Below are 57671 nucleotides of genomic sequence, written 5' to 3' on the forward strand. Positions count from 1 at the left end.
ATAGATGCCCCGAAGGGATAACAACTCTCGCTGCCTGTCATCTATATTTCAATCCCGGGTAAGGTTCCTCGCGTATCATCGAATTAAACCACATGTTCCTCCGCTTGTGCGGGCCCCCGTCAATTCCTTTGAGTTTCATCGTTGCCGACGTACTCCCCAGGTGGATTACTTAACGCTTTCGCTAAGAAGCATACACTCATATCGCATACTCCGAGTAATCATCGTTTACGGCGTGGACTACCAGGGTATCTAATCCTGTTTGATACCCACGCTTTCGTGCTTCAGTGTCAGATATAGCCCGGTAAGCTGCCTTCGCAATCGGGGTTCTGTATGATATCTATGCATTTCACCGCTACACCATACATTCCGCCTACCTATTCTAATCTCTAGCTCTGCAGTTTCAACGGCATGCTAGGGGTTGAGCCCCCAGGTTTCACCACTGACTTACAAAACAACCTACGCACCCTTTAAACCCAATAAATCCGGATAACGCTCGCATCCTCCGTATTACCGCGGCTGCTGGCACGGAGTTAGCCGATGCTTATTCGCAGGGTACTTGCAATTAAATACGCGTATCTAATTTTACTCCCCTGAAAAAGAGGTTTACAATCCTTAGGACCGTCTGCCCTCACGCGACTTGGCTGGTTCAGGCTCTCGCCCATTGACCAATATTCCTCACTGCTGCCTCCCGTAGGAGTCTGGTCCGTGTCTCAGTACCAGTGTGGGGGATAAACCTCTCAGTTCCCCTATCCATCGTCGCCTTGGTGAGCCGTTACCTCACCAACTAGCTAATGGAACGCATGCCCATCTGTCAGTAATAAATCTTTCCTTATCCCCCCATGCAGAAGAATAAGTGTATCCAGTATTAGTCCGGCTTTCACCGGGTTATCCCAGTCTGACAGGTAGGTTGCATACGCGTTACGCACCCGTGCGCCGGTCGCCGGCATAAGTAGCAAGCTACTTACCCGATGCCCCTCGACTTGCATGTGTTAAGCCTATCGCTAGCGTTCATCCTGAGCCAGGATCAAACTCTCCATTGTTATCTTGTTTTGTTTGTTTTCCTGTTATATGCTCATTATCGTTCGCCTGGTTGGTTGTACTTGACGAAAGTCTCGTTTCCTTATATGACCCCCTCTATAATAATCACGTGAAAAAAACTTCACAGCCAAAATAAAGGAGAGGAAAAAAACATTCCTGTACTACACTTTTGTTCTATGAATATCGTCAAAGATCTCTTCGCTTTACCTAAACTCCCCTTTCCTAAGAATGCTCCCCGGCAAGCCAACCCTCTGGATCAGCTGCAAAAAGCCACTCAAAAAAAAGGAAAACCGAGTCCAACTTAAAAAAACAAGCAGCAGACCACTGTCAAAAAAAAGGAGTACACACTCCTCAAATAACAGCTCTATCGCCTTCTGCCATTCCTTTCAAGTGGCGCCCCGCTCGGGCTTAGCGAATGCAAAGATAAAACAGTTTTTCCTTCCAATCCAAATCAAATACCAAAATATTTGACGAAAGATTAGTCGAGAGAGGCCTAACAGACTTGAAATCAGCACGAAACAAAAACAAAACTTTTTCCCGGAAAAACAACTCCAAAACAAGAAATCAAGAAAAAGAGAAAAAAAACATGGAAACACATGAGATTATGAAAAAAGAAGCGAGAAGGGAGAAGCGAGAGAGGAGAAGCGAGAGAGGAGAAGCGAGAGAGGAGAAGCGAGAGAGGAGAAGCGAGAGAGGAGAAGCGAGAGAGGAGAAATAAGAGGTGAGAAGGGAAAATGCTATCCTGTCGGAAGAAGAAAAGGGGCATATCTCTCACTCCTAAATGTGGCATGTTTTGTTAAGCATCATGCTCGCAAAAAGAAGAGAAAAAACACCTGAAAAAGCAGCCAAATACAAGTGAACAAAAAAAACTCTCAAAGGCTTTACAATGACCGCCTAAAAGGCCGATGAATAGAGCGTTCTGGAAAGGTCGGGTTTTTCTCCTCAGAGAAATTTTGCTAACACAGGAGAAAAAGTTTGCTCTCACAGGAGAGAATTTTTGCTCGCTCCCCTGTTAGAAAAAAACAGCTCCATAGAGAACAAAAAAAACAAGAGAAAAACAGACTCAATAATACCCCAATTTCAAGAAAAAAATACCAGAAAAAGAAAATGAAATTATAATATTCTTAGGAAAATTATATAGATACAAAAGAGATGCAAGAAGGAATAATCCGGAGTGTATTAGTAAAGCGTTTTCCTACCCTTGGCAGGGATAGTCTGTATCGAACCATGCAAATATTGACAACAAATCAAAATCTGCGGTAAAAAAATAACTTTGCATGCAGGAGGGGTGTTCGTTTTCAAAAGACAAGAGAATAAAAGAGGAGAGTCCCTATAAATATGGAGAGGGAATAGAACAAGAGAGCGTCACAAACGTACCCTACCCCCCACAAAGTAAAAAGACTGAAAGGGCAAACAAAAGTCCAACGTATTAAAAAGCATTTGATTATGAGCAAGAAAGACTATTTACGTACACTATTTGCAATAGCAGTACTGCTATTGGAGGGGTACTTGCCAAATGTGTCTTATGCGCAGACACAAGAAACTCCTGTCATAACAATGACTACGAGCAGGAAGGCCGGAGAAAAAATCAGACTAGGAATCAGAAGTGAAGGGGAAATCCGCATTGAAGGAGTGGAAGAAGAGGCAGAAACGATGGGACAAAAAGAATACACCCTGACTCAAACAAGCGTTTCCATATATGGCGATATCAGAGAATTAGGCTGCAATTCCAATCAGTTGGCCTCTTTGGACGTAAGTAAGAATACGGGCCTAAGAAAACTGTCCTGCGTCGACAACCAACCGACAGAATTGGATGTAAGCATGAATACAAAGCTCAAAGAGCTATGGTGCTTCTCTAACCAAATCAAAGGAGAAGCTATGACAAAGCTCATCGAAGGATTGACAAATTAGGATGGGAGAAGAAAGGGTCGGAGTATTGATAGTGATCAATAGTCGGGATACAGAGGAACAAAACATTTGCCTCGAGAGCGATGTGACTATAGCCAAGGAAAAGAACTGGATACGTCTATGACTTTAATGGAGATTCTAAAAACAAAAAAGAATACGAAGGAAGTACCAATGTAAAGCGCATCGCTAAAAAACAGTCGATAAACCTTTTTCCTAATCCGGCCCGAGAGTTCGTGTACATAGAAGGCTTGATGCCAGAAGAAGAAGTGACACTCTTTTCTTCAGACGGGGTACGGATCTGGTCCGCCAAAGCAAGTGAGACCGGACAGTTGAAACTCTCTCTCGAATCCCTTGCAGCAGGTACCTATATCATAAGGGCAGGCAAACAATCAGCTCGTCTCTTGGTCAAATAAGTCTCCAAGACATATTCTTTTGCCTCGGCATAAAAAGAGTAGCCGAGGTGACACAAATAAGCCCGAAAGCGTTTGGATGCGACTTTCGGGCCTATTTCGTTTCTCGACTTAGAGTCTATTCTTCCTTGAGAAACCATATGAGATCTTTGTATAACACAGCACTCGCCACGTTATATTCGACATTCAGGCTTAGCTATAATGGCAGATACACCTCTCTACACCCTCATTCTCAATGGCTTGCAATTACCGTATTCTGCAAAATCAACAAAATAGCAAGTCTAATTACCGTTTGGAAGTCCGTACAAAAGTCTTTATATGTGTAATACAGCCTCATTTATAGAGATATTCGCTAAATTTGGGGTCATTAGATCGAATTCGAATATTGGGACAAATGCAAGGAATGTCGGATTTTCCCCTCTTCTACGCACCGGATGTAGCATTGACAGCCTCTCTACCAGAAACTGAGGTTGCTCACTGTTGTCGTGTACTGCGCCTTTCGGCCGGAGAAGAAATAGAGGTTACGGATGGACAAGGACATTTCTATCACGCACGACTGACACAAGTAGACAAACGAGGCTGCTCCCTGGAGCTTCTGCAAAAAAATCACTGGCAACCCTATTGGGGTGGACGAATTACCATAGCCATTGCTCCGACCAAGAATATGGATCGGATGGAATGGATGACAGAAAAGCTCGTTGAAATGGGGGTTGATACCATTGTTTTTATGCAAACGTCTCAATGCGAACGAAAACAGATACGTGCAGATAGGATAGAGCGTATCGCTGTCAGTGCCATGAAGCAATCGCTCAAAGCCTACCTTCCCCGGATAGAAGTAGGCCGACCATTCAGCGACTTTGTCCGAAGCCAGAGCTCATCTGACTCTTGTAGACTCATTGCCCACTGCTCATCACAGAAGGACTTACCCCAACGACTTCCGTTCCACAAATTATATAAGGGGCAAGAAGATGTAGTAGTCATGATTGGCCCGGAGGGAGACTTTTCCCTACAGGAAGTGCAAGAAGCCATTTCATTCGGCTTTGCTCCACTCAGTTTGGGAGAAGCTCGCTTACGAACAGAAACAGCAGCCCTCTCTGCTTTGTCCTGGATACACGCAATACAACAAATGCGACAATAACCGAGCTAAAGACAACCAATCTCGTTTAGGATAAATAAAACAAAATGGAATCTAAGAAAGAAATTAAATTTAGCCTGATCTACCGCGATATGTGGCAATCGTCAGGCAAGTTTCAGCCACGAGCCGATCAATTGGCTCAAATAGCACCCCTGATTATTGAAATGGGGTGTTTCGCACGGGTCGAGACCAATGGAGGAGCATTCGAGCAAGTATGCCTCTTGGCCGGTAACAACCCTAACGAAGCTGTGCGAGCTTTTACCAAAGCATTCAACGAAGCCGGAATACAAACGCATATGCTGGACCGCGGTCTCAATGCCTTACGTATGTATCCAGTACCGGCCGACGTTCGCCGACTGATGTACAAGGTGAAGAAAGCGCAAGGAACTGATATTACTCGCATCTTCGACGGACTTAACGATGAACGGAACATCATCCCGTCTATCAAATATGCCTTGGAAGCGGGCATGATCCCACAGGCGACTCTGTGTATCACATACTCGCCTGTGCATACAGTAGAGTATTACACTGCTCTTGCCGATAAACTAATCGCAGCCGGAGCTCCCGAAATATGTCTCAAAGACATGGCTGGTATCGGTCGTCCTGCTTTCTTGGGTCGTCTGGTGAAAGAAATCAAAGCAAAACACCCTGATGTAATCATCGAATACCATGGCCACTCCGGGCCGGGCTTCTCTGTAGCCTCCATGCTCGAAGTTTGTGAAAACGGAGCCGACATCATCGATGTAGCCATGGAGCCAATCTCGTGGGGAAAGATCCATCCGGATGTTATCACCATACAGCAAATGCTGCGCGATGCAGGCTTCAAGGTGGCAGATATCAACATGAGTGCATATATGAAAGCTCGAGCTCTGACACAAAGCTTCATTGATGAATGGCTCGGATATTTCCAAGATTCAACGAACAAACATACATCCTCACTGCTCGTTGGTTGTGGTTTGCCAGGAGGTATGATGGGATCAATGATGGCTGACCTGAAAGGGGTGCATGCCGGTATCAATATGTATTTGCGCCAAAACAATCAGCCGGAACTAAGTGTAGACGACTTGCTTGTCCGTCTCTTTGAGGAGGTTGAATATGTTTGGCCTCGTCTGGGCTATCCTCCGCTGGTTACTCCATTTAGCCAGTATGTCAAAAACGTAGCATTGATGAATGTCTACAATATGATTCGAGGTGAAGGCCGTTGGCAGGCTATCGACCAAAACATCTGGGGTATGATCCTCGGAAAAAGTGGAAGACTACCGGGCAAGCTCGATCCGGAAATCATTGCTTTGGCAAAAGAAAAAGGATATGAGTTTACAGACGAAGATCCCCAAACCAACTACCCGGACGCCCTTGATGAATATCGCAAGGAAATGGATGAGAATGGTTGGGACTACGGCCGTGATGATGAAGAATTGTTCGAGCTTGCTATGCATGATCGTCAATACCGTGACTACAGAAGTGGCGTAGCAAAAGAACGCTTCGAGAATGATCTGGCCAAAGCCAAAGCCGATGCATTGGCAAAGAAAGGTTACAATGACGAGGATGTAAAGAAAGCCATGCGTGCCGGTGCACACCCCATTTGCGCCACAGCAAATGGATTCCTGCGTTGGGAAGTAGACCCCGCAGGTTCTATGGCACCTAATCCCGGTACTCGTTTCTTGACCAACCAGCCAATCTGCATTATCGAAACATCTGTGGGGTACATCGAAGAGATGCGTAGCAACTTCACGGGTAAGTTGATCGAAGTATGTGTTCCACAAGGGGCTGTTGTAAAGAAAGGTCAGGAGATTGCCTACATCAAGCCGGATGATAAAGAAGAGACCTACCGTGAGGTGGCTCCGAAATTCAAAAGAGTGGAGGAAATGGCCACTCCTCGCAAGCGTGTAGCTGCTCCGCCTAAGCATTATTGATACAGGTCTCATTTCAGTCAGACAACCTGAATAGAGATCGGCATCCATAAAAAAGGGAAGAGCCACAGACCGAAATTCGGTCTGTGGCTCTTCCCTTTTTTTGCTATATGAAGTCTCCTATTGCTCCAGTAACCCGATAAGTCCTGAGACTAAACCGACCAAAGAGACCAAGGCAAATATAATGGCAACAATGCGGTTAAACCAACGCAAACCTATAACGGAAATTCGATCTCTCAGTTTGCTTACCAAATGTGTAATGGCGTACCACCAACTCAAGGCTCCAATGGCAATCCCCAACATCACTATACAATAGCCCAAGAAAGCACTTAAGCCCTCAGGAACGATATTGAACCGAGTAAAAAGGGCAATGAAGAAGAGAATAATAAGGGGATTACTAAAAGTGAGAAAGAAAGAACTCACTATCGTACGCATATAATTGGGACTGGTATGCTCCTCTGTCTCCAGAATATCCAATGACGCACGAGAGCGATATAAATAGAAAGCGAAGCCCAGCATTAGGAAACTCCCCAAGAGCGTAAAAATGGGATTGTTGTCTTTCACAAAGCTCACCACGAAGCCTACTCCAAGGTAGGTGAGAGTAGCATACACCAAGTCACTCACAGCAGCACCGACTCCCGTCATTAAGCCTTCCTTGTAGCCCTTGTGCAGGGTTCGCTTAATGCAAAGCACCCCTATCGGCCCCATGGGAGCGGATACAAGTATTCCAATTATGATGGCTTTAACTACCGTTGTAAGTATCATGCCGTCTCTGTCTCCTCGTCTTTCTTATTTAGACACTGATATTTGATAACCCAAACGCTTCTTCTTGTAATGTATAGAGAGTATATAATTGCCTTCTACGAACAAATCACCCAATTCCAAAACAGCCAACTGTGAGTGATAATGATTTTCATAGCAAAGCTCTCCCGCATAGTTATAAACACGTACTTGCATTTCGGGCTGTTTATCCGAAGAAGGGAGCTGTATCAAAGCTCTGGTTCCATCCCAACGCACCTGCACATGTTCGGGATCTTTCAGTCCGCCCTCCTGACCGATAGGTTGTACCAGCAAATCAACCCAATAGCTCCCTTGATAGGGAGATTCGGTGTCTGTAGCCGGTATCCAGAGAGCTTCACTATTCTTGTGAAAAGCAGCCGAAGCACTGGTTGTCTGAGTTTTCAAGCGCAACACTGGCAGATCCATCGGTCTCATATCTGTAGTATTAAGACCACAGACAATCTCCAGGTTTCCATTCAAATCGAGATAATTTCCTCCATCAGAAGTCTCAATGGGGATAAAAAAGTCTATTGTATCAGTTACAGTGCGAGCACGAGGAGAGAACTCCTCCTGATTGGCATTGTAGCGAAGGTATTGCGGTTCCTTTACCTTATTGAAATACACCAACTGCTTGGGCTTACCCGGCTCTCCTGCATAAATACTCAGGTTGTAATCTTTGAAATCTCCCCAATTTTTGATCGGCTTCATTGGGGCTAATACAGCATAAGCTCCCAATATCCTCACTTTTGACGGGAAAGAGTAGACTGTACCCACCCCGGATATGGAAGTTCCCTCGAAAGCTGCATGCTCCAACTGGTCGCTGTGCAACGAATTGATAACTCGACTGATACGCACAGCCGGATGAGGAGCATAAGGATCATATCCCTGACAGTAAATAGCACCACTACCACTCTTGTCCAACTTATCCCTAAGGGAATGCAAAGGATTGCCCGTATCCGTATCCCAGCTTTTGTTCAAAGCCCAGAAAAAGTCGTTGTAAGGAGTTGGGCAATAAGAGCGACCACCCGAAAGGGCACCAATGATCAAACCATTTCCATCGAACAGAGGAGCACCACTCGAACCGGGAGCAGTAGTGCCAATCTGCCATTGTTTGATATGCCAATGCACATCCCTCCAAGTATACTTCCCTGCATTGAAACTCTTCAGACTGATTGGGCTATCACTCCGACTATATCGCTTAACTGCTGCGAGAGGGTGATGAATAGTAGTATAAGGAGCAGGCGGTGTACCACTGATATTCCACCCGGCAAAATAAGGCTTATAAGCCGCAGGGATAGGCAAATCTTTTCCCTCTCTATCTTTGGGCAGACCTGTAATTCGCAGCAAACACATATCTCGCTTCTCATTAAAAGCGATCAGCTCTGCTCCACTAAGAGTGAGCTCTTCGGAGCCTCGGATAAACGATTTGGCCAAGGGGCTTTCAAAACCGAAGAAAAAGACTGTAGTACGAGCAATACGCGCTGACTCTCCCTCGATCCCAGTAAATGCAAAATTTCTATTATAGCAATGAGAGGCTGTCAAGACATAAGGAGTACCATCAGAAGCAGTGTTGTTGATCAAAGCACCACTACAAACGACACGCCCCTCCACAACCATTAGCAAAACAGAGCGTGATTGTTCGTTCACTTCCGGGTGGCCAGCTACATTCGGAGCACAATCCAGCCCCGAGAGTGTATGCCACGGCTCTCCGACATCATGGACCCTCAGCTGACTCAAATCCTTATATGCATGATTTAATTCAGTGATTTTCAGACGCATATTATCCGGCAACAACTTATCTGGGTTAGTTGGCCAACTACACTCAATTGTTATTTCATCCCCGGCGAGAGGTGCAACGGCCAATATACCGGAAGGATTGTTGTTCTGATCGGTATAAGCACCTTTAACACCAAAGGGAGTATAGACATACAATTCCGCTTCGGGAGGGAGTTGATACTCTCCAAAAAGGACATTCAGGCTATAAGCTCCATGACTCTTTAGCCTAAGGGTCCATACACTGCGATCTCCCACTTGCACTATACGCCCACTATTATCAGGGCTATAATCCAAAGACCTCCCAACAGCAAAAGGATAAGCTCCTCTCAACACGGAAGAGCTATAAGCTTCCTCCTGACGATAGATAGCAGCACTATCTATAGGAGGCAACTCTACACAAAAATCCGAAAAGCCGGTAGAGCGAAGCCTGAAAAACTGCTCAGACAAGCCCATGGGCATGCCTGCTCTCTCGATCTGCCCCCAAGCCCGGGGAATCGACAGAAAAGCGAGCCCCAACAGAATGGAGAAAAAGTATCGGTATAGTTTAGACATACGATTCCACTTGATTAACACAGCAAAGATACAAAATCCACCCCGAGGGCTTCAGGGTAACACAGCCCAAGTAAGAACATGGTTTTCAGGCAAATCGACATGTACCTCTATCTCTTGTGGCAAGTCCATACTCGGACAGTGTACAAAAAAAGGGAGAACTTGGCCTTGAAAAGCAGCTCTCAAAAAATCCACTCCTGTCAAATCTTTAAGGATAAAAGATTGAGACAAAGAGGCAGAAGCAGGGGCAATCAGCTTATACAAAGTCTCCTTGGCCGACCACAACATACAAGCAGCCAAATCAGGCGAAAAAGATTGGTGTACCGACTGTATCTCTCTGACAGAAGCGAACTTCGATATCACTTGCAAGCATTTGGAAGAAACGGGCTCGATGTCTATTCCATTCTGCGAAGGAGAGAGAGACAAAATCGCAGCTATAGCAGCACCCGTATGACTCAGACTGATATTCAGATTGGGGAAAAGAGGGAGGTAAGGAGCTCCATTCGGCTTGTGTGCCACTTCCAATTCTGAAGGTGGAACCCTCAAAACCGAAGACAGAAGAACCCGTAACTCTCGACGCTGATACGCCAATCGCTCAGGTCTTCGTATGGAACAAGTATCGATCCAACCCAATAAGGGAGTATCAAGAGGACAGTCGGAGAAGCACTGCCTCATACTGCACTCTCCAAGGATTGTTGAGATTTGCGATGTAACTTGACTTCTAATATGCGACGCTTATCCATGGATACAACCACAAAATGCCAGCCATTATAAGTCACTTCATCACCCGGAAGGGGCAAATCCTGTTTTATCTCCAGAACCAAGCCCCCGAGAGTATCGACCTCTTCGCCCAACTCACCAAAGGCATCCTCATCCAGCTGCAAGTAACGACGGACATCGCTCAGAGAGGTCTTTGCCTCAAACAGACAACTACCATCCGGATAGCGTGTATAGGGTAACTCCTCTTCATCATATTCATCGGTAATCTCTCCGACTATTTCTTCCAAAATATCTTCCATTGTGATGATTCCACTCGTGCCGCCAAATTCATCTACAACGATAGACATATGCACCTTGTTGGCACGAAGTTCCTCCAGCAAATCATCAATGCGCTTATTTTCCGGAACAAAATAGGCCGGCCGCATCAACTTCTGCCATGCAAAAGAGGCATCCTTCTGACGATGCGGTATCAAGTCTTTGAGGTAAATGATTCCCTTGATATTATCCTCTGATTCTTCGTAAACAGGGATACGTGAATAACCGGAAGAAACAGCAAATTCGAGCATTTTCTCAAAGTCCCAACTAATATCAATGTCTACCATGTCAATGCGCGGAACCATTACCTCGCTTGCTGTTTTGCTATAGAATTTGATAATCTCGCTGATCATAGCCTTCTCTTCTACGGCTGCGCTTCCGGTTGTCAGCTGCACAGCTTTAGACAGATCATCTACCGACAGATCATACTGCGGACGGCCTTTTCGAGCATCAATGAGCTTTGCCGTAGAGCGTACCAGCAACCAACTTATCGGGTTAAGTATTTTGCGCACGATTCTCATCTTGGGGGCAGAAAAGCGAGAGAAATCCAATGGAGAACGTTGAGCATATACTTTAGGGATAATCTCTCCAAAAAGCAGCAATACAAGGGTAAGAGCAATTGTCTGCAAGATAAAACCAGCCATTGGGGAACGACTGAAATCGAATATGTTATTGACAGCATAAGTGCTGAGCATTACTACAGCCACATTGACGATGTTATTCCCGATCAAGATACAAGCCAATAGTTCTTCGGGGTTACTCAAAAGCTGCTTCAACACTCTGTCTGCATCGGTTTTCTCTGCTTTGACTTCTGCTAAGTCGGCCGGTTTGATCGAAAAGAAAGCCACCTCCGAAGAAGACATATAGCCAGAAGCGATCAACAGCAAGACGACCAAGACCAATGCTATGGCCACCGGCACACTGATTGGAGAAACTTGTACTTGCGAAAAGATCTCGCCAAGCGATGAAAAAGAATCCAAAATATTCCTACTTAATAATATTTACAGCAAAGATATATAATTACGCCACCGTTCACTGTTCACTCCCTTTGGGGATCCGTGGGCTACTTTCGTTCTTCCGAGGATCATCGAAGAAACGTATTCTGTCTGCCACAATCTCAGTGACATAACGCTGCACCCCTCCCCTATCGACATAAGTCCGATAACGCAGCTTCCCCTCTACATAGAGCATCGCACCGCGACGCACCCATTGCTCTACAAATCGAGCTGTATCTTGGTATGCCACGATGTTGTGCCATTCTGTACGCTCGGGCAATTGTGTCCCATCTGGGAGTTTACCCTCTCTCTCGGATGTTGCTAAAGAGAAATGAGCTACACAGGATTCTCTGTCGAAATACCTCACCTCCGGATCTTTTCCGACCAATCCCAAAAGAATCACCTTATTGATGGACATAGACCTTTTCTACCGAAAAAGATTTACAAAAAAAGATTGTCACACAGGCCAATACACAGAGCATGACCTATGAGACAACCTTCTATAAAAGCTCCGAATGGAGGATATCAATTTTGCTCTTTTTTGTAGGAAGAATTGAGAAACTTCACTACATCTTCGGTGATATCGTATGCGCTATCAGCATACAAAATACTTTCAACCCCTACTTTGGTGAGGATAAACTGATATTTTTTCGTCTTGTTGTACTCCGCCAAAGCCTCATTGAGCTGCTTATGCAGTTTTTCATTCGACTGCTGCTGCTTGAGTAAAAACTCCTGCGTCAATTTCGCTTCAAGGGTCTCTCCTTGCTGTTGCATAGCAAGGAGTTTCTGCTGCTCAGCCTCTATCGAAGCCTGACTGAGAAAAGCATTGGTACGACGCTTGCGGTCGAAATCTTCGGCTGCCTTTCGCAATGCATTGGCTTTTGACGTAAGCTGTTTACGATTGGCTTCAGCCTCTTTGGTCAGCTCTTCAGTGATATCCTTGTAGTACTGATATCGGGCATAGAGAGTATCCAAGCGGACGTATGCAATCCGAAGATCGGCCATCTTAGCGGTATCGCCCATCGGAGCTGCGGACGTCTGACATCCTCCCCGCGATCCACCACAGCCAAGAAGAGACAAAACGAAAGCCGCACACGCTGCTGACGAAATGAAATAATAAAGAAGTTTCTTAGTCATATATCGCAATCTGTTTTTTATTCCTGATTTATACGCTGTTGCAGACTCATACGCTCTTCTGCCTGCTGCATTTGGGAGCGGTGACATTGGATACCCTTTCGTCTCAGAGCCGGTACATCGCTTACGTGTCCGGTCGGGAAACTCCCTCCTTTCACAAAAAAGACCTTGACAGCCATCAGAAAAACCCCCAAGACTAACAAGAGTAAGGTAATAACAAGGACTATCAAGGTCGTCTTCATTCAAAATCCTATATTTGTACACTGCAAAGGTAGAACATAATACAATACGAAATCATACATCCTAAATCAGCATTGAAAATGAAGATGACAGATCTAAAGCCCACTATCCTGTGGCAATGCTTCGACGAGATTACCAAAGTACCTCGCCCCTCGAAGAAAGAAGAAAAAATAATCGCCTATCTGGAAGAGTTTGCCCGCAAACACAATATCGATTATTCCAAAGACCAAATCGGGAATATCGTGATGCGTAAGCCGGCTACTAAAGGGTACGAACATCTGGAAACCGTGATACTGCAGAGCCATATGGATATGGTTTGTGAGAAGAACTCCGACGTAGTACATGACTTTGAAAAAGACCCCATCCGCACAGTTGTAGACGGAGATTGGCTCAGAGCAGAAGGAACGACATTGGGAGCAGATAACGGCATAGGCTGTGCAGCTCAAATGGCTGTTCTCATCAGCAACGATATAGAGCATGGGCCTCTGGAATGTCTTTTCACCGTGGATGAAGAAACAGGACTTACCGGAGCACAAAATATCCAACCCGGATTCCTCTCAGGGAAAATCCTGCTCAACCTCGATAGTGAAGACGAAGGCGAAATGTTTATCGGATGTGCTGGAGGGAAAGACACTCAAGGGCTGTTTACGTACAAAAAGGAAGAGCTGCCTCAGGGCTATATCTTCCTAAAAGTGTCCGTAAGTGGCTTGCGTGGTGGCCACTCCGGAGGGGATATCCATCTGGGGTTGGGCAATGCCAACAAGCTACTGGCTCGCTTCCTGATGGAAGTAGACAAAGAAATGTCTTGGGTATTAAGTGAGATCAAGGGAGGGAACCTGCGCAATGCTATTGCTCGTGAGGCCTATGCTATAATCGGAATTGAGGCTGCCAAGAAAGAAACCGTACGAGTATTGCTCAATGAATTTTCCGCTGCGGTGGAAAACGAATTGTCAGCTGTAGAGCCGTCTGTCAAATTCTCTCTGGAAACTGCTGAAACTCCGGATTTCAAAATAGACTGTACAACCAAGCACAATCTACTATTGGCCCTCATTGTGTGCCCTCACGGAGTGTTGGGTATGAGTCACGAAATAGAAGGATTGGTAGAAACTTCGACCAACTTAGCCTCTGTGAAGATGATCGAAGACAATGGCATCTTGATTGGCACCAGCCAGAGAAGCTCTACCGAGAGTCTCAAAATAGCTGCCTGTGATCAGGTTGCTTCTACTTTCAGATTGGCAGGAGCCGAAGTGCGTCATTCCGATGGGTATCCCGGGTGGAAACCCAACCCCAACAGCAAGATCTTGCAAGCTGCGTCAGACACCTATGAAGAGATATTTGGCAAAAAACCGGCAATCAAAGCCATCCATGCTGGTCTGGAGTGTGGGCTCTTTCTGGATAAATACCCCTACTTAGATATGGTTTCTTTCGGCCCTACTCTGAGAGATGTGCACTCTCCGGCCGAACGCATCGAAATCAAAACCGTACAAATGTGGTGGGACCACCTGCTCCTACTGTTGAAGCGCATCCCATCTGCCAAGGCTTAATAAGCAGTTGAAACCTTAAAGCAGCGACAGCCCCATCGGATTAGAAAATACCGGTGGGGCTGTCATTTTTTCTTCCTCCATACTCCTCTTTCGGAGGTAGTAGCATATCGAGCAGTTGGATGACTTGACCAAGATCTGCAACCCAAGCACCAGAGGACTATTTTATGTCCCCAAATAGACATGTTTTGTAAAATTTCGACCACAGAAAAACTCGGAAAAATAGTGAGAAAACAAGGCATATGTACAGGTGGATGTAATTCCTTTTTATATGTCTTATATGGGTCTCTCAAAACACCGATGAATAGGGCGTTCTGAAGGGGTCAAATTTTCCTCCTGAGAGAATTTTTGCTAACACAGGAGAGAGCAAATTTTTCCTCAGGAGAGAATTTTCGTTCTCTCCCGTGTTAGCAAAAAACCGCTCCAATCAGCGTCAAAAAAGAATAGGAAAACCCGGCAAAAAAGTCCTTGATCTGAGCAGAAAAGAAGCTCCAAGCAGAAAACACAAAAACATAAAAGCAAACAATATAATACACTATAAACTTTTGCTCTAAAGAGCCTTCCTTAAGGATTTAACAATGTTCGTACAACAGTCCCTCTCAGAGATTTGCTGCGGTCGTTTTGACAAAACAAAGAAACGACATACGGCAAAGAGATAAATTCTTTATCTTTGTCCTTTCCAAGGGTTTAGCTTGACTGGGTGTGTAAAAGCAGTTGGATAACCGCAGGATGTAATACAGAATAAATATTAATTACTAACCAGACTTCGATGGACAAAAAAAGAGTCTACACCTTCGGTAATGGGAAAGCCGAAGGAAAAGCAGATATGCGAAATCTGCTTGGTGGCAAAGGGGCCAACCTTGCCGAAATGAACCTTATAGGAGTGCCCGTACCTCCGGGATTTACTATTACGACAGAGGTATGTCAGGAATACTACGATCTGGGACGGGACCGTGTAGTAGAACTACTCAAGCCGGAAGTAGGAGAAGCAATCAAAAATATAGAGAGCCTGGTTAATGCCAAATTTGGTGATGTAGAAAACCCATTGCTGGTCTCTGTTCGTTCTGGTGCTCGCGCGTCTATGCCGGGTATGATGGATACCATTCTCAACCTCGGTCTGAACGACGAGGTCGTAGAGGGACTAATACGGAAGACAGGCAATGAGCGTTTCGTATGGGACTCTTACCGCCGCTTCGTACAAATGTACGGCGATGTGGTATTGGGAATGAAACCTGTGAACAAAGAAGATATAGATCCATTCGAGGAAATCATCGAGAAAGTGAAAGCCGAGAATGGAGTGAAGATGGACAACGAACTGACGGTAGAGAACCTCAAGGACTTGGTACGTCGTTTCAAGGCAGCCGTAAAAGCCCAGACCGGTCTTGACTTCCCCTCTTGTGCCTATGAGCAACTGTGGGGAGCCGTTATGGCCGTATTCAATTCATGGATGAACGAGCGTGCCATCCTCTATCGCAAAATGGAAGGAATCCCCGCAGAGTGGGGTACGGCCGTGAACGTGCAAGCAATGGTATTCGGAAATATGGGCGACACCTCCGCCACGGGAGTATGCTTCTCTCGTGACGCTGGTAATGGAGAAAACCTGTTCAACGGAGAATACCTGATCAATGCTCAGGGGGAAGACGTGGTAGCCGGTGTACGCACCCCACAAGAAATCACCGTGATAGGATCACGTCGTTGGGCAGAACGTGCCGGCATAAGCGAAGAAGAACGCAAGGCCAACTATCCTTCAATGGAAGAAGCAATGCCGGAAATCTATGCCGAGCTGAACCGCCTGCAACAAAAGCTTGAAGATCACTACCGTGATATGCAAGACATGGAGTTCACAGTACAAGAAGGTAAGCTGTGGTTCCTGCAAACACGTAACGGAAAACGTACGGGACGTGCCATGGTAAAGATTGCCATGGACTTGCTCAACGAAGGTGTCATCACGGAGCAGGAAGCTCTTCTCCGTGTAGAGCCTAACAAGCTGGATGAACTGCTGCACCCCGTATTTGACAAGAAAGCCCAATCCATGGCCAGAGTTCTGACCAAAGGTTTGCCGGCTTCTCCGGGAGCAGCCACCGGCCGTATTACATTCTTCGCAGAAGATGCAGCCAAGATGCACGAAGCAGGGAACCCTGTTATCCTCGTTCGTTTGGAAACCTCTCCGGAAGACTTGGCCGGTATGGCTGTTTCCGAAGGAATTCTCACAGCCAGAGGAGGTATGACTTCTCACGCAGCTGTGGTGGCTCGAGGTATGGGCAAATGCTGTGTATCAGGAGCTGGAGCTTTGATTGTAGACTACAAAGCTCGCACCGTAGAAGTGGATGGCACCGTGCTCAAGGAAGGCGACTGGCTCTCTCTTAATGGATCTACCGGTGAGGTGTACGAAGGCAAAGTAGAAACTAAGGCTGCCGACATGGACGATGACTTCGCTCGTCTGATGGAACTGGCTGATAAGTATTCACGACTGAAAGTGCGTACCAACGCCGATACACCTCAAGATGCAGCCGTAGCTCGCAAGTTCGGTGCTGTGGGTATCGGTCTGTGCCGTACAGAGCACATGTTCTTCGAAGGCGAAAAGATCAAAGCCATGCGCGAAATGATCCTCTCGGAAGATGCAGAGGGCCGCGTAAAAGCTTTGTCAAAAATCCTGCCGTATCAAAAAGAAGACTTCAAGGGTATATTCAAGGCTATGGATGGCTTCCCTGTTACCGTACGTTTGCTTGACCCTCCTTTGCATGAGTTTGTACCTCATGATCTGGCAGGGCAACAAGCTATGGCGGATCAAATGGGGGTTTCCATACAAAAGATACAACAACGTGTGGAGGCTCTCTGCGAAGCCAATCCTATGCTTGGGCATCGTGGTTGCCGTTTGGGGAACACCTACCCTGAAATTACCGAGATGCAGACTCGTGCTATCTTGACGGCTTGTCTGGAGCTCAAGCACGAGGGTGTGGTATGTCTGCCGGAAATCATGGTTCCACTCACTGGTATTCTGTATGAATTCCAAGAACAGGAAACTGTAATCCGCAACACGGCCGAAAAAGTGTTTACCGAAATGAATGATAGGATAGACTTCAAGGTAGGTACCATGATCGAGATTCCTCGTGCCGCCCTGACAGCCAACCGTATCGCTTCTCGTGCAGAGTTCTTCTCTTTCGGTACGAACGACCTCACTCAAATGACATTCGGCTATTCTCGCGATGACATTGCTTCGTTCCTGCCTATATATTTGGATAAGAAAATACTCAAGGTGGACCCCTTCCAAGTTCTCGACCAAAATGGAGTAGGCCAATTGGTACGTATGGCAACTGAGAAAGGACGCGATGTACGCCCCGATCTCAAGTGCGGTATCTGCGGTGAGCACGGAGGTGAACCCAGCTCTGTAAAATTCTGCCACAGAGTGGGTCTGAACTACGTATCCTGCTCTCCTTACCGTGTGCCTATCGCTCGCTTGGCTGCCGCACAGGCCGTATTGGAAGAAAGCAAATAAGAACTTTCTCTATCTAAACAAGAGGTAAAAGGGTATGCCGCAACTGATTTTGCGGTGTACCCTTTCTTCTTTTTCTGCTCAAATATCATCATCGAGGGCATCGCACAATATGATCAGGTATCGCCATGTGGGAACAGTTGAGCGAAATGGCTAACTTTCCGCTGCAATACGCAAGTCTGCACAAAATGATCATCAGAACAAAATTCAGCCCCCTGACAATAAGAATCGGGGTTCTATTCGTAGGGATACTCCAGCTTATGCTACTATGGAGCTACCCTCTCCGTCTCAAATCGCAGAATAGCCAAAAAGCCATCTCTATACTACAAGCAGAAGAAAGGAAACAACATTGCAGAATAGCCATGTTGGTCACCGAGCTAAGCAGTGGCAAGCGAATTGTAGATTATAGGCGCAATTGCCGTATGATACCCGCTTCTCTGACCAAACTCATCACAACAGCTTCGGCATTGCGTATCCATGGCCCCGAGGCTTGCTTCCGAACCGAAATAGGTTATACAGGCAGTATTCACAACAAAGAACTGTATGGAGACTTAGTCGTTCTCGGATCTGGAGACCCATCCATAGACAGCCACTATATAGCAGAGGACTCTATCCGCTTCAAAACTTTCGTATGCGAGACTGTATCTCGAGCCGGCATCACACGTATACGAGGCAAAATAATAGTGGATGCCTCTGTCTTCCGGCCGGCAGACAGCTCCTCATCCTGGTTGTACGAAGACTTGGGCGAATACTACGGAGCCTCTCTCTATGGCTTCAATATTCACGACAACCGAATAGATATATATCTGAGAAATGAGGGAAACAAGATACTCCTACACCATATGCAGCCGTCGGAAGTAGAGATCGAACTGATCAATGAGCTAAAACCGGGAGAAAAAAACAGCTGGCACATCAACGGAGCTCCGGGAGAAAAAAAACGCAGACTAAGGGGAACCTTATTGACGAAAAGGCGTCGGGAAATGCGCTGTATGATGGACATACCCGATCCCGCAGGCTATATAGCTACAGCTATCCGAAAGCAATTGCAAAAGGAGGGGGTAAAGATAGAGGGCCCCTCCGAAGCCAGGTATGATTATTTACCCGAATGGCATGGGTCGGTAAAGTTTTTGAGTTTCTACCACTCACGCTCATTAGAACAATTGGTGAGGGAGACAAACAGAAGAAGTATCAATCTCTGGGCCGAAGCCTTTATGAACTGTCTGGACGAAAATATCCCGAAAAGCTTTGACGGAGGCTATAATCGCCTCTTGCAATATTGGGAAACTGTAGACCAATTCGATCCCAAGCAAATAAGCCTTTTCGATGGTAGTGGTTTATCTCCCAAAAATCGCATCACTCCTAATTTGCTGGAAGTGGTCTTATTGGAAATGGGCAATCGCAAAAAAGCTGACAATGCAGTTTTCTACAACTCCCTCCCATTAGCCGGACAGGAAGGCTCCGTGCAACATTTCACAACACCTCAAAGCATGAAAGCCCGACTGAAGAGCGGCAGTATGTTCGGGGTACAAGGCTATGCCGGATATGCACAAATAGGCGGCAAAGATGTTACGATCGTTCTTCTTGCCAACGACTTTGTGAATGTTCAATCTATGAGAAAAACAATGCTGGAGGCTCTGCAAACACTGTCCGGAGAAACCGAGCAGCATAAGAAAAGCGACTCTTACCATAAAAGGAAGAGTCGCTCTACTAAGCGAAAGAAGTCTTGATCGGCGAATACTTGATATAGAGTATCAATTACTGGCTGATCTCATTCAGCTCAACCAGCTTATTGACAATAGCATAGATTGTCAAGCCACTGGTACTGTGTATCTCCAGTTTCTTCGCAATATTTCTCCGATGGGTAATGACCGTATGAATTGAAAGAAAGAGCGAATCGGCTATTTGTTTGTTGGTCATACCCTTCACGACACAAACAACAATCTCTTTCTCTCGAGTCGTAAGTGCTTGAGACTCCAGACCGGCCTCTCCAGATTCTACACTAAGTAGCTTATCAAGTATTTCGGACAATCGTTCCATACTATCGGAGATCAGAATCGAATCATCGTAGCCTTTGAGGAAAGAGCTATCGATATGAGAATCCAGCAAAGCCACCACCCGGATATGTCTGTCCGGTGTATAGCTGGGAGAAAGAGAAAGGCCAGATATAAGAGGATTGACAAACAAAATATCCACCCCTTGCAAAGAAAGTTGATCTATCACCTGGTCAATAGAATCAGTAATATCCAAGGTCTGTACCTTGTATCCCGACAATTTCTTCAGCATTGCCTCCAGACCCAATCGCAGCATTGTATTAGGCTCGGCTATCGCAACTTTTAGGATAATAGGATTCATACATTCAGCCTTTCTTTGTCTGTTGCTCCATTATCTCCATAAGTGGTATGAAGATGTGGTCTTCGATAAAGTTGTGAGAAGCCAAATCTTCTTCACAAGAAAAGATATCGTGTAGCACACTGTTGAGTTCGTAACCACTCGGAGCTGGGTAGTATTTTATGATGATGGCCTTGAGTTCGGATATCTTGGCCTCTATCTGATCGTGTTTGCGACGGAAAATAGAGATTTTGTAGTGATCATCCCTCTCTCCTTTAGCCAAATGCTCGGCATAGGGGAATACAGTCTTCTCCTCGTAACTCATATGCTTGTTCACTTCCTCTACATAGTCGTCAAAAAACTTCCGAATCGCGAAAGCGACCTCTTGAGGACAATTGGATATCGCACTTACCAATTGCTGTCTGAGCAAAGGCAAACGGAAATTGAGGAAATAGTCATGCGCATTACGCAAATACGTAAGCAAGTCATTCATCGATATACTCTTAAGCTCCTCTTTCTTGGGCTTCTGTGGGATATTCGCCACTGCATTCAATATCGTGAGCAATGTAGGAGTATCGACATTGCTGCTCTGGCAAACCTCCCCTATTGTCTTTTCCCCAAATCCAAGATGTATACCGAAACGAGTAATAACAAGCAGTAAGTTGTAATGTGCACAAATCAAGTCGCTCATTTTGGTCTGTGCACTAAAAACTCGGGATAAAGGTTTGTTGGTCATCATTATTATGTTGTCAATGTTATTTGGCTGAAAACAAAAGTAAAGCCTTCTGCAGAAGCATCCTATCCCTCATTATGGGTATTTCCGTCTATCCTGTCGGAAGGCACTAACTCATTCTTACACATCACGTCCGGGGCGCAGAGCCTCGGCGTCATCGAAGCAAAGGATACTATTAACAATCGTTGCGGCCAGGTTGCTTCCTCCCTTTCGTCCTTCGACAATCACCTTCGGCACATCTCGGAAAGTCTTACACATATACTTCGACTCACAAACATGCACGAAACCGACAGGAGCTGCAACAATACCAGCCGGTTTGGCTTTTCCCTTTCGGATGATGGTACAAAGTTCGATCAAAGCAGTCGGAGCATTTCCAAAAACGAAAAGGGCATCAGGGTGCTCCTGTACAGCCAAACGAATACCTGCCTGTGTGCGAGTGATCCCTTCGGACTCGGCCATTTCCTTTACGGCCGGATCAGATAGATAACAGTGTACCTGCACCCCCAGCCTGTCCAAAGCTCCTTTACGTATACCACTCTGGACCATAGACACATCGGTAACGATATGCTTTATTGTCCCATCCGAAAACCCTCTATAGAGATGCTCTACTGCTCCAGGATCTGTATAGAGGACATCCTCCATGGCGAAGTCAGCTGTCGTATGAATACAGTGCAACAGAGGCCATTTGCGATCAATAGGGATATTAGGGTCTTTCAACTCAGCCTCAATGGTCCGGAAACTCTTGATCATAATATCCTGCCCTATCCCCTTGCTTTCGGTCTTGCTCTGCTGAGCAAAATAGCCTCTGGGAGTGATCATTTTGCCCGAAGAAGCGTAGGTCTGGCTATTGCCAATGATCACAACCGTAAACATATCCAATTCTTCCGGGTCAAGTTCGCCAAGAGTAGTGAGCACGACCGTCTCTTCCTCCCTTCCGGCCTGGCGCACATATCCCACTGGAGTAGAGGCAGAACGACTCGTGAGGAATATTTCTTGCAAACGATAGAATTGCCAGTAACGATCATGGCTCTTGGGGTTGTATATACAGGTCACAAAATCGGCTTCAGCTGCAGCCTTGATACGTTTCTCTATGGTGAGCCAGGGAGTGAGCAAGTCCGAGAGAGAGATAAGGCATAAGTCGTGCCCTATGGGGGCACCCAAGAGAGCTGCGGCCTTCTGGAAAGCAGAAATACCTGGCAGTGTCTCTATCTCGACCTGACAATCCATCTCCTCTCGCATCTCATACATCAACGGAGCCATGCCATAAATGCCGGAATCTCCCGAACTAATCACACAGACTTTTTTCCCTTCACGAGCTTTCTCCAGTGCAATTCGTGCACGCTCTCGCTCTTTCTTCATACCGGTATCGATGCATTCTCCACTCGACTTGAGGTGTTGCTGCACGAAACGGAAATAATACTTGTATCCGATCACCACATCGGCCTCGGCTATGGCCTGCATCACAGCCGGAGTCATATCTTCCACTCCTCCTGGCCCCAGACCTACCACTAATATCTTGCTCATTATTATCCTATTGCTTTTCCTTTGTTTTTCCTATCAATACACAAATACTTCTCAAGCTGGGAAAGTATCATTCGACTTTGGCCCCAACTGCTATTCCATCTCGTTCCATCATGGCTTCGATAGAAGGTTTACGACCACGGAATGTTTCGTACAGCTCCATTGCATCACGCATATCTCCTTGCTCCAATATGCAGTGTCGGAAACGTTCGGCGACTTCCCTACTAAACAAGCCTTCCTCCTTGAATGCAGCAAAGGCATCTGCATCCAAGACTTCACTCCATTTATAGCCGTAATAACCGGCAGCATAGCCTCCGGAAAAGATGTGTCCGAACGAAGGACTCATCATTGTTTCCGGCGGAGAGGGGGGCAAGACAAGAGCCTTACTCCAGGCATCCTCCTCGTAGGTTTTGATGTCTAAATCACTCGGCAAATCCTGCTCAATAGTATGCCAAGCCATATCAAGATAACCGAATGAAAGCTGACGACAACAAGCATAAGCTGTGAGGAAATGACGTGAAGCCCTAAGTTTATCAAGCAACTCTATAGGGATTGGCTCTCCGGTTTGGTAATGCGCAGCAAAGCTATTGAGCCATTCGGGTTGAATAGCCCAATTCTCCATAAGTTGGGAGGGGAGTTCGACAAAATCTCTCACCACAGATGTACCGGAAAGAGAGCCAAAACGACAACGAGAGAACAGACCGTGCAGTGCATGTCCAAATTCATGCAAAAAGGTATTCACCTCACCTATCGTAAGCAATGAAGGCTTGTCCGGTGCAGGGGGAGTAAAGTTCATGACCAGTACGATGTGTGGACGATGGTCTTCTCCTTCGGCTGTGCGATACTGTTCTTGAAAATTATTCATCCAGGCTCCACTCTGCTTGCCTGCTCTTGGGAAGAAATCCGTATAAAAAAGGCCCAAATAAGAACCGTCAAAATCCTTTACCTCATAGGCTTTCACATCAGGGTGATAAACACTCACCGAAGAGGGACAGAAGCTAATACCATAGAGACGTTCGGCCAAGCCAAATACTCCTTCGATCACACGATTGAGGGGGAAATATGGGCGCAGCATCTCATCATCCAGCTCATAATATTTCTGCTTATATCTCTCTGCCCAGTAGGCCCAATCCCAGATATGGAGGCTCCCTTTTTCTATACCAGACTCTGCCGCCAGTTCCTCAATCTTTGCCACTTCTTCCCGAGCCGTGGGTTTATAGGCTGTAAGCAGTCGGTCCAGCAGAGCATATACATTGGCAGGCGTCTCAGCCATGCGATCCTTTAGCACCATTTGAGCAAAAGAGGGATAGCCCATGATCTGAGCTGTTCGACGCCTCAAATTGGCAATAGATATAATATGTGGCCTGTTGTCATATTCGTTGTCAGTGGCTCCCACAGTCATCCGTGCTATATACATTTGTCGCCTCAGTTCCGAGTTTGGGCAATGTTGCATAAATGGGCTGTAGGAGGGAGCAGTGAGATCGAATAGCCAACCTCCCTCGTTGCCCTTCTCCTTAGCCTTGTGATGTGCCGCGTCAAGCACGGTTTGTGGCATACCGGCCACATCTTCCGGATTAGTAATAAGGAGAGTAAAACGCTTCTCGTCTCTCAACGCATTCTGCCCGACTTGCAAGGTAAGCTTGCTCAATTCCTGAGCAATATCCCGCAACTCTTGTTTTTTCTCCTCCGGCAACAAGGCTCCGCTGTCTACAAAACCTTCGTAGCAACGTGTAAGCAACCTGTTCTCCTCATCCGTAAGCCCAAGACTTTCTCTCTGCTTGTAAATGGCCTCTATCCGGCGGAAAAGAAGTTCATTCAAGCTGATATAAGTGCTCAACTCTGTGAGTTTCGGCAGGATCTCCTCAGAAATGGCCATCAGATTGTCATTACTATCGGAGTGCAACAGATTGAAAAAGACCCCAGCTACACGCTCCATATCTTCACCACAGTTCTCCAATGCCAAAAGAGTATTGGCAAAAGTTGGTGGTTCCGGGTTTGTTATTATCCGGTCTATCTCAGCTCGCTTAAAACGAATTGCCTGTTCAAAAGCCGGCAAATAGTCCTCCTCTTGTATCCGATCAAACGGATACGATCCGTGCAATGTATCGAATGGAGCCAGAAGGATCGCTCCGGCCTTCTTTGCTCCGCAGTATGATTCTTTCAGATAATTCATCTGTTACCGTGTTTTTTATAATCGTAACACACTAGCCCCAAAGGTAGGTTGTTTGATCGAAGGGGCTATCTTTGCAATACTGAAATTTGAGCTGCGATTCCGTCCCGATGTAATTAAGAAAGCTTCGCTGCTCTAAGCAATCTAACTGAAAACAACCCTTCTTAGTTCGACAAAAGAACATCAACACAATAATTATAGTAGCTTAAGACATGACTTCAAGAGCAATTATCGACACGTATTCATTCGAAGATCAGACCGTTTTTGTCCGTGTAGACTTCAATGTCCCTCTGGACGAGAAATTCCGAATCACAGATGACACTCGTATGAGGGCCGCCCTCCCTACCCTCAACCGCATCCTGAAAGACAACGGTCGCGTCATTATCGCCTCGCATATGGGACGCCCCAAAGCTGTGGAAGAGAAATACTCCCTTGAGCACATTCGTCCGCATTTGGAAGAGCTTCTGGGCCGAGACGTGAAATTTGCAGCCTCAGCCGTTGGCGATGCCACCAAACAAATGGCTCATAGTCTGAAAAAAGGAGAAGTGCTGCTACTGGAGAATTTGCGCTTCTTTGAGGAAGAAGAAGGCAAACCTCGCAATCTGTCTACCGAAGTAACAGAAGAAGAAAAGAAACAAGCCAAGGCAATACTGAAAGAACGACAACTCCTCTTTGCCAAACAACTGGCAGACTTGGCTGATTGTTATGTCAATGATGCTTTCGGAACAGCGCACAGAGCGCATGCCTCTACTGCTGTAATGGCACAATACTTCGATGCTCAGCACAAAATGTTCGGCCTGCTCATGGAAAAAGAAGTGCAAGCCGTAGATCGTATTCTAAATCAAATAGAAAGACCTTTTACCGCAATCATGGGAGGCAGCAAAGTCTCCAGCAAAATCGAAATCATAGAAAACCTGCTTGGCAAAGTTGATTATCTGGTTCTCACCGGAGGGATGACCTATACTTTTTCCAAAGCTTTCGGAGGCAAAATAGGTAATTCGATTTGTGAAGATGACAAGTTGGATTTAGCCTTGGAAATAGTAGAGGAAGCCAAACAAAAAGGCGTAACATTGGTGCTGTCGGAAGATGCCAAAATTGCCGATGCCTTTGACAACAATGCCAATGTGGGGTATGCCGATAACAATAACATCCCAGACGGTTGGCAGGGTATGGACATAGGCCCGAAAACAACAGAACGAATAAAAGAGGTCATTGCTCAGTCGAAGACTATTCTTTGGAATGGTCCGACAGGAGTATTTGAATTTGACAACTTCTCCGGTGGTTCCAAAGCTGTAGCCGAGGCCATAGCACAGGCAACTCAAGCAGGAGCTTACTCTTTGGTTGGGGGAGGAGATAGCGTTGCCTGCGTAAACAAATTTGGACTGGCAAATCGCATGAGTTATGTTTCTACCGGTGGAGGGGCCCTTCTAGAAGCTATCGAAGGGAAAACTTTGCCCGGTGTTGCTGCCATCGAGAGTTAAGAAGAAAAGCCCCACTTTCAAATACATTCATTCCCTTCCAATCGTCATTTTGCTGTAATCCTACAAGACAAATACAACAACCATTCATACAAATTCTTTAGTCCCAATGAAAAAATTACCAATCAGTTTGCTATACCTCGGGATCATATTTTTGTACAGTTTGTGCATGGTACCGATGCAAACCCAAGCCCAAGTCAGTCTGGGTGGAACTCCAAAAAGCTTTGTAATGCAAAGAATAGCCTCGGCGGGCTTTAGCAACTCCGGAGAAGCCCAAGTAAGGTTGCTTCCCCTAAATAAAAATATTGAAGACCTTATCGAGCAAGGGAGCTGGGATGGGGAAAATATCTCCGCTCGCCCCTACGTGATCGGAGACTGTGTGCGCACAGATATTGACATGGCCAGTCAGGCTGAACAGTTCAGGCTGGAAGATGGGACATTGGTATATCGTCTCAAAATGAAATCTCCAGAAGCCAAGGCTGTCTACCCTACCTACAGCCGTTTCCTGATACCGAAAGGAGCCAAATTGTATGTCTATAACCCGGACAAATCTGTGTTGCATGGGGCTTATACCCACGAGAGCAACCCCCTAGGAGGATCTTTTGCCTCTATGCCCGTGAGTGGGGAAGATATCATACTGGAGTATGAGTCTAATGAAAGAGGTGATGCTCCCGAAATCATCGTTGATGGCCTTGTGCATATCTTCCGCGAACAAGTTGCCAAGATGATGGATGTAAACCCCGGGGAAGACACATCAGAGTATCCCACTTGCATGATAAATGCCAATTGTCCCGAAGGAGACGACTGGAGAGATCAGAAAGCCGGAATTGTACAGATCTTTATCGTGTATGACAATGGTTCAACGACTTCTTGCTCGGGAGCTCTTGTAAACAATACAAACCAAGACTTCACACCCTATATCCTTACAGCTTCGCACTGTGCCGGATCCGGCTCACACTTCCCAGTAAGTCAAGAATCATTGAACAAATGGATATTCACATTCCACTATGTCAAGCCGGATTGCTCCAATGCCTCCTCGGCCACATCTTATGGCAAAAGTATGGTGGGATGCTCCAAAGTGGCCTATTTACCTTCTGTGGGTCATTCCGATGGATTACTATTGAAACTCAATCAGGATATTCCGCTTGATTACCGCGTTTACTATAACGGTTGGGATCGCAGACGCACTCCTCCTGCGAAAGGAGTGAGCCTGCATCACCCAATGGCGGATGCCATGAAGATCTCTATCTTCTCTCAGAGACCCAACATTACCTATTTCCGAGATTTCTTCGGCGATGGTGCATCCAAGGCTCATTTTGAAGTGACTTTCAATACAGGTACTGAAGGGGGATCTTCCGGCTCATCTCTCTTTAATGAGAAAAAGTTGATTGTCGGCACACTCACCGGAGGAGGTGAGCCTTGTAAAAATCCGGCCCGGCAGGATTACTATGGACGATTACATGCTCATTGGGATTGGTTCAAAGAAGAAGGGAATGATGTGCAAATGGCAACATTCCTCGATCCCAAAGAGAATGGTAAGACAGAAATGCTGGAGGGCACTTATCGAGAGAACAAACAGTATTACGAGCCTGTCGCCAGAGTAATGGCTATACCGTCTGACAACAAAGGTAATAGGGTGAAAGTAATTTGGACGGCCCCTGTAGGCATGGATAAAAAGACAGTTGCGGAATACCAAATCAAGCGTAATGGCCAGAATCTGAACATCAAAGTTCCCCACGTACACGGCACAGAATATTACCAGTTTGAAGATCAATTCAATGCAAACGATGTGATCAATGGGATGACGGACTACCAAGTGAGGGCATTATACAAAGAAGGTGACAGCCCTGTAGAGACAGCTTGGTCTCCCATCGTAGCTGCATACACCTTGGCAGACAGAAAAGTTGCAGGAGTGAAAGTCTCGAAAGAGGGTGATAAAGTACATCTCAGTTGGAACAAGCCTATTCTCTGCGCTGAATGGTCAAAAATAGGATCTGGAAACGATATTGAGTTTAAGCCCTTGCCCGTAGAGTACAGACCGCAGGGAACTCACGACACTTGGCCTCTAACACAACTCACTTATCGTGAGAGCTGGCCTTTCAAGGGGATGCCGTTCCGTGCAGTAGGGAATCACAACCAACTATATGTAAACCAAGTAAGCATGCTGCCAACAAAGGCCGGTACGAATATCTACGCCTACCTATCAGCCTATGACCCTGCCTACGAAGAAGGCTACAAGCCTACTATCATCAAAACACGAGTACCTAATGACTGGCAACCCGGCCAATGGGTACCGATTATTCTTCCCGAACCTTTCGTTGTTGATCCCCTGGGAACCTTCTTTGTAGGCTTTGTTACCGACAATGAGCTGCCAACTCCTGCAGGCATCGCTTATGCCGAAGGCAGTCGAGATGAGTATGCCACAAGTGAATCAGCCCTATTCTGGAATCCGGACACAAATGATAAGGGGAAAGGATTTTATTCATTGGAGCATTCCAAAGTAAAAACTTTCGGAAAAAACTATATGGCTATTCGTTTGCTCATTACAAATAGCAGCAAAAAGTTGCAGCAACCCATTACCGATGTCGCTGCCGGTAGCAAGGGTCTGGCTGTTCTACCCATCATAAAAGGCTATCAGATAAGGCGAAATGGAGAAGTTGTGGCCGAAGTAAAGGAACTTACCTACACTTCCGACATCGCAGCCAAAGAGGAAGATAAATATGAAGTCTTTGCCATATACGAAACCGATCCGGCTGTTTATCTAAATCAAGCTCAGGCGCAAAACACATTTGTAGTCAGTGGAATCTGCCAAGGAGAAGGTAGTTTGGAGATAACAGGCTTCGAGAATCTTAACGAGGTGCCATACGGAACAACTCTCTCCGTAAAGGCCCAACCAAACAAAAGCAAAGGCTATACATTGGAATCTATCAAAGCCGGTAATGAAGATATTACACGCAAAAAATCTTTTGTAGTAAAGTCGGATGTTGTTGTGAAAGCAATTTTTGTCCAAAAAGGACATCAAGTGAAACTTCGCAGCAATGCTCTGGGGAAAATTGAAATTGCTGGCTACACAAACGATCAGCTCAAATCAGTTCCTACAGGTACAGAACTCACGGTACTCGCCAAGCCTCAAGCAGACAATATCAAGCTCTCAAAACTGACTGCCAATGGCGAAGACATAATGCAGAGCATGAAGTTTGTAGTCACTACAGATACAGAAATCATTGCAGAGTTTGCCAAGACTGAGGGAATCAATGATGTTAGGAAAACAGGAATACAACTCTATCCCAATCCGGCAGACGACTATGTGGAAATTTCCGGAGCCGACAAGAATGCAGAACTGTTGCTGATGGAGCTAAATGGACAGGTACTGCTCCGAAGCATGACAGATGCCAACGGAGCTGCACGTATCGACCTCACACAATTTGCTCCAGGCAGCTACTTGCTACAAGTCGGCAAGTTGTCTCACAAACTGGTCGTTCAGTGAGCTGACTTTGGAAAAACAAATTCAGTTGTGATTGAGGGGGCTTTCTTCTCCATCGCAAAAAGATAAGCAAACAACACGAGGGTACCGTCAAATATATTTTGGCGGTACTCTTTCTTTTTTGAAGATACACACGATAGGTCTCAAACGAATTCCCAGAGGGGTATTTCTCTTCGCTAAAACCAACACATTTTGTAAAAATACAGTCGCAGACAAAACGACAAAAAAGAAAAGAAAAGAAAAGAGACTGTTGCAAACTAACAGATATACCCCTTTTTATACGTCTTGTATAGGTCTATCAAAACACCGATGAACAGGGCATTCTAAAGGGGTCAAAATTCTCTCAGGAGAGAATTTTTGCTAACACAGGAGAGAGCAATTTTTTTCTCAGGAGAGAATTTTCATTCTCTCCCGTGTTAATCAAAATCGGCTCCCATCAGCATCAAAAAAAGATCGGAAAAACCCAATAAAAAGCCCCCGATCCGAGCAGAAAATGCACCGCAAACAGAACACAATAAAACACAGAAAAAAGCACAAAGAAACACTCAAGGAAATATATCATAGGTTCCGGACAAGTCCGAAAAACGAAGTGGAAAACTTATGCATGATATAAAGAAGGTATTAACAACACGACAGCCTCATGATTGTGCAACTCTACCTATTATATAATAGGTGTATAAACACGAGCTCTTTCGTCCCTATTGTGATTGATTTATGGAAAGATTCTGGATTGAGAACAAAGCAAGTCTTCTTGATATGAGACTTTTTCCTGCTTTGAGGGAGAAGGTTTGGTCTTTTGAATATAATACATACCTTTGTGTCGCTTTGGTGAGCGTAGCAGTAACCACTGTTGCGTTGTAATAGGGAATCCGGTGAAAGTCCGGGACTGTCCCCTCAGCTGTAAGTTCGAAAAACAAGAAGCAGCAATCTCACCGGCCACTTCCGCGCCCCGGGTGTTTTTATCCCAGGCTCCGCTTTCAAGGAAGGAGGGAAGGCCGTTGCTATCTCGAACAAGTCAGAAAACCTGCCAAGGCAAGCAGCTCTCAGCAACTCGGGGTGAAGGGTAACGAGAGTGATGTTTTTTTAGTCAATACAAGACAAGAGTAGTCTATGCGCTTGGATACAAGTCGCAGTTGCGTTATGGCCGTTTGGGGCATAATGCGCTGTGGGATGTCGCAGCCTATAGAGAGTTTGAGGACAAGGTTAATGGCTGTCCGAAACTCTATCCCTTTTGAGGAAGAATCATTTTTCCTCACAGGTAGATTGTCCTTGTCACCCGGTCTCGATCGAACGATCTAAATCACTTTGTAATACGAATCAACAAAAAACAGTGCTATTATGATGACAAGTCAAGAGTACATTGAGAGCATGCGCAAACTCAACCTGAAGGTGTATTTCATGGGAGAGCGCATTGAGAACCCTGTTGATCACCCCATGATTCGTCCTTCACTCAACTCTGTGGCCATGACCTATGAGTTGGCTGAGAAGCCTGAATATCAAGAGGTGATGACCGCCATTTCCAATCTTACTGGCAAGCGTATCAATCGCTTTTGTCACTTGCATCAGTCTACCGAAGACCTCAAGAATAAGGTAAAGATGCAGCGTCTGCTCGGTCAGAAGACTGCTTCTTGCTTCCAACGCTGCGTAGGGATGGATGCTTTCAATGCAATCTACTCTACTACATATGAAATGGATCAGGAGCTTGGAACAAGCTACCACGCTCGTTTCGTAGAATATCTCAAATATGTTCAGGACAACGACCTCGTAGTAGACGGGGCAATGACTGACCCCAAAGGGGACCGTGGCCTATCTCCTTCTCAACAGGAAGACCCGGATATGTATCTGCATATCGTGGAAGTGCGCGAAGACGGTATTGTCGTACGTGGAGCCAAGGCTCACCAGACTGGAGCTGTCAATTCTCATGAGCACTTGATCATGCCTACTGTTGCCATGAAAGAAGGTGACAAGGATTATGCTGTTTCATTTGCCGTTCCCGGTGACACGGAAGGTCTGTTTATGATCTATGGTCGCCAGAGCTGTGACACTCGTAAGACAGAAGCCGGAGCCGAAATAGATCTCGGTAACCCCACATTCGGAGGACACGAAGCTTTGGTAGTATTCGACAATGTGTTTGTACCCAACGAACGCGTCTTCATGTGTAAGGAATACCAATATGCAGGTATGATGGTAGAACGATTTGCCGGCTATCATCGTCAAAGCTACGGAGGCTGCAAAGTGGGTGTGGGAGATGTGCTCATTGGAGCTGCTGCTTTGGCCGCCGAATACAACGGTGTGCCTAAAGTATCTCACATCAAGGACAAGTTGATAGAGATGATACATCTGAATGAAACACTCTACGCTTGCGGTATTGCTTGTTCTTCCGAAGGTAAACCTACTGCATCCGGTAACTATCTGATCGACTTGCTTCTGGCGAATGTTTGTAAGCAGAATGTTACACGTCTGCCATATGAGATTGCCCGCCTGGCCGAAGATATCGCTGGAGGTCTGATGGTAACCATGCCATCTGAGCAAGACCTGCGTGATCCGGAGCTTGGCCCAGTGGTGAAAAAGTATCTCAAGGGAGCTGTAGGAAAAGATACAACCAATAGAATGCGTATCCTGCGACTGATCGAGAATATGACATTGGGTACTGCAGCTGTCGGCTACCGTACGGAGTCTATGCACGGAGCCGGTTCTCCTCAAGCCCAACGCATCATGATTTCTCGTCAAGGCAACTTGGAAGCCAAGAAACAAATGGCAAGAGAGATTGCTCGTATTGATACCTCTTTGGATAAGTAATAATATTCAAAAACTCTTAAGATAGAAGACGATGACCCGAAAACTACCGACCGAATCGGAGATCAAGGAGGTGTTGGACCGTGATGTCCGGCCATCTCTGATGAATCATAGCGGAGACGTTCAGCTAAAATCTATCCGCCCAGATGGTACGGTAGTTGTGGAGTTTTTAGGTTCGTGTCGCTTTTGCCCCGCTGCCCTGGATACGTTGGAGTCCTTGATAGGGGGAGCCTTTGCCAATTCTTTTCCTCAGTCCAATCTCCGAGTCGTATTAGGCGGGGGGGTAAGCGATAGTCTTTTGAGTGAAGCCAAACGCCTGATGGGTAAGACGCATTGAAAAGTATGAAGAACTCGTATCAATCGAAAGTTGTTAGTGCCCTGGAGGCTGTAAAACACATCCCTAACGACAGCTTGGTAGTTATGGGACATGCTGCAGCCGTGCCTCAGCTTTGTTCACAAGCTATAGCCGATAATTATCAGCAATATTCCAATGTGCGCATTTACCACATGCTTTGCTTGGGCAATGCGCCATATACAGCCCCTGAGATGCAGGGGCATATCACTCATGTGACCAACTTTGTAGGAGGGAATACTCGCCAGGCCGTAGCCGAGGGTAGAGCAGACTTTTTCCCGGCCTTCTTCTATGATGTTCCTCGTTATTTCCGAAATGGTCTGTTGCCAGTGGATGTAGCGGTAATACAGGTCTCCGAACCTAATGAAGAAGGATACTGCAGCTTTGGTCTTTCTTGCGACTATACCAAGCCGGCTGCCGAGTGCGCCAAAATGGTTATTGCAGAGGTAAATAAGCAGATGCCTTTTGTCGGAGGGGACAACTTTATACACGTAGATCAGATAGATTACATCGTAGAGGCCGATTATCCTCTCTACGAAATTCCTTTGCCCAAAATAGGAGAGGTAGAGCAAGCTATCGGAGCCAATGTCGCTTCCTTGATTCCCGATGGAGCCACATTGCAGCTTGGTATAGGGGCAATCCCCGATGCCGTATTAGTTTTTTTGGGCGAAAAGAAAGATTTGGGTATTCACACAGAAATGTTTTCCGACGGGGTATTGCAGTTGGTAAAGGATGGTGTGATTACCAACCAGGTCAAGCCTATCCACAAGGGAAAGCTCACTGCTACATTCTTGATGGGGACAAAAGCCCTGTACGATTTTGTAGACCACAATCCCGATGTAGATCTTGCACCTGTGGATTGGGTGAACAACCCGACCACTGTCATGCAGCTCGACAAGATTATCAGCATCAATAGCTGTATTGAGGTAGACCTCATGGGGCAAGTAGCCAGTGAAACCATCGGTCTCACACAGTTCAGCGGTACCGGAGGTCAAGTCGATTACGTACGTGGCGCAGCAATGGCCGATCATGGGGTAAGCATTATGGCTATGCCTTCGACGGCAAAAAAAGGGACCACTTCCCGCATCGTTTCTCTTCTGGCTGCGGGTTCTGCTGTCACGACATCTCGCTGTGATGTAGACTACGTGGTTACCGAATACGGCATAGCACATCTGCGAGGAAAATCACTAAAAGAAAGAGCTAAAGCCCTCATTGCGGTGGCTCATCCCCAGTTCCGCTCGGATCTGGAAGCAGAGTTTGCCAAACGTTTCCCGATGGCCTGATGCAGATTTTAGATTCATGATATAAACCACATATTGATATGCAACTATTCAAGTTAGGTACAGTCATTCACGAATTTGACAATTTTGCCGAATTTGCCAAGGGGTTCAATCTCGGTGAGCGTGACTTGGTTATTACCAATGCTTTCCTCCACGAACCTTTCATGGCCAATCTCGGTCTGAAATGCAAGTTTGTGATGCAGGAGAAGTATGGTTTGGGTGAGCCAAACGACGAAATGATGAATGCCATCCTGCGGGATACCAAGGGTACTGACTTCGACCGTGTAATCGCTGTTGGCGGTGGTACGGTGATCGACATATCCAAATTGTTTGTGCTGAAAGGTTTGGGCGAAGACGTCCTCCCTGCTTTCGACAAGAAAATTCCTCTGGTGAAAGAGAAAGAATTGGTAATCATTCCTACAACCTCTGGTACAGGTAGTGAAGTAACCAATATCTCCATCGCCGAGATCAAGAGCCGTCATACCAAGATGGGCTTGGCTGATGACGCCATATTGGCCGATCATGCTGTGATCATTCCCGAATTGCTACGCGGTTTGCCTTTCAAGTTCTGGGCCGCCAGCTCTATCGATGCCCTCATTCATGCTGTGGAATCATATGTATCTCCTAAGGCTAACGTTTACACTCGTATGTGCAGCCTTACAGCCATGAATACCATATTAGATGTGTTCAAGGGCGTTGCTGCCAAAGGCGAAGAATACCGCTATGAAAGAATGGGAGATATGCTCATGGCTGCCAACATTGCCGGAATCGCATTTGGCAATGCCGGAGTAGGAGCCGTGCATGCTCTTTCTTACCCTCTGGGAGGTAACTACCACGTGCCACACGGAGAATCCAACTACCAGTTCTTTACGACTGTGTTCAAGGCCTATCAAGCTAAGAAACCTCAAGGATCAATTGTTGAGCTCAACGAAAAACTGGCTGCAGCATTAGGCTGTGAGGCTTCGGTTGTGTATGAGCGCATGGATGACTTGCTAGGTCGTTTGATTGCCAAGAAACCTCTTCGTGAGTATGGCATGAAGGACGAAGAAGTACGAGGATTTGCCGAAAGTGTTTTGCAAACTCAACAAAGATTGCTCAACAACAACTATGTGGAGCTGTCTGTAGATGAGATAGAGGCAATTTACCGCAGCCTGTTTTAAGTAAACAATACGTATAAGATAGGAAAGAAAGCAAAGAGGGAAGGGAAACCTCCACCTCTTTGCTCCCCAAACCACGAAAGACTGGGGAGGAGTTCCTGGTGAACCTCTCCAAAGCATCTGAAAAAACCACACAGATGTGCTACCCGATGCTTGCGCCGGTGCAACGGTGTGAGTAAGAGTTCGCACCGGCCAAGCTCAGGTACAAAAGTCTGGATTTTATCATTGATCATCGATAAACCCAATACAAAAATCCTATTATGGAAATTCGTGAAATGATTGAGGCCGCACGTAAGGCCCAACAACTTTATCAAGCTCGCTTCGATCAGCAAGCTGTAGACTTGGTAGTACGCGCTGCCGCCAAAACAATTTATGACAATGCCGAGCTCTTGGCTCGTGAAGCCGTAGACGAAACTCAGATGGGTGTTTACGAGCACAAGGTCGCCAAAAACAGAAACAAATCTAAGGGAGTATGGTACAACCTTAGAGACAAAAAATCCATGGGCGTTCTCTCTATAGACGAGCGTACAGGGATGATAGAAATAGCCAAACCAATAGGCGTGGTTGCCGGTATAACGCCGATGACAAATCCGATCGTTACACCTATGAGCAAGATTATCTTTGCCCTGAAAACACGCAACGCGATAATCATCGCACCACACCCAAAGTCGAAGCGTTGTTCGGCCCACGCCATTGATTTAATACTTGAGGCAATAGCTCCTTTTGGTGTACCCGAAGGTATGGTACAGGTAATCCGTGAGCCGAGCATTGAGAAAACTCAAGAACTGATGTCCTTGGCCGACGTAGTAGTAGCTACTGGTGGTATGGCCATGGTACACTCTGCGTACTCTTCTGGTAAGCCTTCATTCGGTGTGGGAGCCGGTAACGTACAGGTTATCCTCGACCGTTTCATCGATTTCGATGACGCTGCAGAGAAAGTTATCACTGGTCGTTCTTTCGACAATGGTATCATTTGCTCAGGAGAGCAGTCTTTCATCTATCATAAAGATGACAAAGAAGAGGTGTTCCGTGCATTCCGTGCTCATGGAGCTTACTTCGTACCGGAAGAAGATAGAGACAAAGTGATCAACGCTATTTTCGAAAACGGCTCTATCGCTCGCGACATCGTAGGTAAGGGAGTGCAGGTGATCGCGAAAAAGGCAGGCATCACATGCCCCGAAGATACACGTGTGTTGGTTGTTGAAAGCCACGGATATGGTAAGGACGATATGGTGAGCAAAGAGAAGATGTGTCCGGTAATGGGAGCTTTCCCTTACAGCAACTTCGAAGAGGCTCTCAAGATCGCAAAAACCAACCTCTTCCTCGAAGGGAATGGTCACACAGCCGGTATTCACTCCAATAACCAAGCCAATATCATCAAGGCTGGTAGTGAAATCTCTGTAAGCCGTGTCATCGTGAATGCTCCTTGTGCAACTACTGCCGGAGGTTCTATCCAGAACGGTTTGGCCGTAACCAACACATTGGGCTGCGGATCTTGGGGTAACAACAGTATCTCTGAGAACTTCACATACAAGCATTTGCTGAATATCACACGTATAGCACCGATTTCCGCTCGAATCAAGGTGCCTACCGATCAAGATATCTGGGAGTACTAAAAACAGTTTCGCTCAGACTATAGATTTAATCCTAAACGAGAAGAGAGGGGTGATGAGAGATAAGCTCCACCCCCTCTCTATATTTTTAAGCTAATGGACTTTGGGTTGGGTGTACCGAGTCTTACACATCGGATTTTGAGCAAAAAATCTATCTATCCTGATAGTTGTTGTTGATCTTGGGTTCGTTTTTCTTGTGAAAACGTACCTTTGTCTACATACCGCTGTCGGGCTTTTTTGTTTCATTGCTATCCAGCTCGGATAATCCCTGCTCTTTGCGATATATTATTACTTCTCTACAACCTATCGAACGAGAAAGCCCTCTGAGTGGTTATGTAGAAAACCTCCTTGTATTCCGTCCCTGTTTTGAGGAATGACGCGGAACAGGTAGAGAATCGGGGAGTCATGTAAGCAAGCGACAATTACAATCTAAAACAACACAAATAGTAATGACGAAGAAAGTAGAAGTGAAGGATCTCCCCTATGTGGTGGTTCGCTTCAGCGGAGACTCCGGTGATGGGATGCAGCTCACTGGAACAATCTTCTCCGATCTCTCTGCCGTTTTGGGGAATACCATCTCGACCTTCCCCGATTTTCCAGCCGAGATACGAGCTCCTCAGGGTTCACTTGGAGGGGTATCTGGCTTTCAGGTGCAGATCGGTACCAACCAGGTAATGACTCCCGGAGACTTGGCCGATGTGCTCGTGGCAATGAATCCCGCAGCTCTCAAGGTTAATAGGAATCACCTCAAGGAACGCTCTATCATTATTATAGATAGCGACTCCTTTACTTCTAAAGACCTGGAAAAGGCTGAATACAAGACAGATGAGCCTTTTGAAGAAATCGGGCTGAATACACAGCAAGTAATCTCTGCTCCTATTTCGTCAATGGTTAAGGAGGGACTTGCAGAGTTTGGCTTGGATAATAAATCGGCCCTGCGATGCAAGAATATGTTTGCCTTGGGTCTGGTTTGTTGGTTGTTCAATCGTCCAATGGATCATGCTTTTGAGTATCTCAACAACAAATTCAAGAAAAAGGACGATATCCGTAAAGCCAACATTAAGGCTCTTACAGATGGTTTCAATTATGGAGCCAACACACATGCCTCTGTATCGACCTATCGCATCGAAGGGAAAAAACAACAAGCTGGTAGATACCTCGATGTCAATGGGAACAAGGCTACATCCTATGGTTTGATAGCAGCTTCCGAACGAGCTGGACTGAACCTCTTTTTAGGATCCTACCCTATCACCCCCGCTACAGATATTCTCCATGAGTTGGCTAAGCACAAGGCTCTTGGGGTAAAAACGGTTCAAGCCGAAGACGAGATTGCCGGTATTTGTACGGCTGTCGGAGCCTCTTTCGCAGGAAATTTGGCAGTAACCACAACTTCCGGTCCTGGTTTGGCTCTCAAGAGTGAGGCTATAGGTTTGGCTGTCATGGCCGAACTCCCATTGGTGATTGTGGATGTGATGCGCGGAGGACCTTCCACTGGTTTGCCCACCAAGAGTGAGCAAACCGACTTGCTACAAGCCCTGTACGGTCGCAATGGAGAGAGCCCTCTGCCTGTAGTTGCGGCTTCCACTCCTGCACAATGTTTTGAAGCAGCCTTCTGGGCTGCTAAGCTGGCTGTAGAACACATGACTCCGGTCATATTGCTGACGGACTCTTTTGTAGCAAACGGCTCTACAGCATGGCGTATACCGGACATGAGCTCCCTACCCTCTATCGAACCTAATTACGTGTCTAACTATAAGGAAGATCGGCCTTGGAAAGCTTATCGCCGTGATTCTGAATCGCAGGTTCGCTATTGGGCTATCCCTGGACAAGACGGTTACCAGCATCGTTTGGGTGGATTGGAAAAAGACTTTGATACAAGTGCCATCAGCACGCATCCAATGAACCACCAACTTATGGTACGCACCCGTCAGGCTAAGGTGGATTACATATCTAACAAAATCCCTGAATTGGAGGTACTGGGAGATGTTGAGGATGCCGATCTGCTCATCGTAGGCTGGGGAGGTACATATGGTCACCTCTATGCCGCCATGGAAGAGATGCATCTTAATGGCAAGAAAGTTGCCTTGGCTCACTTCAACTTCATCAACCCCCTGCCTCGCAATGCAGCAGAGGTACTGCTCAAGTATAAGAAAGTTGTCGTAGCTGAACAGAATTTGGGTCAGTTTGCCATGTATCTGCGTTCTAAGGTGCCCGGCTTCAACCCAATGCAATTCAACAGAGTGAAAGGCCAGCCCTTCATTGTGGCTCGCTTAGTGGAGGAGTTTTCTAAGATGATAAATGAATAAAGCCATGCAAGAGAATACAAATCATACTGCTTGCCCTGTGTACGAAGCAAAGAATTTCAAAAATGAGCAGCTCGTGCGCTGGTGTCCCGGCTGTGGCGACCATGCCGTATTAGCGACTCTGCACAAAGCAATGGCTGAGGTTGGCATTGCCCCGCATAATACCGCCGTAATTTCGGGTATTGGCTGTTCTTCTCGTCTGCCATACTACATGAATACGTACGGATTCCATACAATTCATGGTCGTGGTGCAGCTATCGCCACCGGTGTTAAGACTGCAAATCCCGAGTTGAGTGTTTGGCTCACCACGGGAGACGGAGATAGTTTGGCAATCGGAGGTAACCATTTTATACATGCCATCCGTAGGAATATAGATATCAATATTGTCCTCTTCAACAACCGTATCTATGGTTTGACCAAGGGACAGTACTCTCCGACATCGGCCAGAGGCTTTGTTTCAAAAAGCTCACCCTACGGCACTGTGGAAGATCCTTTTATTCCGGCAGAGTTGGCCATGGGAGCCAGAGGTAACTTCTTTGCTCGAGGCATAGATGTGGATATGCGCAATCTTCAGGACTGCATGGTAGCTTCTGCCAAGCATAAGGGAGCAGCTGTTACAGAGGTCTTGGTAAACTGCGTCATCTTCAACAATGGAATCCACAAGACCATCACCGACAAAGATGTAAGAGACGACAGAACAATCTTACTGAAACATGGTGAGAAAATGATCTACGGAAAAGACAAGAACAAAGGGATTGTTCTTGATGGTCTAAAGCTCAAATCCGTGACCATAGGACAAGATGGCTATACTATGGATGATGTGTTGGTACACGACGCTCACGAGCCTTCCAACACGCTACATATGATGTTAGCCATGATGAATGGTGAGGAGTTGCCAATTGCCCTCGGAGTAATACGAGATGTAGAAGCTCCTACTTATGACGAATCGGTGACTAAGCAAATCGAAGAGGTTCGTGCAACCAATCCGGCACGCTGCCTGTTGGACGTATTGAATCGTGAATCTCACTGGGATGTCGCCGATTGAGCTTTTATAGAGAATCTCTCCGGCAAGAATTTTTGTCGGTCTGATATACTTTGGGAAGGGCTGTCTCATCAACTTGAGACAGCCTTTTTCGCTCTCCCTTCTTCCTCTCTTTCCTTCTTCCTCCCTCTTTCTTCATCCTGTTATCCTCCAAAAACACTAAAGCAGACTTTACAAAGACTAATCAAGGCTATTTGATTAGTCGCACGATTGGAATACTATGATGGAAACTTATTCAGCAAAAGGGATTACTTCGTAACCCCTCCAAAAGGCTCTTGAAATAGTTTTTTAGTTGGACTTTGCAGAATAAAACTATTGAGATTTAAGAGAAAATGAAGTATCGAGTATGCATCCTAAAAATCCGAATGTCGATAACAATGCAGCAAATGCTGTATTGTGCAGTGGCATGAAAAAACTTCGGAGAAGAAATCCTTGTAAGGATTTCTTCTCCGAAGTTTTTTATTCCCTCCGCTGACAGGGAAGGATGGTTTGTTCCTTTTTTATCTTACCAAAGCAAAAATAGAGTATTACAAACCATGCTCTCCCAAATAGCGCTCGGCCTCGATAGCGGCTTTACATCCCGACCCAGCAGCTGTGATAGCCTGCCTGTAAAGAGGGTCGGCCACATCTCCCGCAGCAAAAACCCCTGGAATATTGGTTCGGGGAGTAGCACCCAAAGTTTTGATGTAGCCTTGTTCGTCAAGCTCTATATAGTCTTTGAATACACTCACATTAGGAGTGTGTCCGATAGCAAGGAAGAATCCATCAATATTGATATCAACCATCTGTTCATCCGCTTCACCTTTACGCTTTACGAGATGAGCGCCTTCCACTCCATTTTCACCAAATAAGCCAACAGTATTATGCTCGAACAGAACTGTGATATTTTCTTTGTTCATCACTCTTTCCTGCATCACTTTGGATGCTCTCAAGAAAGGTTTGCGAACAATCAAGTATACATGTTCAGCGAGGGAAGACAGGTAGAGGGCTTCTTCGCAAGCTGTATCACCACCACCTACCACTGCTACTTTCTTCTTACGATAGAAGAAGCCATCGCAAGTTGCACAGGCAGAAACACCCATACCGGCATATTTGGCCTCATCTGGTAACCCCAAATATTTTGCCGAAGCTCCAGTGGCTATGATGAGCGTATCGCACTCTATTTCCTTTTCTCCATCTATTGTAAGCGAATACGGAGCTTTGGATAGATCGGTAGATGTCACAATCCCGGTTCTGAGATCGGCCCCAAAGCGAGCAGCCTGCTTGCGCAAATCTTCCATCAACTCCGTTCCTTGAGTTCCTTCGGGATAGCCGGGAAAGTTTTCTACCTCAGTGGTAGTTGTCAACTGCCCTCCGGGCTGAATTCCTTCGTAAAGCACAGGGTTGAGATTTGCTCTTGAAGCGTAAATGGCTGCCGTATATCCGGCCGGACCGGAACCTATAATAAGGCAGCGTACATGCTCTTTGCTCATATGATTATTGTTTTCTGTTATGTGATTATAAACTACGCTACTATAACCGGATAAAGGGAGGAAAAGTTATGCATCCCTCTCCTTTTGTTGGACTTAATTACTCCGATCAATCTATTATATCAAATCCGGTGTAGGGTCTGAGGACTTGAGGAATCACAATTCCTTCCGGAGTCTGGTTGTTCTCAAGCAATGCTGCAACAATACGAGGAAGCGCAAGAGCCGATCCATTCAATGTATGACACAGTACGGTACGCTTGTTTGCCTCATCCTTGTAGCGACACTTTAAGCGATTGGCCTGATAGCTTTCGAAGTTCGATACAGAGCTAACTTCTAACCAGCGATCTTGAGCAGCAGAATAGACCTCAAAGTCATAGGTCAGGGCGGATGTAAAACTCATATCTCCACCACATAATCGCAGAATACGCCAAGGTAACTCAAGAGCCTCCACCAAGGTCTGCACATAGGCTACCATTTCATCAAGACGCAGATAAGAACGCTCCGGATGCTCAATACAAACGATCTCTACCTTATCGAACTGATGCAGACGGTTAAGCCCTCTCACATCCTTACCATAAGAACCTGCCTCACGACGAAAACAAGCCGAGTAAGCCGTATTGCGAATAGGTAAATCACTCTCCTTGAGTATGACATCCCGGTAGATATTAGTCACAGGCACTTCTGCTGTCGGAATCAAGTACAAATTATCAATCCCGACATGATACATCTGCCCCTCTTTGTCTGGCAATTGTCCTGTACCATAGCCCGAAGCCTCATTAACTGCCAATGGAGGTTGTACCTCCAAGAAGCCTGCTTCGCGTGCCCGGTCGAGGAAAAAATTGATCAAGGCACGTTGCAACCGTGCTCCTTTTCCTTTGTAAACAGGGAAACCAGCTCCTGTTATTTTGACTCCCAATTCAAAATCGATAAGGTCATATTCTTTGCAAAGCTCCCAATGTGGTAACTTTTTCTTGGAAAGATCCGGCATTTGGCCTCCCGTTGCCACACAAAGATTATCTTCAGCTGAAGTTCCTTCGGGTACCAGATCACAGGGTAAGTTAGGTATTGTGAGCAAGATATCTGTTATCTGCGTCTCTATCTGTACCAGCTCCTGCTCATTCTCTTTACATTCGGCTTTGAGTGTCGCCACGATAGATTTGGCGTCCTCGGCAGCTTGCTTGTTCCCTTGTTTAATCAAAAGACCGATCTCTGCAGCTTTCTTCTTCTGCAGCTGCAGAGAATCATCTACCTTCCTTTGGATACTCTTCCTTTTCTCATCGAGCTGCAAGACTGTACTAATCTGTTTTTGGGCATCAAATCGTTTGATAGCCAAACGTCTGATTACTTCTTCGGGCTGCTCGCTTATTTGCTTCAAGGTTAGCATATTACACTGATATTTTTACTTGCAAATTACATATTCGTCACAGCCAATCATCGAACTATGACAAAAGACAAAAGCGAACATCCGGAGGAGTATGAGCCTCGGAGGTTCGCTTTTCTTCTAATGAGATATGAGTCGCTCTCTGCTTATGCCTCCGCTTTCACAGAGACATATGAGCGGTTGTTTTTCTTGCGTGTAAATACCACAACTCCATCCACCAAGGCATAAAGAGTATGATCTTTACCCATACCTACATTTACACCCGGGTGATGCTGTGTACCACGCTGACGAACGAGGATATTACCTGCCTTTGCAAACTCGCCACCGAATAGTTTTACACCGAGGCGTTTGCTTTCTGATTCACGGCCGTTCTTAGAACTACCTACACCTTTTTTGTGTGCCATTGTCTGTTCGTTTCTTTGTGGTTAAAGTTATGCTACGACTTCTTTCACTCTCACTTCGGTAAATTGCTGACGGTGACCATTCAGCTTACGGTAGCCTTTTCTACGCTTTTTGTGGAATACCAACACCTTGTCTCCCTTCACAAGAGGAGAAAGGACTTCACATACCACCTTGGCGCCCTCAATCAGAGGAGTACCCACCTTCACAGCTCCGTCATTGTCTACCAACAGCACCTTGTCAAACTCAACTTCGGCTCCCAATTCAACACCTTTGATGTGATGAACAAAGAGACGACGTCCCTGCTCTACCTTAAACTGCTGTCCTTGCATTTCTACGATAACGTACATCTTTGCTTGTTATTCTGTAAGTTTTGCCCCGTAAGGTGAGACCCATTCGATCTACTTATCCTACCCTACACAGGATTTCGGGCACAAAGGTAGTATATAATTCTCGTCCTGCAATCTCGTTTCGGTAACGCTATCTTATTGAGCTTGCCAGCCCATTGCTGCTGCTCCAAGGATTGCAGCTTCATTCTCAGGAAGAGAAGAGCACAGGAGCTGCACCCCATCCTCATATATATGCAGCAGATTATCCTGCATCGCCTTGCGCGTGGGAGCAAAGAGCAATTCTCCAGCTTTAGTCAGTCCTCCGAAAAGGATTATCGCTTCAGGATTAGAGTAGGCAACAAAGTTGGCAAGTGCTTCCCCCAATATGGTACCTGCTTCCTCAAAAACACGGTTTCCTAACTCATCTCCTTTCATTGCAGCTTCGTAGACATCCTTGGCCGTCAGCTGGCTAGTCTGTTGTAGAGACAGAAGGCTTTTCTCCTTGTAGCGAGAACTCTGTAAATATTCCCTTGCAGACATGGCCACAGCCGAGGCTGAGACATAGGCTTCAAGGCAGCCCCTACGACCGCAAGCACAAGGACGTCCCCCCGGACGCACAATCACATGCCCCAGCTCTCCCGCCAAAGCCTCTTTGCCATAGACTAATTCGCCATTAGAAACAATACCACTCCCAACACCTGTACCGAGGGTGATGAGGATAAAATCCTTCATTTCTCGAGCCGCTCCATAGATCATTTCTCCAATAGTCGCAGCATTGGCATCATTATTGAGCACCACAGGTATATCAGTCAACTTACGGGTAGCAACCGAAAGAGGAATACCATTAAGCCATGGCAAATTAGAGGCCTTATGAATCTTGCCTGTAAAGTAATTGGCGTTGGGGGCTCCGATACCTATACCACGAATGGCTGTCCGATCGACATTGGCATCTATAACTCTGTGGATGACATTCGACAAATCTTGAATATAAGTCTCTGCATGCTGATAGCTATTTGTCGCCAGTTGTTCTGTCTGCAGAATATGACCGTCTTGATCCACCAAGCCTATCGTAGTAGTAGTACCACCAATATCTACACCCACAACATATTGGGATGTCCGAGAGACAATTTCTGTATTACTCATAGTTTGTGCTTGTCTGAAACTGGGTTATCGAATATTGCCTTTATTCACGACTTTCCTCGTGCGCACACGTGGAGAAAAAATCTTGTTGTAAATCCAATTGATAAGGAGCCACAGACCTATTCCACTCAGTACCCCGGCTATTACATCTATTAGATAATGTGCCTGAATGTATACAGTGGCAATACAAAGACATATGTATATAGGCAAAAAGGCCCAAAAGAGCTTCCGTCCTCCTTTAGCACGATAAAAGAAAATCATCACAATGGTTGTAATACCCACATGACTAGAAGGGAAAGCGGCTGTTGGCCGTTCTCCAACATGTTGAGACATACTCACCAATCGGTAGAATATACCCTCTTTGTGCCCAGGCCCTGGCAATAATTCCGGATGTGTGGCAAAGTAATTACCCACAGAAGGAAAAACACCATCATTTACTTGCTCCAATCCAATGGCAGGGAAGTAGTATTGTGGACCAGCTACAGGCAAGAATATATACACCAGATAGTAAATGAAGAAAGAGGCTATTATGACGAATGCGACTCTGTCTGCATTGGGATAGTCTACCGCTGTATAGAAAAGGGTAACCCCCACGAAAAGAGCAAAATAAAAGAAGTAGGAGAAGTGAATAATCTCGCTGAACCACCATTGAGGAAGGAGCTCATGAAGATAGAGTGCCGGCTGAGAATGGAAAAGGAACTGCTCTATCTCAGCAAAAATATGGTCATAATTACCGAAAAGAATGTGGAACTCATAGGTCTCCGGGTACCAGAAAGAAAGTAATAGCAGTTGAAAAAAGATACGCATCATCCAAGCCAGTTTGGATCGGGTACGCCGATAAACAAGGTATAAAAAGCTCATCCCCAGAATGATTTCACCCCTGTTAATGAGCATAAACTTAGCCTTGGGCAGCTGATCAAAAGAACAAAAGATGAGTATCGAAGTCACAAGGATATAAAAAAGACAGGCAATCTCTATGGATGCCAAAGCCCTGTGACTTTCGTTGATTGGCCTAAAGCAGGCCCGAAAAAAGGAGAGCAAAGGTTCCATGCTGTAGTTATCCGATGAAATTAGCTTTTCTATTTATCCCTTCTATTGTTCTTCAGGAGGTCTACCTATGCTTCTTTTTCTCGAAACTGCATCTTATACAATCCGGCATAGTAGCCATTAAGAGCCATCAAATCTCGGTGTGTGCCTTGCTCCACAATTTGTCCGTCACGCAGGGCGCAAATGATGTCAGCTCGCTGTACAGTGGAGAGTCTGTGGGCAATTACAATGGCGGTACGACCATTCATAAGCTTCTCCAAGGCTTCCTGTACAACCAGTTCTGAACTCGAATCCAAAGCAGAGGTCGCCTCGTCTAAAATTAGTATCGGAGGATTTTTGAGCACGGCTCTGGCAATACTTAGTCTTTGTCTTTGCCCTCCCGAGAGTTTAGAGCCTCGATCGCCAATATTGCTGTCGTACCTTTCCGGCATCTTTTCTACAAACTCTTGTACATTGGCTATCCGTGCTGCCTCTTCTATATCCCGCAGGTTCGCACTTGTCTGCCCAAAAGAGATATTGGCCTTTACGGAATCGTTGAAAAGAATTGCCTCTTGATTTACATTCCCCATCAGCTCCCTCAAGTCGTGGAGCTCAAACTTACGAATATCAGTATCATCTATGCAGATACTCCCCTTCTCGACATCATAAAAACGAGGCAATAGATCAACCAAAGTACTTTTGCCCGAGCCACTTTGACCCACCAATGCAACAGTCTTTCCTTTGGGTATCTCCAAGTTAATACCTCGTAGCACCCAATCTCCCTCAACAGAATATCTAAACCACACATCACGATAAGAGATCGATTGTGTGAATATGGGTTTTACCGGACATTCTGGTTCTGTGATTTCTGTTTTTGCCAATAAAATTTTGTCTATACGATCGAGAGAAGCCATCCCCTTCTGCACTGTATAAGCCGAACGACTCAAGTCTTTTGCAGGATTGATGAGTGAATAAAAAATAACCAAATAATAGATGAATACTGCTGCGTCTATTTCAGAACGATCTGCCAAGATGAGCGACCCTCCGTACCACAGCACAACGGCTATGGTAGCCGTCCCTAAAAACTCGCTCATCGGATGCGCCAACTGCTGACGGCTATACACCCGTATCAGAAGTGAACGGTAAGCATTATTAGCCTTGCGAAATCTTTCTCGAATTAGTGATTCCGCATTGAAAGCTTTCACAATCCGCAAACCGCTCAGAGTCTCCTCCACCATACTCATGAGCTGCCCCCAACGCTCTTGTCCTTCGTAACTTTTTCGCTTGAGGCTCTTCCCCACACGCCCCATCACAAAGCCTGCAATTGGCAATAAGACAAAGACAAAGCAAGTCAACTGCCAACTAATAGCGAGCATAGCAATAAGATATATGATGATGAGTATTGGATTTTTGAGTAAAGCATCAATGGAACTGATTACAGAACTCTCTATCTCACTCACATCTCCTGAAATACGAGCCAATATATCTCCCTTTCGCTCCTCCGAAAAGAAAGAAAGATCAAGCTGAGTAATTTTGTCATTGATCTGATCTCGAATATCGCGCACAACGCCTGTACGAAGAGGAATCACCGCATAGAGAGCCATGTAGGAGACACCTACTTTCAGCCCCGTCATGAGTACTAAACCGATAGCCAAGAAGACAAGTGTAGAAGAGGCTCCTTCGGTTCGTATCAATTCGCTCACATAATAAGAGAAGTTGTGTGAGAGCGCAGCTGTCCATTCTCTCCACCAAGCCAAAGACAAAGGACTGAACTCCGGTACTTGCTGCAAAGTTGTTACCTCTGCCTCTATGCGAAAAAGGATCTTAAGTATCGGCATAATCAGAGAAAAAGACAACAGGCTCAACACTGCTGCCAGAATATTGGAGATAACACTCCAAAGCACATACCATTTGTATGCCGGTACAAATCGCTTGATAAGTTGTATAAACTGCTTCACGGCTTTCCTGCTTGCTGTGTTATACTAAATGATGTGTATAAATGTCGAAGTAGGGTTGGATAATTCACATCAGCGATGTTTACGAAAAAAACCTTGCATCAGGGCGGCACAGTCCTGGGCCAAAATACCACTTTGGACTTGACAAGTCTTATGCAACAGTGGGGCTCGTCCAATCCGATTATACCCAAACTTATCCTCTGTCGCTCCATAAACCAACTTCCCGACCCTTGCCCATCCAATAGCCGCAGCACACATGGGGCAAGGTTCGACAGTTACATACAGGATGCAATTTGTAAGATATTTGCTACCAAGGTATTCACTCGCTGAAGTGATAGCCAACATCTCGGCATGGGCTGTCACATCTTTCAAAGCCTCCACTCGATTGTGTGCCCGACCAATTACTTTACCATTGCACACGACAATGGCTCCAATCGGGACTTCTTCTTCCCGAAGGGCCATATCGGCTTCCTCCAAGGCAAGCCGCATATACTGCTCATCGATGTTGTACTCTATCATTCTCTACTTCATCTCTTCCTCGCTGAACAGCATTGGGGCATTTTGTACAAAGCGAGAGAAAACCTCTTTCATGATAGTCTCTCTGAACCAACGCGCACGGTTGCTAACTCCAAAATCGGAACAATACTGACCTATGGCCTTCCATTCTTTGTCATTGAATAGCAGTCGTACTGCATGTTCACGCTTCATATATACCCTGTTTTTTCTTATCCTTTGCCTCCACGAGACCCGAGTCCTGCAAAAGTACTTAAATACTGCCATGGGAAAGAGACCGTACTGTTTGGGATAAACCTATACAGGAAAAGAGATTTTCTTGATTCATCCAGAATAGTTACGAATGAGGGAGGGGACGATCAGTGTTTTAGTTGTAATAAAAATAAAAGGGCGGCTTCTCATATTCCAGTAACAACTGATACAGATGCTCTCAAACGGAGATAACAAATGTGCATGCATTAGAGTAAAACAAAACTTGTTTGTAAATCAATTCTCCTTATATTCGCACCCAAATCGCCGTAGACAGGACGAAAAGCGAAGTTTTTGCTCAAAGCTTGCAATTCGGTACTGAGTAAAGGTTAGATCTTACTTCCTGATAGAATAGATTAGAAATGGAGATATTGACGATCGAGATTACTGATAGCAGTTTTGCTCTGTTTTTGAAATCTTCGGAAGAATTGACGCTTGGGTGATTGTGTTTGTTTTTTGAAGATGTCAAGCGAAAAGGATACTGAAAAAAGGAGTTTTCTCTTTCATTTTCTCTATCTTCGCAGTAGCAGCGGTATGCAAATCTCTCAGTTGAGCCAAACAGGGAAGACAGAATGGTGAGTGCATCCTCTGGGTATGAGTGTTTTATATAGAATCAAGTAAGTAATCAAGAAAGTTATAGTTTAAGTTAAACGCAAAAGGAAAGTCTATGAAAAGATTGACTCTATTCATCTTGTGCTTATGTATGAGCATAGGTTGGGCAGTAGCCCAGAATAGGACGGTGAAAGGTACCGTTATCTCTTCGGAAGATAACTTGCCGGTCATCGGGGCCAACGTGGTAGTAGTAGGCCAGACGACAATCGGTACAGTGACCGATTACGATGGCAACTTCACCCTCAGTGTTCCAGCTTCTGCAAAGCAGTTGCAAGTGTCCTACACCGGTCTGAAGACCGAAATTGTTGCCATTACCAACGACATGAAGATCACTCTGCACTCAGATGCTAAGGCCTTGGGTGATGTAGTAGTGGTTGGTTATGGTACGGGTCGTAAGATCAAGTCAGTAGCCGGGTCTATCGCCCGTGTATCAAGTGAGCAGCTCCAAGAAAAGCCAGTGGCAAACATCATGGATGCTTTGCAGGGACAAGTAGCCGGTATGAACATCGAAACCGGATCTGGGGACCCCAATGCTATTGCTAACGTACAGATCCACGGTACAGGTTCACTTGGAGCAAGCTCCTCACCTCTCTACATCGTAGATGGTGTGCAAACGACTCCTAGTGTGATTGCTTCTATGAACCCGAATGACTTCGAAAGCATCACGGTTCTTAAGGATGCCAATGCTACAGCAATCTTCGGTGCTCGTGCTGCTAACGGAGTTATTGTAATCACCACCAAGCGTGGTAAAAGTGGAGAAGCTTCTCGCCTGTCTGTAAGTACCCAGTATGGCATCTCTCAGTTGATCAACCGCGGTAATGTTGACGATGTAATGACAGGTCGAGAGTTGCTGACTTGGCAGGCTCGCCACGAACTATTCCGCGGAATTAAAGATCCAGACAAGTTGTTCCAACAGCTGAAGGCTGAAGGCTATGATGTCACCGAAACAGACTTTGATTGGCTAGATTTCTTCATGGGGAAAAACGCTCCTACAGTGCAAGCTGATGTTTCTATGGCTGGAGGTAGCGAAAAATCCAATTACTTCATCTCCCTCTCCTACTTTGACCAAGAAGGTATCTCTAGAGAGAGAGCTCGTTTTACAAAGTACAATGCTCGTATCAACTTCGAGTCTCGCATGAAGGACTGGCTCAAGATCGGTTTGAATGTAACCGGAGCTAACAACAAGTCAGAACAGAGTACTGGGTTCGGAAACGCTTTCTACAATGCTGGTACCTACGGAGCTATGCGTATGCCTCGTTATTATACTCCGTTAGATGAGAATGGGAATGTGAAGGTAGATCGATATACCCATACCTTCATGGCCCCCCTCTATTTTGCAGATTATTTCAATCTAAATGCTCCAGCTCACGGTGATGGCTATATCCTTGCGGCTAGTGGCTTTGCCCAATTGAATCCGATTAAGGGGCTAACCATAAAGTCTCTTGCAGGTGTGGATTTCAATGTAGATCGCTCCTCTGCATTCAATCTAGCTTCTGCTCGCTTAGGAGATGGTCTCGGTGGTAGGCGAGAAACCGTATCTCGTTCACGTCGCTATACACTAACCAATACAGCTGAATATAAACTCGACTTTGCTGAAAAGAACTTCTTGACGTTCTTGGCAGGACAAGAGTTTTTAGATTTCTGGGGAGATGCTTTCAGTGCAAGATCCAATGGTATGCTTGATGACCGTTTCATGCGTCTCGATCATGGCCAGCTCGGTGATTTCCTTTCTCGCCCATCTTCCAGTGAAGCTGCTTATGCCTATAACTCATACTTCGGTCGTGTCAACTATGATTACGAACACTTCTTCTACTTGGATGGATCTATTCGAAATGATGCCTCTTCTCGCTTTGGCAGCAAACATAGAAATGGTTGGTTCTACTCAGTAGGCTCAATGTTCGACTTCCATACCAAGTTTATGCCCAACAACGAGAAGGTATCCACCTTGCAACTCAAAGCAAGCTATGGTACTACTGGTAACTCTGAAATTGGCAACTATGCTCATCAGGCGTTACTGGGTGCTAACACCTACGATGGGAAATTGGGGTTGACTGTTGTCACAGCTGGCAATCCAGATTTAACATGGGAAACGCAAGAGAAGCTCAACGTGGGGGTTAATCTTGGTTTTATCCGTGATCGTATCACAGCAGAGGTAGATTTCTACATCCGTAATACTAAAGATATGCTCATGGATGTCCCCATGCCTTACGCCACTGGCTTTGGTTATCGCTACGAAAATGTGGGAGCTATGCGCAATATGGGTATAGACGTAACCTTCAACGCTAATTTGATTCAGACAAAGGATTGGCGCATTCACTTCAAGAAGACATTCAACTACAATCAGGAAGAAATTACAAGCCTATTTTATGGACTCCATGAGTATGAGATCCCTGGTTCTGGTATTCTCTACGAAGTAGGTAAACCCTCAGTGTTCTATACAGCCAAGTTTGCAGGCATAGACCCTGAAGATGGTCTTCCTATGTGGTACAAACCCGGCACGAACGAAAAAGTTAAGGAGTTTAATGATGTTCTCCTTAATCAAGCTACGGACTACCGAATTACCGCTCCTATCAATGGAGGGTTCTCTCTCAATGTTGCATGGCTCAAGACTGGTCTTAGTCTCCAAGCAGACTTCTCTTATGTACTGGGTAAATATTTGCTCAACAATGATAGATACTTCTTGGAAAACAACTCTGGTAGTGTTGCAACGAACCGTTCTCGTAAGTTGCTAAACGAATGGACTACAGAAAACAGACACACTGATGTACCTAAATTCGGGGCTCCTATGCAGTTTGATGATAGACTAGTTGAGAATGCTTCTTACTTGCGCATGAAGAACTTGCAGCTTTCTTATGCACTACCCAAATCTATTTTCTCAGAAAAGACAGTTCTCTCAGGTGCAAAGGTGTACGCAATGGCTCGTAACCTCTTTACAGTGACTAGCTTCACAGGGATGGATCCAGAGTCTCCTTCTCACATCACAAGGAACCAATTCCCTAACACCCGTCAATTTATGGCTGGCATGCAGCTCCAGTTCTAATCTCTCAAACAAATGAATAACACAATGAAAAAGATACTTTCAACCATAAGCGCAGGCTTGCTGTTGTTCGCTCTGTCTTCCTGTGACTTGACTCGCGATCCAGACGGTCGGATAGAACAAGGGCCGTTGGAGTCTTTCAAAGAAGTGACATTCTTGAGTGATGGTCTGTATTCGCACCTTCGCACAGCTGAGGTACCATTGAACACATCGTACAGTGATTATCAGACCGAGTATTATTACCGTACAAAATGGGATGGTGGTCAGCTCTTGGGTATCACTGAATGGGAAGAGTCTCGTATGCTTACAGACGATCACATCACCAACTATTTCGCTGTATATAGTGTGTTAAATATGCAGGCAAATTACTTCATTATGCGTGCACAGGAAGCTCTTGACAACACTGTAATAGCAAAAGCAGAAGAAATTCAGAAGACAAAGACTCTAATTGCGGAAGCCAAGGTAATGAAGGCCTTGGCTCTCTACCGACTAATGCTTCGTTTTGCAAAAGGTCCGTACAACCCAGCCACAGCTGCCCAGGAGATGGGCGTGTTCATCATGGATGGGTTCTCTCCTTTGGAAAAGCCTGCGAGAGCAAGTAAGCTGGACAGCTACAATCATGCCATAAAACTTATTGATGAGGCCATTGCACTTGGTTTGAATGAAAAAGAGGATGCTCCCTACCATATCAATTTAGACTATGCCTATGCCCTCAAGGCACGTATCTATCTCCAGATGCGAGAATGGCAAAAAGCGGTTGATGCTGTAGGCAAATTCATTGACAAATATCCTCTGGTAGATACCCAAAAGATGAAGACTACGGGGGAAAAAGTAGAAGCACTTAGATCTACTTATGCCAAGGGTAGTTCAGAAAATGTGGTAACACTTTATGCTGATCCCAAGGTGGGTAGCTTCGGTCAATTCTATGGCTGGCTTTCAGGCTCTTGGCAACCAGTTGACGAACAAAACCCCGATCCTACAGATTTGCAGGAGTTCATTGTTCCAAATGCAGCTTTGTCTCAGTGGACAGTGGCTCTATACAAGGATGAAGACCTACGCAAGATTGCTTATGTAGGTGAGTATAAGATTTTGGCTCAATTACCGATCCACCTACTCACAAAGTATATGGGAGACCCTGCTCTTGACATAGACAAAAAACATACGTCACACCGTTGTCCTGTTAATCTATTCAACATTGCAGAGGCTTACCTGATTCGTGCAGAAGCTTATTTGGAAATGAATGATAAGTCAAAAGGAGAAACAGACCTCGAGACTTTGATGCTTTCTCGAGGTATAAATGAGGAGTTTGGCAGTCTCGAAAACTGCAAGCGCATCTTACGCGAAGAGCGTGCACGCGAATTGATCGGTGAGGGAATGCGTCTGAATGATATGCTTCGCTGGGGTGTTGATTTCAAAAGATCTGTTCCTCAAGACAAGATTGCGACTTATTCTCCGGAATCGTTGGTTAATGAGATAGCTGTTAGTGACAAGCGTTTCACTTGGGAATTCCCAAGGAATGACCGTCAGGCTAACCCGAACCTCCATGGCAAAGGAAACTGGGATTAAGTATAGGCCGTTTCTTTATCTCCATCTCTACCCGATAGAGAAGAAATAAAGTAACAATAAGGGGAGAGGGTGTTGCAATATTTTTTGCAACACCCTCTTTCTATCTTTTAGAAATCCTTCTACCCTCCTAAGTGATTATTATAGCAGGAATATACAGAAATATCTCTCCTTTTTCCAAGAATAGGGGGCCCTTCCTATCCAAAATATTTCGTAATATTGCGCCTGCAAATAAATTTTAAGTCTATAATACTATTACAATGAACAAGTTTTCAAAATCGTTAGTCGCTCTCGCTGCCGCTGCCGGACTGTTTCTGGCTCGACCATTGGATGCAATAGCCCAACGGGAGTTTGGAGGAAAGCCTCTGAGTTTGAGTCAGACCTCTCAAACAGGCTCCACCCTTCGGTCAATATCAGCCGAAGAGCAGGTGATAGATGTACCTCTAACTGTGAATTTGGATGATTATAAAGAATCAGCCAACTGGGAATCTGAAAATCATGGTGCACCTCTTCGGGTAGGTATTGTCCTTGATATAGATATAGATTTTGCACGTGATGCACAGCGTGTAACCTTGGCAGATGGCTCCGTAATCTACAAGCTACATCTTCGTTCAGAAGGAGCAGTAGAACTCAGCCCCACGTATAAAGACTTTTTTATTCCCGAAGGAGGTAAGCTATACACCTACGATCCACAAGGTTTGCTGGTAAGAGGTGCCTATACGTACGAAACACACAAGAGAGGAGGGTATTTTGCCTCTGCCAATGTCCCCGGAGACGAGATTGTATTCGAGTATCAACCCAATGAAAAAGGAGAGATGCCCCGTATAGAGATAGAGGGGTTGATACACTATTTCCGCCACACGATGGATCTCAGGATTGGAGATTTAGAAGACCGATCTACTCCAGCTGAAGAAATAAATGTGAATTGTCCTCAAGGAGATGACTGGAAAGATCAAAAAGCAGGTGTATGCCAGATATTGATGGGAGGCTCGATTTGTACAGGAAACCTAATGAATAATACAAAGGGAGACTTCAAACCTCTTATTCTTTCTGCTGCGCACTGTGCCTCTATTACCGAAAATTTGGATATATCCGAATCTAAATTTGCACAATGGAAGTTTACTTTTCATTATGAGAAGCCTAGCTGTACCAATGCTCAATACAGCCAGACAGCTCTTACAAAATCTGTTGTCGGCTGCAAGAAACCTCTCGCCTTCCTGCCTCTCGTAGGGATGTCTGATGGTTTGTTACTTGAGCTTTTAGACGAAATACCAGAAGACTACCGTGTCTATTATAATGGTTGGAACAGACAAACAGGAATACCCTCTTCTGTGGTTGGCATTCATCATCCGGCCGGAGATGCTATGAAAATATCTCTGTTAGGGGAATCAGGAACAGAGCCTTCCTATACCACTTGGCACGAAGGGCTGAATGATGCCGGTGCCCCCAAAGCACACTTCTATTTCTCTTTTCAAGAAGGAAATACAGAAGGAGGCTCATCCGGATCTTCCCTATTCAACCAAAATAAGCTAGTAATAGGTACCCTCACCGGAGGTGGAGAACGAACTCAATTCTATGGGCGTCTGGATTTCCACTGGGATAAGTTTAAAGACAAAGGAACTTCTTACCAAATGGGTACTTTCTTGGATCCCATAAAGCAAGGAAAAGAAAGGTCTTTGGCAGGAACATTCCGAAATGATATGCAACCTCTTTATCCTATATCCAAGGTACAAGCTATGCCGACAAAGGAACCTGGGGAGTTCGTAATCGTTTGGAATGCCCCTTCCAGCGCCCAATATGCTGCAAGAAAATATGGAAACGAGAACGTTGTGTACAAATTATACCGAAATGGAGCGCGTGTACCAGGCCTTGAAGTACAAGAATCGGGGAAAAGCTCTTATTTCCTCAAGGATAAGCCAAAAGAATCCGACTTCAAAAATGGGAAAGTCTCTTACCATGTTCGTGTAGTATATTCTGGTCTTTCTGAGAACTCTGGTATCGTATACTTCGACTCAGACCCAGTGGCAGCAATGGCTATAACCCCCATTACATCTGTTACCCCAAATGTTGCAAAAGCTACAGGAGGAACCGAGGTTACATGGTCAGCTCCGGCTTTCAATCAGGAATGGACGAAGGTGGACTATACTCTTGGAGAAGATAACTTCAAATATCAAGAAGTACCAATGCCCTTTCTACGAAGGATAGATAACCAGCAATCTCAGCAAAAGAGATGTATTTTTGTCGAAAAATGGATGCCAGGTTATTTACCTGAATCTCTTGACGGACAAGGAGCTACGCCTCTGTATATCAAACAAATAAACTTCGTTCCGGCAAAAGCTGATCAAGACTTCGGTTTGTTTGTTGGCTACAATTACTCCCTCAGGAAAGACTCTGACCACAAAACAGTGGAAGAGAAGATTGAGAGTACCCCGGAGAATGTAGGAAAGTGGCAGAGTGTTATCCTAAAGAAACCTATGAAATTGGACTTGATGCAAACTCTATTAGTAGGTTTCACCACACATAACTTCCAGACTACCCAGCGTCCCTTGGTTAATCTGTTCCAAGGGAGTGGGGGCGATGGCATTTCAAAGATTAATTCCCCTCAAGCTCTTTACACGGGTTACAAAGTCTATGGTACGAACCATTATCAAGGCGAGCTTTTGGGGGGTGCCCTGTCTTCTACATACAATTATTTTGCACTAAAGTTGATTGTATCTTCGGATCCTACTCCTTTGACAGAGCCAATCACAGAGGTACAATATGGAGGATCTTTGCTGGCACATGTACCTGTGATAAAGGAGTATGTGGTGAAAAAGGATGGACAAGTACTTGAGACTTTGAAACCTAACCGATTCTCATATCTCGACAATAACAATCAGACCGGAACCGGAAACTATACAGTAGAAGTTGTGTACCACGACCTTTTCAAAAATGTTCCGAATCAGGAGATTACGAAGCAAAGTGAAACTTTTGTCTATCCAACAGAAGCGGATAATACCCTTTGGGTGAAGGGAGGCAATGCAATCTCCATGATAGAGGTATTTTCTGCCAACGGAGTTCGGATACGTCAATGGATGGATGTTCGTTCAGATGTATCACTCGATATTTCTGACTTGTCCGCCGGCTCTTACATTGTTGTTTTGCATACCGATCAGGGTAAGCGCCAACAAAAGGTTACTAAGAAATAATCAGTACAACCTCTTTTTGTGAGGTAGAATTTTCTGGGTCAGCCTTGCTTCTCAACAAAAGAAGTAAGGCTGATCCTTTTTTATTATCTCTCTTTCAAAAGAAAGAAGGCTGTTGCATAACACAGCACTCACTGCACTATTCCCGACATTCGGGCTTGGTCATATACAACCCTCAGATCTCAATGTCTTCAAGATTACTGCATTCTGCAGAGTCAACAAAATGATAGGTTTAGTTGACATTTCGGAGCCCGTCCAAAGAGCTCTCAAGGCATATGCCTTGAGAGTGTTGCATGATATTATTATGAGATCCTTGCACAATAGAGCTCGCTATATTATCATCAATATTTAGCTTCTTGGATACCTAAAACGCAGGCTTTTCCTCAATTCTCAATCCCTTTCGATTGCCATATTCTTCAAATCCCGGCAAAAAGTCTATCTCAAAAGGACTTTTGATACTCATATAACAGTCTTGACTTGGGAAAGCAAGGCTTTTCGTATATTTTTGTGTCCGCAAGAGGAGTAGACCTCCTTGGGGTGGCTACAATTTAGCCTCCAGCAGTATTTTGCAATGAATGAGTAAAAACAATACCTAAAACAAACAATAAACTA

At 45.6% G+C, this 57671-nt stretch carries 39 protein-coding genes, 1 rRNA gene, 1 pseudogene and 1 riboswitch (1 of these 42 cut by a window edge); of the genes and pseudogenes, 20 read left to right on the top strand and 21 right to left on the bottom strand.

Features of this window, described 5'->3' with window-relative positions; translation table 11 throughout:
• Positions 1–1040: ribosomal RNA gene (locus DQN70_RS08920) — 16S ribosomal RNA — on the bottom strand; it reaches 491 nt to the left of the window's first position.
• Positions 1041–1540: 500 nt separating this feature from the next.
• On the opposite strand from DQN70_RS08920, the gene DQN70_RS08925 reads away from it, so the two are divergent.
• From DQN70_RS08925 to DQN70_RS08945, 5 genes are all read left to right on the top strand, one after another.
• Positions 1541–1756 (top strand): hypothetical protein, encoded by a 216-nt coding sequence (locus tag DQN70_RS08925; protein ID WP_111759313.1) that lies wholly within the window; start codon positions 1541–1543, stop codon positions 1754–1756.
• Positions 1757–2484: 728 nt separating this feature from the next.
• Positions 2485–2949 (top strand): hypothetical protein, encoded by a 465-nt coding sequence (locus tag DQN70_RS08930; protein ID WP_023940911.1) that lies wholly within the window; start codon positions 2485–2487, stop codon positions 2947–2949.
• 197 nt (positions 2950–3146) lie between these two features.
• Complete coding sequence (locus DQN70_RS08935) at positions 3147–3359, top strand: T9SS type A sorting domain-containing protein (protein ID WP_262510159.1); 213 nt, start codon at positions 3147–3149, stop codon at positions 3357–3359.
• A 400-nt stretch (positions 3360–3759) separates the two neighbouring features.
• Positions 3760–4494 (top strand): 16S rRNA (uracil(1498)-N(3))-methyltransferase, encoded by a 735-nt coding sequence (locus DQN70_RS08940; RefSeq protein ID WP_023941018.1) that lies wholly within the window; start codon positions 3760–3762, stop codon positions 4492–4494.
• Positions 4495–4538: 44 nt separating this feature from the next.
• Complete coding sequence (locus DQN70_RS08945) at positions 4539–6404, top strand: pyruvate carboxyltransferase (protein ID WP_023941019.1); 1866 nt, start codon at positions 4539–4541, stop codon at positions 6402–6404.
• Between the two features lie 117 nt (positions 6405–6521).
• Here the strand turns inward: DQN70_RS08945 and DQN70_RS08950 are convergent, their stop codons facing one another.
• The 7 genes and pseudogenes from DQN70_RS08950 to DQN70_RS08980 form a co-directional block, all read right to left on the bottom strand.
• Positions 6522–7166: a LysE family translocator gene (locus DQN70_RS08950; RefSeq protein ID WP_023940885.1), complete on the bottom strand. Its 645-nt coding sequence runs from the start codon at positions 7164–7166 to the stop codon at positions 6522–6524.
• Positions 7167–7190: 24 nt separating this feature from the next.
• On the bottom strand, positions 7191–9509 hold the full coding sequence (locus tag DQN70_RS08955) for a trypsin-like serine peptidase (RefSeq protein WP_023940883.1): 2319 nt from the start codon (positions 9507–9509) through the stop codon (positions 7191–7193).
• Positions 9510–9560: 51 nt separating this feature from the next.
• Positions 9561–10181 (bottom strand): 4'-phosphopantetheinyl transferase family protein, encoded by a 621-nt coding sequence (locus DQN70_RS08960; protein WP_023936474.1) that lies wholly within the window; start codon positions 10179–10181, stop codon positions 9561–9563.
• A complete protein-coding gene (gldE, locus tag DQN70_RS08965; RefSeq protein WP_036887930.1) occupies positions 10178–11521 on the bottom strand; it encodes a gliding motility-associated protein GldE in 1344 nt (447 codons plus the stop codon). Before gldE ends, DQN70_RS08960 begins: the two co-directional genes overlap by 4 nt.
• A 94-nt stretch (positions 11522–11615) precedes the next feature.
• Positions 11616–11954: pseudogene (locus DQN70_RS08970) on the bottom strand (single-stranded DNA-binding protein); the annotation flags it as partial.
• A 107-nt stretch (positions 11955–12061) separates the two neighbouring features.
• Entirely contained in the window at positions 12062–12673 is a 612-nt protein-coding gene (locus DQN70_RS08975; RefSeq protein ID WP_042226087.1) for an OmpH family outer membrane protein, read from the bottom strand.
• 17 nt (positions 12674–12690) lie between these two features.
• Complete coding sequence (locus tag DQN70_RS08980) at positions 12691–12912, bottom strand: hypothetical protein (RefSeq protein ID WP_023936481.1); 222 nt, start codon at positions 12910–12912, stop codon at positions 12691–12693.
• A 78-nt stretch (positions 12913–12990) separates the two neighbouring features.
• Between DQN70_RS08980 and DQN70_RS08985 the strand changes: the two genes are divergently transcribed.
• The 3 genes from DQN70_RS08985 (at position 12991) to dacB (ending at position 19671) form a co-directional block, all read left to right on the top strand.
• Positions 12991–14454 carry an aminoacyl-histidine dipeptidase gene (locus DQN70_RS08985; RefSeq protein ID WP_023936483.1) on the top strand — a complete coding sequence of 488 codons (1464 nt, stop codon included), beginning with the start codon at positions 12991–12993 and terminating at the stop codon, positions 14452–14454.
• A gap of 766 nt (positions 14455–15220) precedes the next feature.
• Entirely contained in the window at positions 15221–17947 is a 2727-nt protein-coding gene (ppdK, locus tag DQN70_RS08990) for a pyruvate, phosphate dikinase (protein WP_023936489.1), read from the top strand.
• A gap of 146 nt (positions 17948–18093) precedes the next feature.
• Entirely contained in the window at positions 18094–19671 is a 1578-nt protein-coding gene (dacB, locus tag DQN70_RS08995) for a D-alanyl-D-alanine carboxypeptidase/D-alanyl-D-alanine endopeptidase (protein ID WP_158441742.1), read from the top strand.
• A 28-nt stretch (positions 19672–19699) separates the two neighbouring features.
• Here dacB and DQN70_RS09000 read toward each other — a convergent pair whose 3' ends face one another.
• From DQN70_RS09000 to DQN70_RS09015, 4 genes are all read right to left on the bottom strand, one after another.
• Complete coding sequence (locus DQN70_RS09000) at positions 19700–20296, bottom strand: response regulator transcription factor (protein WP_023940872.1); 597 nt, start codon at positions 20294–20296, stop codon at positions 19700–19702.
• 4 nt (positions 20297–20300) lie between these two features.
• Complete coding sequence (locus DQN70_RS09005) at positions 20301–21008, bottom strand: hemerythrin domain-containing protein (protein ID WP_036888209.1); 708 nt, start codon at positions 21006–21008, stop codon at positions 20301–20303.
• Between the two features lie 117 nt (positions 21009–21125).
• Complete coding sequence (cobJ, locus tag DQN70_RS09010) at positions 21126–22535, bottom strand: precorrin-3B C(17)-methyltransferase (protein ID WP_111759369.1); 1410 nt, start codon at positions 22533–22535, stop codon at positions 21126–21128.
• 61 nt (positions 22536–22596) lie between these two features.
• On the bottom strand, positions 22597–24699 hold the full coding sequence (locus tag DQN70_RS09015) for a M3 family metallopeptidase (RefSeq protein ID WP_023940869.1): 2103 nt from the start codon (positions 24697–24699) through the stop codon (positions 22597–22599).
• Between the two features lie 209 nt (positions 24700–24908).
• Here DQN70_RS09015 and DQN70_RS09020 point away from each other — a divergent pair, with 209 nt between their 5' ends.
• The 9 genes from DQN70_RS09020 to DQN70_RS09060 all read left to right on the top strand — a co-directional run bounded on the left by DQN70_RS09020 (position 24909) and on the right by DQN70_RS09060 (position 40204).
• A complete protein-coding gene (locus tag DQN70_RS09020; protein WP_023940867.1) occupies positions 24909–26177 on the top strand; it encodes a phosphoglycerate kinase in 1269 nt (422 codons plus the stop codon).
• Between the two features lie 226 nt (positions 26178–26403).
• A complete protein-coding gene (locus DQN70_RS09025) occupies positions 26404–29661 on the top strand; it encodes a T9SS type A sorting domain-containing protein (RefSeq protein ID WP_158441741.1) in 3258 nt (1085 codons plus the stop codon).
• An 806-nt stretch (positions 29662–30467) separates the two neighbouring features.
• A riboswitch (cobalamin riboswitch) is annotated at positions 30468–30704 on the top strand.
• A gap of 292 nt (positions 30705–30996) precedes the next feature.
• Entirely contained in the window at positions 30997–32457 is a 1461-nt protein-coding gene (locus DQN70_RS09030; RefSeq protein ID WP_023936504.1) for a 4-hydroxyphenylacetate 3-hydroxylase family protein, read from the top strand.
• A 31-nt stretch (positions 32458–32488) separates the two neighbouring features.
• A complete protein-coding gene (locus DQN70_RS09035; protein WP_023936505.1) occupies positions 32489–32791 on the top strand; it encodes a NifU family protein in 303 nt (100 codons plus the stop codon).
• A 5-nt stretch (positions 32792–32796) separates the two neighbouring features.
• Positions 32797–34089: an acetyl-CoA hydrolase/transferase family protein gene (locus tag DQN70_RS09040; protein WP_042226081.1), complete on the top strand. Its 1293-nt coding sequence runs from the start codon at positions 32797–32799 to the stop codon at positions 34087–34089.
• Positions 34090–34127: 38 nt separating this feature from the next.
• Positions 34128–35246, top strand: coding sequence for a 4-hydroxybutyrate dehydrogenase (locus DQN70_RS09045; RefSeq protein WP_023936509.1), 1119 nt, complete (start codon positions 34128–34130; stop codon positions 35244–35246).
• Between the two features lie 257 nt (positions 35247–35503).
• Entirely contained in the window at positions 35504–36859 is a 1356-nt protein-coding gene (locus tag DQN70_RS09050) for an aldehyde dehydrogenase family protein (protein ID WP_023936513.1), read from the top strand.
• 446 nt (positions 36860–37305) lie between these two features.
• The gene (locus DQN70_RS09055) at positions 37306–39162 is read left to right on the top strand and encodes a 2-oxoacid:acceptor oxidoreductase subunit alpha (protein WP_023940862.1); all 1857 of its coding nucleotides are present in this window, start codon (positions 37306–37308) and stop codon (positions 39160–39162) included.
• A gap of 4 nt (positions 39163–39166) precedes the next feature.
• Positions 39167–40204 (top strand): 2-oxoacid:ferredoxin oxidoreductase subunit beta, encoded by a 1038-nt coding sequence (locus tag DQN70_RS09060; RefSeq protein WP_042226089.1) that lies wholly within the window; start codon positions 39167–39169, stop codon positions 40202–40204.
• Between the two features lie 524 nt (positions 40205–40728).
• Here the strand turns inward: DQN70_RS09060 and trxB are convergent.
• The 9 genes from trxB to DQN70_RS09105 form a co-directional block, all read right to left on the bottom strand.
• Positions 40729–41673 carry a thioredoxin-disulfide reductase gene (gene trxB, locus DQN70_RS09065; RefSeq protein WP_023936353.1) on the bottom strand — a complete coding sequence of 315 codons (945 nt, stop codon included), beginning with the start codon at positions 41671–41673 and terminating at the stop codon, positions 40729–40731.
• A gap of 106 nt (positions 41674–41779) precedes the next feature.
• Positions 41780–43054, bottom strand: coding sequence for a serine--tRNA ligase (serS, locus tag DQN70_RS09070; protein WP_023939634.1), 1275 nt, complete (start codon positions 43052–43054; stop codon positions 41780–41782).
• Positions 43055–43197: 143 nt separating this feature from the next.
• Positions 43198–43455, bottom strand: coding sequence for a 50S ribosomal protein L27 (gene rpmA, locus DQN70_RS09075; RefSeq protein ID WP_023936351.1), 258 nt, complete (start codon positions 43453–43455; stop codon positions 43198–43200).
• Positions 43456–43482: 27 nt separating this feature from the next.
• Positions 43483–43800, bottom strand: a complete 318-nt coding sequence (gene rplU / locus DQN70_RS09080) for a 50S ribosomal protein L21 (protein ID WP_023936350.1) — start codon at positions 43798–43800, stop codon at positions 43483–43485.
• Between the two features lie 135 nt (positions 43801–43935).
• Positions 43936–44922 carry an ROK family protein gene (locus tag DQN70_RS09085; RefSeq protein ID WP_023939637.1) on the bottom strand — a complete coding sequence of 329 codons (987 nt, stop codon included), beginning with the start codon at positions 44920–44922 and terminating at the stop codon, positions 43936–43938.
• Positions 44923–44946: 24 nt separating this feature from the next.
• Positions 44947–45969 (bottom strand): phosphatase PAP2 family protein, encoded by a 1023-nt coding sequence (locus DQN70_RS09090; protein WP_023936347.1) that lies wholly within the window; start codon positions 45967–45969, stop codon positions 44947–44949.
• Between the two features lie 65 nt (positions 45970–46034).
• Entirely contained in the window at positions 46035–47903 is a 1869-nt protein-coding gene (locus DQN70_RS09095) for an ABC transporter ATP-binding protein (protein ID WP_023939639.1), read from the bottom strand.
• A 69-nt stretch (positions 47904–47972) separates the two neighbouring features.
• Entirely contained in the window at positions 47973–48419 is a 447-nt protein-coding gene (locus DQN70_RS09100) for a nucleoside deaminase (protein WP_023936343.1), read from the bottom strand.
• 3 nt (positions 48420–48422) lie between these two features.
• On the bottom strand, positions 48423–48608 hold the full coding sequence (locus tag DQN70_RS09105; RefSeq protein ID WP_023936342.1) for a hypothetical protein: 186 nt from the start codon (positions 48606–48608) through the stop codon (positions 48423–48425).
• Positions 48609–49329: 721 nt separating this feature from the next.
• Here DQN70_RS09105 and DQN70_RS09110 point away from each other — a divergent pair.
• The 3 genes from DQN70_RS09110 (at position 49330) to DQN70_RS09120 (ending at position 57062) form a co-directional block, all read left to right on the top strand.
• Entirely contained in the window at positions 49330–52314 is a 2985-nt protein-coding gene (locus DQN70_RS09110) for a SusC/RagA family TonB-linked outer membrane protein (protein ID WP_023936339.1), read from the top strand.
• A 24-nt stretch (positions 52315–52338) separates the two neighbouring features.
• Positions 52339–53877 carry a RagB/SusD family nutrient uptake outer membrane protein gene (locus DQN70_RS09115; RefSeq protein WP_023936337.1) on the top strand — a complete coding sequence of 513 codons (1539 nt, stop codon included), beginning with the start codon at positions 52339–52341 and terminating at the stop codon, positions 53875–53877.
• A gap of 257 nt (positions 53878–54134) precedes the next feature.
• Entirely contained in the window at positions 54135–57062 is a 2928-nt protein-coding gene (locus DQN70_RS09120; protein WP_023939643.1) for a T9SS type A sorting domain-containing protein, read from the top strand.
• The last annotated feature ends 609 nt before the right edge of the window (positions 57063–57671 follow it).

The organism is Porphyromonas crevioricanis, assembly GCF_900476255.1.
Taxonomy (GTDB): Bacteria; Bacteroidota; Bacteroidia; order Bacteroidales; family Porphyromonadaceae; genus Porphyromonas; species Porphyromonas crevioricanis.

Coding starts and splice junctions, on each gene's coding strand:
- DQN70_RS09085 (WP_023939637.1), bottom strand. CDS start 44,922: ATGAGTAATACAGAAATTGTCTCTCGGACATCCCAATATGTTGTGGGT.
- serS (WP_023939634.1), bottom strand. CDS start 43,054: ATGCTAACCTTGAAGCAAATAAGCGAGCAGCCCGAAGAAGTAATCAGA.
- DQN70_RS09060 (WP_042226089.1), top strand. CDS start 39,167: ATGCAAGAGAATACAAATCATACTGCTTGCCCTGTGTACGAAGCAAAG.
- DQN70_RS09030 (WP_023936504.1), top strand. CDS start 30,997: ATGATGACAAGTCAAGAGTACATTGAGAGCATGCGCAAACTCAACCTG.
- DQN70_RS09120 (WP_023939643.1), top strand. CDS start 54,135: ATGAACAAGTTTTCAAAATCGTTAGTCGCTCTCGCTGCCGCTGCCGGA.
- DQN70_RS09100 (WP_023936343.1), bottom strand. CDS start 48,419: ATGATAGAGTACAACATCGATGAGCAGTATATGCGGCTTGCCTTGGAG.
- DQN70_RS08985 (WP_023936483.1), top strand. CDS start 12,991: ATGAAGATGACAGATCTAAAGCCCACTATCCTGTGGCAATGCTTCGAC.
- DQN70_RS08945 (WP_023941019.1), top strand. CDS start 4,539: ATGGAATCTAAGAAAGAAATTAAATTTAGCCTGATCTACCGCGATATG.
- rpmA (WP_023936351.1), bottom strand. CDS start 43,455: ATGGCACACAAAAAAGGTGTAGGTAGTTCTAAGAACGGCCGTGAATCA.
- DQN70_RS08980 (WP_023936481.1), bottom strand. CDS start 12,912: ATGAAGACGACCTTGATAGTCCTTGTTATTACCTTACTCTTGTTAGTC.
- DQN70_RS09105 (WP_023936342.1), bottom strand. CDS start 48,608: ATGAAGCGTGAACATGCAGTACGACTGCTATTCAATGACAAAGAATGG.
- dacB (WP_158441742.1), top strand. CDS start 18,094: ATGGCTAACTTTCCGCTGCAATACGCAAGTCTGCACAAAATGATCATC.
- DQN70_RS09050 (WP_023936513.1), top strand. CDS start 35,504: ATGGAAATTCGTGAAATGATTGAGGCCGCACGTAAGGCCCAACAACTT.
- DQN70_RS09000 (WP_023940872.1), bottom strand. CDS start 20,296: ATGAATCCTATTATCCTAAAAGTTGCGATAGCCGAGCCTAATACAATG.
- DQN70_RS08950 (WP_023940885.1), bottom strand. CDS start 7,166: ATGATACTTACAACGGTAGTTAAAGCCATCATAATTGGAATACTTGTA.
- DQN70_RS09055 (WP_023940862.1), top strand. CDS start 37,306: ATGACGAAGAAAGTAGAAGTGAAGGATCTCCCCTATGTGGTGGTTCGC.
- DQN70_RS09115 (WP_023936337.1), top strand. CDS start 52,339: ATGAAAAAGATACTTTCAACCATAAGCGCAGGCTTGCTGTTGTTCGCT.
- DQN70_RS08930 (WP_023940911.1), top strand. CDS start 2,485: ATGAGCAAGAAAGACTATTTACGTACACTATTTGCAATAGCAGTACTG.
- DQN70_RS08940 (WP_023941018.1), top strand. CDS start 3,760: ATGTCGGATTTTCCCCTCTTCTACGCACCGGATGTAGCATTGACAGCC.
- ppdK (WP_023936489.1), top strand. CDS start 15,221: ATGGACAAAAAAAGAGTCTACACCTTCGGTAATGGGAAAGCCGAAGGA.
- DQN70_RS09025 (WP_158441741.1), top strand. CDS start 26,404: ATGCAAAGAATAGCCTCGGCGGGCTTTAGCAACTCCGGAGAAGCCCAA.
- DQN70_RS09015 (WP_023940869.1), bottom strand. CDS start 24,699: ATGAATTATCTGAAAGAATCATACTGCGGAGCAAAGAAGGCCGGAGCG.
- DQN70_RS09035 (WP_023936505.1), top strand. CDS start 32,489: ATGACCCGAAAACTACCGACCGAATCGGAGATCAAGGAGGTGTTGGAC.
- trxB (WP_023936353.1), bottom strand. CDS start 41,673: ATGAGCAAAGAGCATGTACGCTGCCTTATTATAGGTTCCGGTCCGGCC.
- rplU (WP_023936350.1), bottom strand. CDS start 43,800: ATGTACGTTATCGTAGAAATGCAAGGACAGCAGTTTAAGGTAGAGCAG.
- DQN70_RS09040 (WP_042226081.1), top strand. CDS start 32,797: ATGAAGAACTCGTATCAATCGAAAGTTGTTAGTGCCCTGGAGGCTGTA.
- DQN70_RS09110 (WP_023936339.1), top strand. CDS start 49,330: ATGAAAAGATTGACTCTATTCATCTTGTGCTTATGTATGAGCATAGGT.
- DQN70_RS08975 (WP_042226087.1), bottom strand. CDS start 12,673: ATGACTAAGAAACTTCTTTATTATTTCATTTCGTCAGCAGCGTGTGCG.
- DQN70_RS08955 (WP_023940883.1), bottom strand. CDS start 9,509: ATGTCTAAACTATACCGATACTTTTTCTCCATTCTGTTGGGGCTCGCT.
- DQN70_RS09020 (WP_023940867.1), top strand. CDS start 24,909: ATGACTTCAAGAGCAATTATCGACACGTATTCATTCGAAGATCAGACC.
- DQN70_RS09045 (WP_023936509.1), top strand. CDS start 34,128: ATGCAACTATTCAAGTTAGGTACAGTCATTCACGAATTTGACAATTTT.
- DQN70_RS08960 (WP_023936474.1), bottom strand. CDS start 10,181: ATGAGGCAGTGCTTCTCCGACTGTCCTCTTGATACTCCCTTATTGGGT.
- DQN70_RS09090 (WP_023936347.1), bottom strand. CDS start 45,969: ATGGAACCTTTGCTCTCCTTTTTTCGGGCCTGCTTTAGGCCAATCAAC.
- DQN70_RS09005 (WP_036888209.1), bottom strand. CDS start 21,008: ATGACCAACAAACCTTTATCCCGAGTTTTTAGTGCACAGACCAAAATG.